Genomic DNA, 54,341 nt, shown 5'->3' on the forward strand with positions numbered 1-54,341 from the left:
TCGACCTCGACGCCGGCGCCGACGTCGAGGTGCGGATGGACTCCAAGCTCGTCGTCGAGCAGATGTCGGGCCGCTGGAAGGTCAAGCACCCCGACATGCAGAAGCTCGCGCTGCAGGCCCGCGACCTCGCCCGGCAGCTGGGCAGCGTCCGCTACACATGGGTGCCGCGCGCGCAGAACGGTGCCGCCGACGCGCTGGCCAACAGCGCGATGGACGGGAAGCCGGTCCACCGGGACGTCGCCGCCGAGCCGAGCACCAGGGCCGACGACGTCCAGCCGGCGCCGGAGCGCGCGCCCGCGGTGACCACCGTGACGCACCTGCTGCGGCACGGGCAGACCGAGCACACCCCCGAGCGCCGGTTCAGCGGCCGCAACGACCTGCCGCTGTCGGCCGTGGGGCGCGCCGAGGCGGAGGCGGCCGCCGAGCGCGCTGCCGGGCTGGGCGTCGAGGTCGTCGTCGCCTCGCCGCTGCGCCGCACGCGGGAGACCGCCGAGATCGTCGCCGCCCGCCTCGGCCTGCCGGTGACCGTCGACGACGACCTGGTCGAGATGGACTTCGGCGACCTCGAGGGGCTCACCGCCGACGAGGCCCGCGCCCAGCACCCACTCGCCGCCCGCCGCGTCCTCACCGAGGTCGACGTCCCGGCGCCGAACGGCGAGTCGGTCGCCGACGTCAGCCGCCGGGTGGCCCGGGCCCGGGCGCGGGTGCTGCGCGAGCACCGCGGGCGCACGGTGCTGCTGGTCAGCCACGTCACGCCGATCAAGCTGCTGCTGGCGGCCGGCCTCGACGTCGACGACGCCGTCGTCCACCGGCTGTTCCTGGGCGCGGCGTCGCTGTCGACGGTCGCCTGGTCCAGCGACGGCCGGCACTCCGTCCGCCTGGTGAACGACACCGCGCACCTGCGCTGACCCCGCCCGCCCGCGACCGATGAGGCGCGGGTGCCGGGCCGGTCTGCCCTGCCACGGACCCAGGTGAAGGGAGCGCGGCGATGGGCCGGGTGGTGCTGTTCGCGGCGGTGTCGGTGGACGGGTACGTCGCCCGGGACGACGACCTGCCCGGGCCGCTGTTCGACTGGTACGGCAACGGCGACGTCGAGCTGACCTTCAGCGACCCCGACCGGCCGTTCCGCGTGACGCCGCCGACGACGGAGTTCCTGACCGGCCTGGCGACGCGGGTGGGCGCCATGGTGTGCGGGCGCCGGCTGTTCGACATCACCGGCGGCTGGGCGGGCGTGCCGCCGAACGGCGAGCACGTCGTCGTGGTCACCCACCGGCCGGCCGACGACTGGCCGCACGCGGGCACGGCGCCCTTCACCTTCGCGCCCGACGTGCCGGCCGGGGTCGCGCGGGCCAGGGAGCTGGCCGGCGACCGGGACGTCACGGTCAGCGCCGGGGACGTCGGCGGGCAGGCACTGCGCGCGGGCCTGGTCGACCGGGTCGTGCTCGCGCTGGTCCCGGTCGTGCTGGGCTCGGGGCGGCCCTACTTCGGCACCGGCGGGCCGCCGGAGATCGCGTTCGAGGACCCGCAGGTCGTGCAGGGCAGCCGGGTGACCCACCTGGTCTACGACGTGCGGCGCTGAGCGGGAAGCGCGCCGGGCGCGGACGGGTTGCACCGGACACCCCCGCACCGCCCGCGCCGGCGAGGCGGGGACGATGAGCCCCCCGCACTCCGAGGAGCCCCGTGACCGCCACCATCGCGCCCGCCACCCCCACCGTCGCCGGCGACGAGCGCACCCTGTCGCCCGCCGAGTACGAGAGCTGGGCGGCGGAGGTCCGCCGGCTCGCCGACGAGCGCGGTGCGGTGGTGCTCGCGCACAACTACCAGGTGCCCGAGATCCAGGACGTCGCGCACTTCACCGGCGACTCGCTGTACCTGTCGCGGGTCGCGGCGCAGACCGACGCCCGCGAGATCGTCTTCTGCGGCGTCCACTTCATGGCCGAGACGGCGAAGATCCTCTCGCCGGACAAGACCGTGCTGCTGCCCGACCACGACGCCGGCTGCTCGCTGGCCGACTCGATCACCGCCGAGCAGCTGCGCGAGTGGAAGGCCGAGCACCCCGGCGCCGTCGTCGTCAGCTACGTCAACACCACGGCCGCGGTGAAGGCCGAGACCGACGTCTGCTGCACGTCGTCCAACGCCGCCGACGTCGTCCGGTCGATCCCGGCGGACCGCGAGATCCTGTTCTGCCCCGACCAGTTCCTCGGCGCGCACGTCAAGCGGGTCACCGGGCGGTCGGACGTCCACGTGTGGGCGGGGGAGTGCCACGTGCACGCCGGCATCAGCCCGGCCGACGTCCGCGCGCAGGTCGCCGCCCACCCGGACGCGGAGATCCTCGTGCACCCCGAGTGCGGCTGCACCACCTCGGTGCTCGACCTGGTCAGCCACGGCGACCTGCCGGCCGAGCGCACCCGGGTGCTGTCCACCGGCGGCATGGTCGAGCAGGCCGCGACGACGACGGCCGGGCAGGTGCTGGTGGCCACCGAGGTCGGCATCCTGCACCAGCTGCGGGCGCTCAACAGCGGGACGGACTTCATCCCGATGAACAGCCGCGCGGCCTGCCGCTACATGAAGATGATCACCCCGGCCAAGCTGCTGCACACCCTGCGCACCGGCGAGGGCGCGGTCGACGTCGACCCGGAGACCGCGGCCCGTGCGCGCCGCGCCGTCGAGGCGATGATCGCCATCGGCGAGCCCGGCCGCGGTGGGGAGTGACGGACCGCCTCCCCCCCACGCCTGGCGGGCTCAGCGCAGGACGTCGGCGGAGATGTCGGCGACGATCGCGCGGAAGGTCCGGGTGTCCACCTCGTCGTCGGTGGTGACGCGGACGATGTCGGACACCTGCTGAGGGGTCGTGGGCCGCACGGCCGCGGCACGGGCGGCGGCGATGAGGTGGAGCTGCTGGACGCGGGCGGGGTCGTTGCGCATGCCGTGACGCTAGGCACACCGGCTCGTCGTCCCCGGGCGCACACGCGCGTCCGGGGCACCGGGTGGACCCCTCCGTCACACCCGTCCCGCGAGGGCGTGTCGTCCCGTCCGGTCAGATCCGGGTGAACAGGTAGACCGACACCGCGACGCCGAAGGTCACGATGAGCACCCGCAGCGGGGTCGCGGGGATGCGGGTGGCCACCCGGGCGCCGAGGAAGCCGCCGACCAGGCTGGCCGGGGCGGCCACCGCGACGACCGCCCACGCCACCGGCCCGAACAGGCCGAAGACGACGAGCGTGACGGTCGCCGTCACCGCGGACAGCGCCGACTTGAGCGCGTTGGCCAGCGGCAGCCGGTGCAGCGCCGTGCCGAGGACGCCGACCAGGATGACGCCGAGCGCCCCGCCGAAGTAGCCGCCGTAGACGGTGGCGAGGAACAGCGCCAGGTAGAGCCACCACGGATCGCGGGCGGCGCCGTCGTCCCGGTCGCGCAGCCGGCGGGTGAGCAGCGGCTGCAGCGCGAGCAGCAGGCTGGCCAGCAGCACCAGCACGGGGACGACGACGTCGAAGGCCTCGCTCGGCGTCGTCAGCAGAAGGACGCTGCCCGCCGTGCCCCCGAGCACCGAGACCAGGCCGAGGCGGACCATCCGCCCGCGCTGGCCGGCGTACTCGCGGCGGAAGCCCAGCATCCCGCCGAGGTAGCCGGGCCACTGGGCGACGGAGTTGGTGACGTTGGCCGCGACCGTGCCCAGCCCGAGCGCGACCAGGGTGGGGAACAGGATCAGCGACCCGCCACCGGCGATCGAGTTGATCGCGCCGGCACCCAGGGCCACCGCTGCGGCGATGAGCAGGTCGGCGGCGGACACGAGCGCGGAGCCTACGGTGACCCCGTGCGACTCCCCGCCCCGGCGACCTGGCTCGCTGCCGCCCTCGGCGGCTCCGGCGTGCTGCACCTGGTGCGGCCGCGGGTCTTCCAGTGGCTGGTGCCGCCGGAGCTGGGGAACGCCCGCGCCTGGGTGCTCGGCAGCGGCGTCGCGGAGATCGTGACCGCCGCGCTGCTGACCGCGCCGCCCACGCGGCGGGCCGGCGGCTGGTCGGCGGCCGGGCTGCTCACCGGGTTCGTGCCCGCACACCTGCACCAGTTCCGGGTCGCGCGGGGGGACCCGCGGGCGCTGGCCGTCGCCGCCGTCCGCCTGCCGCTGCAGGCGCCGATGATCGCGGCGGCGTTGAGGGTGGCGCGCGGCCGATGACCGACGTCGTCCTGGTGCACGGGGCCTGGCACGGCTCGTGGAGCTGGCGGCTGGTGCTGCCGCCGCTGTGGGCGGCCGGGCACCGCGTGGTGACGGTGACGCTGACCGGCCTCGGCGAGCGGGCCCACCAGCTCTCACCGGCGGTCACGCTCGGCACGCACGTCGAGGACGTCGTCACCGCGGTGCGGGCCGAGGAGTGCGCGGGCGCGGTCCTGGTCGGGCACAGCTACGGCGGCGTCGTGGTCACCGGGGTCGCCGACCGGCTGGGCACGGAGGTCGGCGCGCTCGTCTACGTCGACGGCGTCGTCCCGCTGCCGGGGGAGAGCTGGTCGACCCGCAACCCGCCGGAGGTGCAGGCCGCCCGGCGCGCGGCGATCGAGCGCTCCGGGTCGCTGCCGCCTCCGCCGCCCTCGGCGTTCGGTCTGTCGGGCACCGACGCCGAGTGGGTGGCGCGGCGGCAGACGCCCCAGCCCGGCGGGGTCTACGACGACCCCGTGTCCTTCGACCTCGACCGCTGGCTGGCCCGCCCGCGCACCTACGTCGACTGCACCAGCCCGGCGCTGGCCACCGTCGAGCCGGCCAAGGAGCTCGTCCGCTCGCAGCCCGGGTGGGAGGTCGTGCGGCTCGCCACCGGGCACGACCCGATGGTGAGCGCGCCGGCCGAGCTGGCCGAGGTGCTGCTGCGGGTCGCCGCCCGCTGACAGACTCCGGAGCCGTGACCGACGAGCCGCCCCTCGAGCCCCTGCCCGACGACTGGGAGCGTGCGCTGGTGCTCGTCGCGCACCCCGACGACATCGAGTACGGGCCCGCGGCCGCCGTCGCCACGTGGACCGCGGCCGGCCGCGACGTCCGCTACGTGCTGGCCACCAGCGGCGAGGCCGGCATCGCCGGGCTGCCGCCGGCGGAGGCCGGGCCGTTGCGCGAGGCCGAGCAGCGGCGGGCCGCGGCGACCGTCGGGGTGTCGGTGGTCGAGTTCCTCGGGCACCCGGACGGCCGGCTGGCCGAGGGGCCGGAGCTGCGCCGCTCGCTGGCGGCGGCGATCCGGCGGCACCGCCCGGAGCTGGTGGTCACCATGCACTTCGGTGACACCTGGACGCCGCCCGAGGTCGCGCCCGGCTACTGGAACAGCGCCGACCACCGGGCGCTGGGCCGGTCGGTGCTCGACGCGGTGGGCGACGCGGCCAACGAGTGGATCTTCCCCGAGCTCGCCGACCAGGAGCCCTGGCCGGGCGTGCGCTGGGTCGCCGTCGCCACGCCGGTGGGGGTCACGCACGTGGTCGACGTGGAGGACGTCGTCGAGCGGGCGGTGGCCTCGCTGCTGGAGCACCGGCGCTACCTGGCGGCGCTGTCGGACGACCCGGTCGAGGAGCAGGCCCGGCGGCAGGTGGAGATGGCGACGGCGCCGTCCCCCCGGTCGGGCGGACGGCGGGTGGCGGGGTTCCGGCTCTACGCCGGCTGACCGCGTCGTCCTCGCCCGGCGCCGGCGTCCTCGGTCCGGGGACGGCTGCCACGGGGGCGCGGTCGCGCCGCGCCCCCGTGGCCGGCCGGTCAGGCGTTGAAGCTGACGTGCACGTGGTCCATGTGGTTGGCCGTGGCCGAGCCGCGGTCCTCCATGGCCGACCAGCCGGAGCCGCCGATCATGTAGATCCGCTGCTTCCAGATGACGTAGTCGACGTTCATCCGCGCCGCGTTGGCGATGACGTGGGCGGCGACGGCGTCCCCGGTGGCGGAGTCGCTGCCGACCATGAAGTCGGCGGCCAGCTGCTGGGTGGGGGAGTGCCCGGGCCGGGTGAGGACCGTGGGCACGTCGAAGCCGGCGACGATCTCGGCGACCACCGGGCGCACGTGCGCCGCCCAGGCGCTGTAGGCGGTCGAGGTGGGCGTCGGCTTGCCGCTGAGGTCGGCGGAGGCCGCGGGGGCGGGGGTGGCGGCCGGGGCCGGGGCGGCCGCGGGTGCCGGGGCCGGGGCCGGGGCGGGGGCCGAGGTCGTGGCCTGGCCCCCAGACCCGCGGTCCCAGCCGCGACCCCAGTGGTCGTCGGCCTGGGCGGCCGTCTGTCCGGCGAGTGCGAAGGTGACGGCGAAGGCGCCGACCGCCGCCGTGCGGCGGACGGCGCGGCTGCGGGGGGCGCGGTTCTCGGGCATGGTGAGGAGAGCTCCTGACGGTGGGGGTGTTCGCGGGCGCCGCCGTCTGCTCAGCGGTCGCCGCTGCGTGAGGCCCGTGGGTGGGCAGCCGGGATCGCGGCCGGCGTGGTGGGCCCGCCGTGGAGGCGTGGCCGCGGGGGAGCCGGTCGGTCCGGTCCTGGGGGAGCGGCGACGGCGCGGACACAGGGGTCCGGGTCGCGGCGTCCTGTCCGAGGTGTGCGGGGGCGCGGGGGCCTCGAGGGCGCCCGCGCGGTGGTTCTCCTTCTCCCTCGGCCGCCTACCGGGTCAGCTGACGGGTTCGGGCGGGGATGTGCGCCCTACCCGCCTCCCGAGCCGGGCTCGGAGGGCGGGACTCACCCCAGTGGTGCGGTGGGTCCCCGGTTCACGGCCACGTGGGTGGCTGCGACTCGGCGGCGCCCGGCGCGGTTCCCCCGGTCGGGGGAGGTGAGGACCGGCCGGACGCCGAAAACCTAGAGACGTCATCGAACTGTGACAACTCCGGATGGGTCCGCTCGGCGAGTCCAGTGGTCCACGTGCGCGCGTCGTCACGCACGTCGGCGTGTCGAAGTGGTTCCGGATCGCGGTGCCGGGGTGGTCGCGCGGCGCGGAGCACCTAGACTGGGGTCACGACGGACGAGTCGGCTGGGCGGTCGCGTCGGCGGGGGAGACCCCGTCGCCGAGGAACGTCCGGGCTCCACAGGGCAGGGTGGTCGCCAACAGCGACCCGGGGCGACCCGCGGGACAGTGCCACAGAGAACAGACCGCCGGCGGTGCCTCTCCGGAGACACGGCCGGTGAGGGTGAAACGGTGGTGTAAGAGACCACCAGCGCACCGGGTGACCGGTGCGGCTCGGTAAACCCCACCCGGAGCAAGGTCGAGAAGGGACGGCGGGCGACCGCCGTTCCGCGCAGGCGTTCGAGGGCTGCCCGCCCGAGCCTGCGGGTGGACCGCTCGAGCCCGCCGGCAACGGCGGGCCTAGATGGATGACCGCCCATCGGGAGGCCGCGAGGCGCCCGAGGACAGAACCCGGCGTACAGGCCGACTCGTCCGTCGCACCCCCCTGACCAGCACATATGTGGTCAGAGGGGGTGCTCGGTCCGCACGTAGTCCGCAGATCCGCGCATGACCGAGTCGACGGCGGCGCGCGTCCGGTCGTCCGAGTCGGGCCACAGGTGGCTGTAGGTGTCGAGCGTCTCGGCGGCCGACGCGTGCCCCAGCCGTGCCTGGACGGTCTTGACCGACTCGCCGTGCCGGATGAGCAGGCTGGCGTAGAAGTGCCGCAGCGAATGGAACGTGACGCCGCTGAGGCCCGCCCGCCGCACGGCCGGCCGCCAGACACGGGCGGAGAAGGCCGTCCGGCGGATGGGCGCCCCGAGCTCCGTGTTGAAGACCAGCCCGTCGGTCGGCCACTCCGCCAGGTGGGCCGCCAGGGCGTCGAGGACGACCTGGGGGAGCGGAACCAAGCGCACCGACGCCTGGGTCTTGGGCGGCGCGAGGTACGGAGCGCGGTCGGGGATCGTGACCAGCTGCCGGTCGACGGTGAGCTGGCGGCGGAGGAAGTCGATGCGGTCGACCGTGAGGCCGAAGACCTCGCCCTGCCGGAGGCCCGTCCCGGCGGCCAGTGTGGTGAGCGCCTGGTAGCGGTCGGGCATCGCGTCCGTGAGCGCCTGGACGGCCTCCCAGGACAGCGGCTCGATGCGACCTCGGTGCACCTTCGGCAGCCGCGTGCCTTCACAGGGGGACGCGACGATCCGACGGTCCCGGACGGCGGCCTTGAAGACCGCGGCGAGGATGCGGTGGACGACGCCGACGGTCGCCGGCGCGAGGTCGGCCGACAGCCGCTTGACGAGACCCTGGATGTCACTGGGCAGGACCGAGGCGAGGCGCTTTTGCCCGAGCGTCGGGTAGACGTGCCGACGCAGCATCGTCTCGACATGTGCGGCCGTGGTGGGCCGGTGCACCTGGGCGGCGCGCCACTGCTCGGCGTACTCGCGGACGGTCAACCGGCCGGCCGCAGGGTCGACGTACTGACCGGTGACCATCGCCGCGGTCATCTCGTCGAGCCACCGTTGGGCGTCAACCTTCCGCTTGAAGTGTCGGGCGTGCTCTCGGCCGGCTGCGTCGCGGAAGCGTGCGCGGTGGGTGCCGTCCGGGCGGCGGGCGATGCTGGCCACGGCGCTCTCCTCGGGTGGGATGGAGCGGCCCTGTTGCCGCTCTCGTCCCGGACCTAGCGCGCGGGCCCATCGGGCGGCCGTCTCGAGCGACATCTGTGGATGCGCTGTTAGCTGTGGACGACGCGCCGAGGTAGCTCCGAGGGCGCGCCGAGCCTGCAGTCCTTCTCCAGTACGGCGGCGGCGGCACTGACGGTGGTCTCCAGTGACCTCCTGGTGGTCGCCAGGCAGCCGTCTTGGGCGGTCCTACTGAAGGCGGACGGTCGGTGTCAGACGCCTCCGCTGGTGTCCCAAAAGGCGGCCTATGGGACATCTGCGGATCAACGAGGCCAATGCCTTCGGAGGTCGAACGCCTCGATCTCGAGGCGGTCGCCATCTCGGTCAGGCAACCACTCGACGTCCCACTCGGACACCAATTCCGCCATCGCTTGGTCGCCGCCGACCATGAAGTCGTCATAGATCCCGTGTTGTCCGGGTGGCGGAGCGACGTAGACCAACCACTGCTCATGGGTCGCGACGGTGACCAATACAAGGTGGTCCTCGTACTCACCGGCCCTGCATCGCCCGAGACGTCCACGCCTGGGCCAGCCGTCGTCAGCAACCTTCATCCCAACGACCCAGGGTCGACGATCACGTGGGGCACCGCCCTAGGACACGGTCGTGGCTGCCAGGCCGGCGAGCGGAACTGCAAAGTGGCTTCATCGACGGCCGTCACCAGCTGCCAACCCGCCGGTGCTCCTCGACCGAGAGGCCACGCGGTCCGTCGAGGTCCCGCCAGATCGGCTCGCCAACCTTCACGTGCGGATGGTCCCAGGCTGAGCCGGTGTCCCTAAATGGGCCGCTATGTGACATCTCGGCCGACCCGCCAGTACGGCGGCCTCAACGACACCCGATCGTTCGTGCCTGAGCCGCAGCCTGGGGCTGCGCGGTCGGGCAGTGGCGGACCGCCATCGCTGTGCCGGACGTAGTCGGGTCGCGCTCCTTGACGGTGATGCCCTTGTGCACTGGCTCGTCGACCTCCTCGGAGGTCGACGAGCCAGGCTCTCCGTCGTACTGGGCGTCGTTTCAGGCCAGACCAGCGCTTGCGGCCTCGTACTCAGCCGCCACAGACGGGGGCAGCTCACCGTTGACACGGACGAGGACTGGCCCGGCTAGGAAGTGGTACTCCGTGCCTGCGGCCGGGCCGAGGCTCTGCAGGGTCTGCTGGATGTAGTCCGACCGGACTTGCGCGTCGGCGCCATCGGCGAACACCTCGATCGAGCCGCCACCCTCGTTGCCCGGCTCGGCTTGGTCGATCGGCACGCCTAGGCGACTGTCGGCGAACGCCACCTTGGACACGTACTGCCCCGGCCGCCCGATGAGGTTGTTCCTGTCGTTGGTCTCCGTAATCACCGCGCTGTCAGTGATGGGGAGCCCCACATCCTTTAGTGCGGCCAGTGCCGTCTCCGCGTCCATGGCCTGCGCGGTAGTCGAGGGTGCGGCGACGGACGCGGAGCCGGACGCTGCAGCGCTCGTGCTGGACTGGGTGGCCTGAGCAGACGTCTCGGCGGCGTCCCCGCCTCCGCAGCCCGCGGTGAGCGCCGCCGCCGCGATGGTCATGACGATGATCTTTCGCACGGGTGAGTCATCGGCAGGCGAACGGCCACTTCGGATCGTTACCATGGCGCCTAGCCGTTGCGGTGGCGGAATCTAGCTTCCCCAAAGGGCTAGGCAAGACTCGCAGCCGACGTTGGAACACTGGCGCTGGTGCCCAAAGTGGGCCGCTCAGGTACGTCACGCTGCCTCCAGCCTGACATCGTGCTGCAGGATCCAGACTCCGCGAAGGCCTCGAGTCGACTGGCTGCCAAGTCGAATCGCTGCAGCGCCCCGTCGGCGATTCGAAACCCGTCCAACGAGTTGCTGAGCCGATGGTGCAAGAAGTGTGTCCCTCTTGATCATGGCGATGCTCCAGTGGCGGGCGCCGGAGTAGGGGAGGCCGCTGGCGGTGGCCGACCCAGGCGCTTGTGGGCTCACTGGACGCGAATCGGCTCGGATGGCTTCCGGGCCGGCCGATGCGTCCCGGCGGTGGCGGGGCTGGAAGGTGCACATGCTTCGCGGCCATCCGACACGCCTCAGGGGTGAACGAAACGATCACTGACCGGAACTACCTTGCGGTCCATGACGGGGGTCCTGTCCTCAGCGGTCCTGCCGGCCGAGGTCGCACACCGCTATCCGTACGGCTACGCGGTCGTGGACGTGGAGACCTCGGGGCTGAGCGCTGCCAGTGACCGGGTGCTGCAGGTGGCGGTCACGCAGATGGCCGCCGACGGGGCGGTCGAGTCGAGCTGGTCGACGCTGCTGGACCCAGGCTGCGATCCCGGCCCCACGCACATCCACGGGCTGACCCGGGCCAAGCTGCGCGGAGCACCGCAGTTCCCCGACGTGGCTGACGACGTGTCCCGCCGGGTCGGAGGGCGCATCGTGGTCGCGCACAACGCCGCCTTCGACCACCGCTTCCTCGCCGCGGAGAGCCGGCGCGCCGGCCGGCGGCTGCCGGTGGAAGAGCGGCTGTGCACGCTGGCGCTGACCCGCCGGCTGGACCTGCCCGTCACCGACTTCAAGCTCGGGTCGGTCGCCGACTACTGGGGCGTGCAGGCGCTGCGAGCCCACGACGCCGAGGACGACGTCCGGGTCTTGGTGGAGGTGCTGCGGCACTCCCTGGTCTCTGCCGCGCGGCTGGACATGGACCTGCCGCTGGCGGCCTGCACCGACACGGCACCGGCACCGTTCCCAGCCAAGGCGCCACGGACCCCGTGCCCGTGGCGGACCCCCGCCCGCTGGAGTGCCGACGCGCCGCTGGTGCAGGGCATGAAGGTGGTCATCACCGGATCGACGAGCACGCCGCGGGAGATCCTGGCCCGCCGCTGCACCGACGCCGGGCTCGATGTCATGAACACCGTCAGCGGCCGCACCCACGTGCTGGTGTGCAACCGCGCCGATGAGCAGACCGGCAAGGCCGCCCGGGCCCGCCAGCACGGCACCCCGGTCATCACCGAGCCCGAGCTCCTGTCCCTGCTGGCCGCGGTCGCACCTGGGCAGCCCAAGGCCGCCGAGGTCATCGAGGCCGCCGAGCCCGTCGCCATCCATACCCGCGCCGCAGCGCCGGCGCCGCGCACGCCCGAGCCGGGCGGACCGCTGAGCGGCCGTCGCGTGCTGGTGCTGGGCGGCGCCCACGACACGGCGGCCGCGGTCCGAGAGCGGGTCCTCGCTGCCGATGCCAGCGTCGCGGTCAACCTCACCGGTTCGGTCACCGATGTCGTGCTCGTCCCCGGCATCGCGCCGGACCCGCGGACCGGACGGGCGCAGGCACTCGGCGTCCGGCCGCTCGACGCCGACACCCTCACCCCGTGCTCGTGGCCGCAGCAGCCGGACGAGCGGGTCGTGGTGCTGCCGGTCCCCGAGCCGCCGGCCACCCCATCGGGCACGGTCACGGCGCCGGCACCGCGGATCCTCGTGCGCGGGGAGGTCATGGACCTCCCGGCCGACTCGGACTGGCTCGCGGAGGTGCGCTGGGCGACCCCGGGCCGCCACGCAGCCGACCCGTTCGACATCGACGTCGTCACCTTCGTCGTCGATCCCGACGAGCAGGTCAGCGTGGATGAGGACTTCGTCTTCTACAACGCTCCCGAACACCCGACCGGCGCCGTCGAGCTCACCACCGGGATCCCCGGCGAGGCGATCTGCACGCTGCGACCCGACCGGCTGCCTCCGACGCAGCAGCGAGTCCTCCTCGCCGCTGCGATCGACGGCAACGCCACCTTCGGCGACGTCGGACCGATCGAGCTGATCCTGCGCGACGAGCACGGCGGCCCGGTCGCCCGCGCCACGCTCGACGCCGCCACCGATGAGCGCAGCCTCATCCTCGGCACCCTCTACCAGCGCCACGGCACCTGGCGCTGGCGCGCCGTTGGCCAGGGCTACCCCGACGCTCTCGCCGACCTGGCCACCCGGCACGGCGTCGACATCGACGAGCAGGGCTGAGTCACCGGCGTCTGTCCTGCGGCCCCTGAGCCGGGTGACGGGTCGGCCGTCCGGGCGCACCATCGGAGGCTCGCCGCGTCTGTGCTCCTGATGGGCCGGATCAGGTCACCGTCAGTCGGCGGGACCTGTTCACTGTCGGCGCTAGTCCGCACGGAGTCCGCAGAACGTCCGCAAACGGCCCAAAGCGCCCATCCGGGTCAATCAGCATCTGCGCAGGTCAAGCCCGAAATCCGCTAGGAGCCAACGGTGATCGACATCCCCGGATCCGTCCCCGGCGTACAGGCCGACTCGTCCGTCGTCCCCCGCTCACCAGCACTCGTGCAGCGGCAGTCCGCAACTCGGCCGATCACGGGGTCGACGGCGGCCCCGGTCCGGCCTGCGGTGTTCCCGGTGGGTTCGCTCACCGGTCGTTCTGCGGGGGCGCTGTGCCGGTCGGCGTTCCCCGCCGTACGCAGCACGCGCTCGGCGCGGTGGTCGACCGGTCGTCGGTGTGGTCCGACCGATCAGTTGTCCGCGCCGTGTCGGTCTGTACGCCGAACACCGACCCACGGGAGGCCACGCAGTGCGGAGACTGACCTTCGCCATGAACCTGAGCCTGGACGGCTACGTCGCCGCGCCCGGCGACGACCTCGGCTGGAGCGTGCCGAGCGACGAGCTGTTCCAGTGGTGGTCCGACCGGGTGGGGGTGACGGGCCTGGCGCTGTACGGACGCCGACTGTGGGAGGCGATGAGCTCCCACTGGCCGACCGCCGACCAGCAGCCGGGCGCCACACCGGCGCAGATCGAGTACGCCCGCCGCTGGCGGGACATGCCGAAGGTGGTGTTCTCCTCCACGATCAGCGCGGTCGACGGGAACACCCGCCTGATCACCGGCGACGCGGTTCCCGAGATCGCCCGGCTCAAGACCGAGGACGGCGGTCCCATGGACGTCGGCGGCGCCACCCTCGCCGCGGCGACCATGCGCGCCGGACTGATCGACGAGTACGCGATCGTCACCCACCCGGTGCTGGTGGGCGGCGGCACGCCGTTCTTCACGGCCCTGGACGACTGGGTGCACTTAGACCTGGTGGAGACCCGGACGTTCCCCGGCGGCGTGCTGCTGACCAGGTACGAGACCAGGCGGTGACCACCGGCCAGTCGTCGAGGGCTCGGCGTGGCCCCGCTGCGCGCAGCGGTTCGCTCAGGCGCCTGCGACCGGCGGGGCCGTGGGGTCGGCGGTCTCGGCGGTGACCTCCCGGAGCACGTAGTCCTCGATCGTCTCGAGGTCGTGCGTGGAGCGCTTCACGATGGTGAGCAGGTCGCTCATCTTGCTGACCTCCTCGATCTGCTCCTTGATGAACCACTGCATGAACTGGTCGGAGGCGAAGTCGTCCTCCCGCCGCGCGACGCCGATGAGCGCGTTGATCTGCTGGGTGACCCGCTTCTCCTGGTCCAGCGCGAGGGCGACCGGCGCGACGACGTCCGGGAACTCGTTGACCGGGGACGGGACGGCGGGGATGCGCACCGGCGCGTCCGAGTCGAGCAGGTAGCGCACCATCATCATGGCGTGCTGGCGCTCCTCGAGCGCCTGGTCGAAGAAGAGCTGAGCCGTCCGGGGCATGGTCAGCTGGTCGAAGTAGACGGCGCAGGCGACGTACTGCTGGTGCGCGGCGAACTCGTTGCCGATCTGCGTGTTGAGCAGCTCGACGAAGGCAGGGGCGGCCATCGGGACTCCCGGACGTGTGCGGTGGCGGTCTGCGGACGTTATCCGGTGACCCGCCCGTGCCCGTGGATCGCCCGTGAAGGGAAGGCTAGCCTCACCGTGTGGCCAAGTCGGCGCGGATGCCCAAGAAGAAGTGCTGCGAGGACAAGCCGCGCTGCAAGCGGTGTCCCCTCCGCGCCCTCGCCGAGGGGACGCTCCCGCCCGGGTACACGGTCAAGAAGCGCCGCCTGGTGAAGGTGGAGAAGGCCGGCAAGGTGCTCGCCAAGAGCACCCGGAAGGCCGCCTGAACCGTCCCGTCACCGCCCCCACCCGGCCCGGTCACGCCAGGTCCGGTGAGTGGCAGCGCCCGCCGGCACGACGGACTCGTCCCCGCCGGCACCGCGTGGTGGGGTGTAGCCGTCGTGCGGGCCGAAGGCGCACCAGAACCCGTGGAGTCTCCCGCCGACCGACCCGATGTGGGTCTCGGCCGCCTGAAGGCGATCCTCCGGGTCGTCCAGCAGCCTGGCCCACGTCTCCGGCGTGTAGCCGGACCTGGTCAGGTAGAGCGGCATCGTCCGGCCCCTCGTCCGTCCGGGTGGCCCTCGAGGGATGCCGACGCCGGCCCTGACGTACCGGACACGGGTCCGCCGAGCGCGGCGGGGAGGCGGGCGGCCCGACGAGCGTGCGTCGCGGGCGACCTCGTTCCGCCACCGCGACCCGGGCTGCCCCTACGGTCGCCGGATGGTCGATGGGCGCCGGCTGCTCGGTCGCGAGACGGAACCGGTCCAGGTGGCCGCCCTGCTCGCCCCCGCCCCGAACGGCCGCGCCGGCGCGCTGCTGCTCGCCGGTGATCCGGGCATCGGCAAGACCACGCTGCTGGAGGCGGCCACCTCGTCCCTGCGCGGGGTGCAGGTCATCCAGGTCGACGGCCCGGTGTGCGCCGTCGACGACGCCCACCTGCTGGACGCCGAGTCCCTGGACGCCCTGACCTTCGTCGCACGCCGCCTGGCGGCGGAGTCGGCGGCGCTGGTGTTCGCGGGCCGGGACAGCTCGCAGTTCCTCCACGAGGGCAGCGGCCACGCGCTGCCCGACACCGACCGCGACCGGCTGCACGCCGACCTGCTCGCCTTCATCGACTCCTGAACCCACGAGAGGCCGGACCGCCATGACCAGCAACCCACCGAGCCACGTCGTCCTCGTCCACGGTCTGTGGGTGACGCCCCGCAGCTGGGAGCACTGGGTGCCGCACTACGAGGCCAGGGGCATGACCGTGCACACGCCCGGCTACCCCGGCTTCGACATCGAGGTCGAGGCGCTGCGCGAGAACCCCGATCTGATCGCGGACCTCACCGTCCCGGAGACGCTCGACCACCTGGCATCGGTGATCACCGCGCTGGCGACGCCGCCGATCGTCATCGGCCACTCGTTCGGCGGGACCCTGACCCAGCTGCTGCTGGCCCGCGGGCTGGGTGCCGCCGGCGTGGTCATCGACTCCGCACCCACCGAGGGGGTGCGGGTGAACCCGCTGTCGCAGGTCAGGTCGCTGTTCCCCGCGCTGAGGAACCCGGCGAACCGGCACCGGGCCGTGGGCTTCACCCCCGAGGAGTGGCACTACGCCTTCACCAACACCCTCACCGCGGAGGAGTCCAGGGCAGCCTGGGACCGCTACGCCATCGCGGCGCCCGGCCACTGGGTGTGGGAGTACGGCCTGTTCGCCAACCTCAAGCCCGGCCACCAGGACACGTGGGTGGACTACGCGGCCGACCGTGTGCCCCTGCTGTTCATCGCCGGCGGGGAGGACCACATCATGCCGCCGTCGGTGAACCGGTCCAACGCCCGGCACTACGAGCGGTCCCCGGCGGTCACCGAGTACCACGAGTTCGAGGGCCGCGACCACTGGACCTGCGCCGCGCCGGGGTGGGAAGCCGTCGCCGACCACGCCCTCGAGTGGGCGCTGGCCCACGCCGCCGGGTCGCCGCGGCCGGCACCGACCACGGCCTGACGCGGCCACGTGGAGTCGGGGTCGCCCGAGCTGGACGGTCGGACGACCCCGACCCGCGGACGCCGCGGTCGTCGGGCGGGGTGCCGGAGCGGGCCGCCCGAGCGTCGCTGAGCGGGTCGCGCCGAGCCCGGTGGCGTCCGGCGGCGATGAGTCCCGCCGTCGAGCGGGGTCTACCGCTTCCACCGGACGACTCGCACCCGAGGAGAGCGGCATGACCGCCGGCTACACCTTCGACGGCGGCGACTGGGGCGGCTCCTGGGGCGAGCAGGGCCCGGAGTTCCTCGACCACCGTCTCGCCCAGTGCCGCGCGGAGCAGCGGATGGTCCTCGGGATCGACACGTTTCGGAAGTTCGTGGAGCTGCTGGGCCCGGGCGCCGAGGACGAGGTGGTGGCCGACCCCATCGACCACCGGATGCGGACCATGCCGGCGACGGTGGTGTCGACGACGCTCGAGGGACTCCTCGACCGGCCCGACGCGACCCTCGTCAGCGGCGACGCCGTCGACGTCGTCGCCCGGCTCGAGAAGGAGTCCGACGTGCCGCTGGCCTCGCACGGCAGCCTGTCGGTGGACCGGGCACTCACGGCCGCCCGCCTGGTCGACCGCGTGCAGCTGACGGTCTTCCGGGTGATCACCGGGGAGACCGGGGTGGACCCGGTCTTCCGCGGTGCGGCCGACGTCGACCCGGAGCTGCTGGAGAGTCGTACGTTGGACGGCCGCATCCAGGAGCTCGTCCACCGATCCGCGCTGCACGGCTGACCACCGCGACGACCGAGAGGAACGACCGTGACCGACCTGCAGTCCTGGGTGGCGCCGACCTGCGACGGCCTCGCCACCCTGCTCACCTCCGCGCCCGCCGAGACCTGGGACGCCCCGTCGCTGTGCGCGGACTGGCAGGTCCGGCACGTCGTCGCGCACGTGACCATGCCGGCGCGGCTCACCCCCGAGCAGTTCGGCGAGGGGATGGCGGCGGCCGGCGGGGACTTCACCGCCTTCTCCGACGCCGTGGCCGTGCGCGACGGCGCCCTGCCGCTCGCCGAGCACCTCGACGCGCTGCGCTCCCCGCGGCTGCACGCGTGGCAGCCGCCGGGCGGCGGTGCGGCCGGCGCGCTCAGCCACGCCGTCATCCACTCCCTCGACGTCACCGTCGCGCTCGGCCGGCCGTCGGTCGCCCCGCCCGAGGCCGTGGTCGCCGTCCTCGACCACCTCGCCGCGGCCGACGGCGCCTACTTCGGCGTCGACCTGAGCGGCGTGCGCCTCGAGGCCACCGACACCGACTGGAGCCGGGGCAGCGGCGACGTCGTGCGCGCGGACGCCGGTGCCCTCCTGGCACTGCTCAGCGGTCGCACCCTGCCCGACGGCCGGGCCCTGCCCCGCGGCTGACCCGCCCGGCCACGACGGACCGCGGGGACGACGACGGCCGGAACCCCCTCGTGACCGGTCCGTCACAGCCTGGCAGCATGGCCCAATGTGAGGAGAGCCACAGTCCCGCTCGCCGTGCTCAGCCTGCTGCTCGCCGGGGCGGGCACCGCCCAGGCGGCTCCCGCCGACGGTCCCGTCCCACCCGGGCCCGTCGCGCTGGGCAACCCGGAGTTCACCGCCAACGCGATGGCGCCGCTCAAGGTGACCGACTGGGCCGACTTCGAGGCCGACCTGGACGAGGTGGCCGCCTACGGCGTGGACGCCATCAGCGTCGACGTCTGGTGGGGCGACGTCGAGGGCGCCGCCGACAACCAGTTCGACTGGGCCTACTACGACCGCGTCTTCGAGGTCATCACGTCCCAGGGCCTCGACCTCGCGCCGATCCTGTCCTTCCACCAGGCCGGTGGGAACGTCGGCGACGACTACACCAGCCTGCTGCCCTCGTGGCTGTGGGAGAAGTACGCCGGCGTCCGGTTCCGCGGCGTCGAGCTCGGCCCGACCGGGCTGCAGCACCGCAGCGAGCAGGGCAACTACAGCCGCGAGAGCGTGCAGGGCTGGGCGGACCGGGTCGTGATGAACGAGTACCGCGACTTCACCCAGGCGTTCGAGGACCGCTACGCCGACCGCTACGCCGAGGACGTGGTGGAGGTCAACGTCTCCCTCGGCCCGTCCGGGGAGTTGCGCTACCCCTCCTACAACCAGCACGACGAGGGCACCGGCTACCCGACGCGGGGCGCCCTGCAGGCGTACTCGCCGCTCGCCGTCCGCGACTTCCAGGACACGGTGCTGGAGCGGTACGGCTCGCTGCAGGAGGTCAACCGCGCCTGGGGCACCGACCACACCTCCCAGGACCAGATCGCCCCGCCGCAGGACGCCGAGGCCTTCTTCACCAGCCGGGCGTACCTGGACACGCAGTACGGCCGCGACTTCGTCGACTGGTACAACGGCTCGCTCGTCGACCACGGCGAGCGGGTGCTGCGCACGGTGATCCGCACGCTGGGCGACGAGTTCCCGGAGGCCGACATCGGCTACAAGGTGCCGGGCATCCACTGGTCGATGACCCACCCGGTCCACCCGCGGGCCGCCGAGGTGACCACGGGTCTCGTCCAGACCAGCGTCGACGTCGACTCGTGGGCGACCGGGCACGGGTACCAGCGGATCGTCGAGCTGGCCAACCGGTTCGACGGCGGCCCGCGCGAGGTGGTCCTGCACTTCACCGCGCTGGAGATGGACGACCAGGACGTCGCGCCCCAGTACTCGCTGGCCCAGACGCTCGTGACGTGGATCGGCGACTACGCCTTCCGCGCCGGCGTCGAGACCAAGGGCGAGAACGCCCTGGCCGGCGGGCTGTCCTCCGAGGAGGGCTGGGACAACATCGACGAGGCCTTCGCCAGGTGGGGCTATCTCGGCCTGACCGTGCTCCGGGTGGGTGACGTGGCCGAGGGTGTCGGGGCACGCCGGTACGCGGAGCTGATCGCCACCTACGGCCCCCAGCGCTGACACCCCCGCCGTCGTCCGGGCCCTCCTCCACCTCGGATCGGTGCGCCAGGATCGCGTTCCCGCCGCACCGATCCGAGGGGAGGGCGACGTGACCGACGCCGTCCAGCGCGCCGCCACGCCGACGACGGGGTACGCCCCGGTCAACGGGCTGCGGATGTACCACGAGATCCACGGGCCCGAGGGGGAGCCCGCCGGTGTACCGGTGCTGCTCCTGCACGGGGCCTACATGACCGCCGGCGACCTCGCGCCCTGGGTGTCCGCGCTGGCGGCCACCCGCCAGGTCGTCGTCCCCGACCTGCAGGCCCACGGCCGGACGGCGGACGTCGACCGCCCGATCACCTACGAGGGCCTGGCCGACGACGCCGCGGCCCTGCTCGCCCACCTGGGCATCGACCGCGCCGACGTCATCGGTTACAGCATGGGCGGTGCCGCGGCGCTGCAGGTGGCGATCCGCCACCCGGAGGTCGTCCGCACGCTGGTGGTCGTCTCGGCGACGCACTCCAGCGACGGGATGCAGCCCGAGCTGCAGGCGATGATCTCCGGGATCACGCCCGAGGTGTTCGCCGGGTCGCCCATGGAGGCCACCTACCGCGCGCTCGCCCCGGACCCCGGGCACTTCCCGGTGCTGGTCGAGAAGCTCAAGGCTCTCGACGAGACGCCCTTCTCCTGGCCGGCCGAGGACATCCGGCGGATCACCGCACCCACGCTCGTCGTCGCCGGGGACGCCGACGCCGTCCTGGCCGAGCACGCGGTGGAGCTGTTCCGCCTGCTCGGCGGTGGCGGGATGGGGGACCTGTCCGGCCTGCCGCGGGCCCGGCTGGCCATCCTGCCGGGGACGACGCACTTCATGCCGGCGGGCAGCGGCGTGCTCGACCGCCTCGACTGGCTGCTGCCGATGGTCCTCGCGCTTCTCGACGCGCCACCGCAGGAGTCGGCGGGGACCACCGGGTAGGCGCGCCGCCGCACCGGGAGGAGACACCGGTCGGCCCGCGGCTGGAGACGGTCGCCGCGGCGTGTCGCTACGCTCCGCGCCACGGCGGGTCGAGCAGTAGCGGGGGCACCGTGACGGAGGCATCGGAGACCGAGGCCAGGGAGTTCGCGGCGGGGCTGCGCTCGCTGCTGGAGTGGCTGCACGTGCCGGGGCAGGGCGCGCGCAACGAGGTGGTCGCCCTCGTCCGGGAGACCCTCGGCCCGGCCGGGCTCGACCAGTCCGTGGTCGCCCGGGAGCTGCCGCCGTTCGAGCACGTCAACCTGCAGACCGCCCTCGACGCGTGGACGGCGCAGGAGGGTCGCTCGGTCGAGGTCCACGGCGTCGTGCTGCCGCCGCACTTCGGCGGGATCGACCTCCAGCTGCTGATGACGGGCGAGGGCCTGCCGCCGGTCCGCCTCAGCGCCCCGGCGGTGGTCGACCTCCCGAACGGGCCCGGGTCCACGCTGGCCTGCCTGCGAATGGCGCTGCTGCTCGTCACCGACGACGCCGGCCGCTACCTGCTGCTGGTGCAGGCGCCCCGGGAGCACGAGCAGCCGGTGCTGCGCGTCGAGGTCGCCGGGCTGCCGGTGCAGCGGGCCCAGGCCGTCCTCGCCGAGCTCGACCGGCTCCGCCGCGAGCTCAACGTGTACCGCGGCCGGCTGGTGGAGGTCACCCCGACGCCGATGGGCACCGTCGAGCTGACCTTCCTCGACCCGCCGGACCTCGGCCGCGACGACGTCGTCCTCCCGGCCGCGGTGCTCGACCGCATCGAGCGGCACGCCCTCGGCGTGGCCGCGCACCGCGCCGGCCTGCGGGCCGCGGGCCAGCACCTCAAGCGGGGCCTGCTGCTCTACGGACCACCCGGCACCGGCAAGACGCACACCGTGCGCTACCTGCTCGGCCGGATGGACGACTACTCCCGGCTGCTCCTCACCGGACGCTCGCTCGGCGCGGTCGGCTCGGTCACCGAGCTGGCCCGCGACCTGCAGCCCGCCGTGGTGGTGCTGGAGGACGTCGACCTGGTCGCCGCCGACCGGTCCTTCGGCCCGGGCGGCAGCCCCGTCCTGTTCGACCTGCTCGACGCCATGGACGGCGCCGCCCCGGACGCCGACCTGTTGTTCGTCCTGACCACCAACCGCGCCGACCTGCTGGAACCGGCCCTCGCCGCCCGGCCGGGCCGGATCGACGTCGCCGTCGACGTGGCCCTCCCCGACGTCGCGGCCCGCCGCCGGCTGCTGCAGCTCTACGGCCGGAGCGTGCCGCTGGAGCTGACCGACGACGACGTGGCGTCCGCGGTCGAGCGCACCGACGGCGTCACCGCGTCCTTCCTCAAGGAACTGCTGCGCCGGGCCGTGCTCGAGGCCCTGCACGAGCAGGACCCGCTCCGCGCGGTGACCGGCCGGCACCTGTCCCGTGCCCTCGACGACCTGCTCGACAGCACCCAGCAGGTCACCCGCACTCTCCTCGGCGTCGGGGCCGACGGCAGCCTCCCGGACGGCGACGGCGCCGGGCCCGCCCTCGCGCCGCCGGGAACGCCGTTCGGCCACCGCCACTCCCACGGCCCGTGGCGCTGACGCGCCGGCCCTCCCGGGGGTGTGGCGGAGGCGCACGATCGACTCGATGACGGGGCCGTCCGCCCCTACGCTCGGACGGCCGGGGTGGGACGGCGTCGTCCCCGCTGGTCCGGCGGGGAGGCGGTCGACCATGTCCCAGCCACTCGAGGGGATGCCGGTCCTCGGCCGGGGCCGCCACCGCAGCCCCGTGCACGGCGCCTGCTTCCTGGAGTACACCGCGCTGCTGGCGGGTGAGCCGTTCAGCGACGACCCGGCGTGCGTCGACGGTGAGCTGGCCGCCGTCCTGCGGCACGCCAACGACACCCTGTCCCCGGCCGACCGGCAGCGCCTGGTGCCGCTGCTCGGCCGGGCCATCGGCCTGGCGGTGCCCGAGCCGGTCCTGGTACCCCGGCGGGGACGGCGCGGCCGGGCCTGGGACCTGCGCGCCCTGCCGGGCTACGCGGCGGCGGTCGGCGCGCTGCGCGAGGCGGTCGCGCGCCGGTTCACCGCCGCGCTCGGCCTCGACCTGCCCGCGGCCACGTGGCGCGAGTACGACGCCGGGCGTGACCTCGACCGGCTGTTCTGGGCGCTGATGCTCGAGCCCGTGGCGGTCAACACGTCGGCGGCCTGGGTCGAGCGGCTGCTCGGCCGGCTGGTCCTGCTGCACGAGTGCTACGAGCAGGCCTGCGACGAGCGGGGCGTCGTCCGTACGGGGCGGGACCTGGTCCCCTCCCGCTGACGGTCGTGCTCTGCCCCGCCTGTGTGGGCAGAGCACGACGTCGCGCCGGAGGAGGTGCGGTCCCGCCGGCTGCGGCTGGCGTGCGCTGCTGATGCCGACCTTCCCGGCGCGCGACGGCGCCGTCCTGTCCTACGACGTGCTCGGCGACGGGCCGCCGGTCCTGGTGTTCGCCGGCGGTGCGGCGGCCCATCCCTCCTACCTCGGCGACCTGGCGGGACTGCCGGACCGCCACCGCCTGGTGGTCCCGCACCTGCGCGGGGTGGGCGGCTCGGCGGCCGCTGACCTGACCGGGGCGGGGTCGCGCTGGGCGCAGGTCGACGACGTCGACCGGCTGCGCGCGCACCTCGGCCTGGCCCGGTCCACGGTGCTGGCCCACTCGGCGGGCACACGGCTGGCCGTCGCGTACGCCGCGGCCCACCCCGATCGGCTGGCCGGCCTCGTGCTGGTCAGCCCGCCGGCGGAGTACCTGGTCGACGTCCCCTCCGACGCCCCCGTGATCGCCGCGGCGCGCGACGACGCCGCCTTCGCCGAGGCGACGGCGGCCGCGGACCGCCCAACCTCATCGACCGGCTGCGTGCCGTGGAGGCGCCGGTCCTGGTGGTCGCCGGCGCCCAGGACGCCGTCACCGGCCTGGCGCCGGTGCAGGCGGTCGCCGGCGTCTTCCCGCACGGGCGCAGCGTGGTGGTCGAGGACTGCGGCCACTTCCCCTGGGTCGAGCAACCCGCCGCGTTCCGCGCCGCGGTCGACCCCTTCCTCGCCGGCGTCGGGGGCTGACCCGGCGGCCGCCCGTCAGCCGGGCGTGCCGTCCGCGAAGGTCACCGCACCCCGCCACGCCTGGCCCCGGACGACGGCGCGGTCGACCTCCTCGACCACCAGCTCCACCACCCAGCGCACCGGACCGGTCCGAGCGAGCAGGTCCTCGTCCGGCAGCTCCCGCGGGGTGCCGAGCAGGCCGAGGGCGCTCGCGGTGCAGGCGAGCGCCGCGTCGGCCGGCGTCCATCCGCGGTCGGGCGTCTCCAGCGCCCGCTCGTCGTCCGCCGTCCGGGCGGCGCGGTGGTCGTCGTAGCGCCGCGGCCACCGGCGGCGGACCGTCCACGAGCCCCGCCGCAGGTGCTCGGCGGCGAGGTCCTCCTGGTCGACCTCGCCGTGCCGGAGCACCTCGGTCAGTGTCGGGGCCCAGCCGGCGAGCAGCCGGTCAGCGGGTGCGAAGCCGGTCGGGTCGTCGTCGACCTCGACGGCGTCGTCGGTGTCGACGACGCGTCCGCGCAGCGCGAGGTCGACGAGCAGCGCCCCGCGCACCGCCAGCGCCGTCACCAGGTCGTCGGTCAGCCGTCCCCGGTCGAGGGCCAGGCCGGCCAGCCGCATCGACACCGAGTCGTCCCAGTCGTCCACGGCCGGATCCTCCCGCCCCCGGGAGCCGAGCGGACGGACGGTGTGCCTGCCCCCGCGCCGCTCACAGCCGGCCGGCGTCGACGGCGACCTCGACGACCACCGGATCGCCGTCGTCCTTGCCGCGGCGGACCCGGGCCGGCACCGGCAGCAGCCAGCCGGCCTCCCGGTCGCGCCACACGCTGGTGGCCCACGTGTGCCCGTCGACGGTCGCGGTCACCGGGACCCGGCCGAACGGCCCCGCGACCTCGGGCGCGTGCTCGCCGGGCACCGGGGCGAACACCCAGCCGCCCGGGCCGGTCCAGCGGACGAGCGTCGCGTCGAAGGGCACGCCCGCAGGATGCCCGAGGGGTGCGACGGTCCGCGGCCGGCGGGCTGGGGCGGCTGCGCCGCGCGGGACGGGCGGGACGACGCCGCGGGCGGGCGTCCGGGTACCGGCCCGGCGCTGTGCCACCGTGCTGACCGTGCCCGCCGCCCGCCCCCGGACCGTCCGGTGACCGGCGCGGTGCTGACCGCGGCCGCCGTCCTCGGTGCCGTCGTCGGTGCGCTGGTCGACCGCGCGGCGGCCCGTTTCCCGTGGCCCCGCCCGGCGACCGTCGGTGGCGTGCTCGGCGGCGGGCCGGGCGCCGGGGGAGCGGCCCCGGCGGGGCTGCTCCCGGTCGCGACGGCGGTGCTGTTCGTCCTCGTGGCGCTGCGCTTCGGTGCCGGGGTGGAGCTCGCCGCGTGGCTGTGGTTCGCCGCCGCGGGCGTCCTGCTCGGCGTGATCGACCTGCGCGAGCGGCTGCTGCCCGACCGGGTGCTGCTGCCCGCCCTCGCCGGCTCCGCGGTCCTGCTCACCGTCGCGGCCGCCGTCACCGGCGCCTGGCCGGACCTGGGACGCGCCGCCCTCGGTTCGGTGGTGCTGTTCACGGCCCTGCTGGCGCTGGGCCTCGCGGCGCCGGGCCGGCTGGGGATGGGCGACGTCAAGCTCGGCGCGCTGCTCGGGCTGCACCTGGGCTGGCTGGGGTGGCCGGCGCTGCTGCTGGGGGTCCTGGCCGGGTTCGTCGTCCAGGCCGCGGTGGCCCTCGTGCTGCTGGCCGGGCGCCGGGTCGGGCTGCGCAGCGAGCTCCCGTTCGGCCCCGCGCTGCTGCTCGGCGCACTGCTCACCGCCGCCTGGAGCGCCGGCCCGGTCTGACACGCCGGCCCGTCCAGGCCGTTGAACCGGTCACGCGGGGTGACCGTGGCTGCACCGCAGTAGGTGGATCCGGTGGCCGCCCTCCTCCGATGGGGTGGACGGCCCTCAAGTCGGCGAGCCGTCGTGGCGATCCGTTCTGCACAGCCGCGAGGACGGGTCAGCCGACCCGTACCGGCCGGCTCCACCTCCAGGGAGTACCCGTGCAGAACGTCTTCGCCACCCTCGTCACCCTCGCCTCGTTCGCCAAGGACCGGCTCCGCGAGGAGAAGGGCGCCACCGCCGTCGAGTACGGCCTGATGGTCGGCCTGATCGCGGCCGTCATCGTCGGCCTCGTCGCGACCCTCGGCGGCCAGCTCGCCGAGATGTTCCAGACGGTCATCGGGGCCCTCGGCGGCGCCTGACCGTCCCGCGCACCGACACGTCCGCTGCCCGGCGCAGCGGCCCCGTCCAGCGGGGCCGCTGCGCCGCACCGCACCAGGGAGGAGGAACCAGATGAGGACGCTGCGCGACGAGCGCGGGGCCAGCGCGGTGGAGTTCGCGCTGATCGTCCCGCTGCTGGTCCTCCTCGTGTTCGGCATCGTCGAGTTCGGCCGCGGCTTCCAGGTCCAGGGCACGCTGTCGGCCGCCGCCCGCGAGGGCGTGCGGATGATGGCGCTGCAGAACGACCCGGCCGCCGCGCGCGCCGCCGTCCGGTCGACGGCCGCCTCGCTCGACCCGGCGCTGACCGACGCGCAGATCGTGATCACCCCGGCCCGCTGCCCGACCACCACCGGCTCGACGCTGGTGCGGCTGCGGATCGACTACGACATGCCCTTCCTCACCGGCCTCTTCGGGTCGACGGTGGACCTGACCGGGACGGGGGTCATGCGGTGCGGTGGCTGACCCGCCGGCTGCGCCCCCGGCTCGGTGAGGAGCACGGCGCCAGCGCCGTCCTGCTCTCCCTGCTCCTGGTCCCGATGCTCGGCTTCGCCGCGATCGCGGTCGACGTCGGCGCGGTCTACGCCGAGCGGGCCCGCCTCCAGGTGGCCGCCGACGCCGCCGCGCTCGCCGTCGCCCAGGACTGCGCCCGCGGGGCGTGCGGGGACGTGCAGGCCACCGCCGACACGATGGTGGCGGCCAACGCCGGCACCGCCGACGCCGACCGGCCCCTCCTCGCCAGCGGCCCGACGCGGGTCACCGTGACCGGCCGCCAGCCGACCGAGCACTGGTTCGCCCCGGTCCTCGGCATCGACGCCACCGCGGTCTCCGCCTCGGCGACCGTCGCGTGGGGCGCCCCGGGTGGGGGGACGGCGGTGCTGCCGCTGACCTTCTCCTGGTGCGAGTTCTCCCAGCAGACCGCCGGGGGGATGCCCTCGGGCACCACCGTGCGCACCATCCGGCTGACCAAGACCTCCGGCACGACCGACTGCACCGGCCCGTCGCGCAACACCGTCCCGGGCGGGTTCGGCTACCTGGTCAACGACCCCGGCCACTGCCGGGCCACCAGCGCGGTCAACGGCCGCTCGACGTCGTCGACCGGCAACACCCCGCCGGCCGACTGCCAGCCGGCCGACCTCACCCGCTGGCTGGGGTCCACCGTGCTGCTGCCGATCTTCGACGAGTACGGCAGCACCGGCAGCAACGCCTGGTACCACGTCTACGGCTACGCGGCGTTCCGGATCACCGGCTACCACCTCGGCGGCCAGTTCAGCACCAGCCCGGCGCCGTGCCACGGCAACGACCGCTGCATCACCGGCTACTTCACCCGCTTCGTCGAGCTCTCCGACGCCTTCTCCCTCGACCCCGACGCGCCCGACCTCGGGTCGGCCGTCCTCCGCCTGATCCGGTAGGTGCCCCGTGAGACGACTGCTCGCCGCCCTGGCGGCACTCCTGCTCGCCCTCGTGGGCACGCTGGTCCTGGTGGCCTACGTCCGCGGGGCCGACGCCCGCGCCCTCGCCGGCGTGGAGACCGTGGAGGTCCTCGTCGTGGACCAGCCGGTCCCCGAGGGCACCCCCGCCGACGAGCTCGAGGACCTGGTGCGCACCGAGCTGCTGCCGGCCAAGGCCGCCACCGAGGGCCGGGTCACCGACCTGGCCGCGCTCGCCGGCCAGGTCGCCACCGTCGACCTGCAGCCGGGCGAGCAGCTGCTGACCGCCCGGTTCGGCGACCCTGCCGACCAGCGCGACCCCGGCACCGTCCCGCTGCCCGAGGGGGCCGAGGAGGTCACCGTGCTGCTCTCCCCGGAGCGCGCCGCGGGCGGCCGGCTGGTCGCCGGGGACACCGTGGGCGTCTTCCTCTCGCTGACCTACGAGGACGGCCGCGCGACCACCCACGCCGTCCTGCACCGGGTCCTGGTCACCCGGGTCGACGGCGGCGTCCCCGCCGCGACCGGCGACACCGAGACCGCCGCCGCCGAGGAGGGCGAGGCCGTCCCCACCGAGAGCCTGCTGGTCACCCTCGCGCTGCCGGCCTCCGACGCCGAGACCGTCGTCTTCGGCGCCGAGCACGGCACCCTCTGGCTCTCGCGCGAGCCGGCCACCGCCGACACCGGGGGCACCGGTGTCCTCACCCAGACCGACGTCTACACCCGGGAGCAGAAGTGAGCCGCATCGTCCTGGCCGCCGCCGACCAGGAGCTGTGCGGCCGCGTCCTCGCCGCCGCCGACGGCGACGTGCACGTCCTGCCGCCCGGCCGCCTGCCGAGCGACCCGGCCCGCCTGTTCGAGCAGCTCTGGGACGGCGAGCTCCCCGACGTCCTGGTGGTGGGGCCGGAGGCCGCCCCGGCCGAGGCGCTGTCCCTGGCCGCGCGCCTGGACGTGCAGTGCCCCGGCATCAGCGTGGTCCTCGTCGCCGCGGCGACGCCGGAGCTGTGGCAGGAGGCCATGCGCGCCGGCATCCGTGACCTGTTGGCGCCCGACGCCCGGGTGGAGGACCTCCGGGCCGCCATCGACCGCGCGGGCGCCGCCGCCGCCGGCCGGCGCCGCGTGCTGCGCCCGTCCGAGGAGACCGCCCGCTACACCGGCCGGGTCATCACCATCGCCTCGCCCAAGGGCGGGGTCGGCAAGACCACCGTGTCGACCAACCTGGCCATCGGGCTGACCGCGGCCGCGCCGCAGTCGACGGTGCTGGTCGACCTCGACGTCCAGTTCGGCGACGTCGCCTCGGCGCTGGGCCTGACGCCGGAGTACACGCTGCCCGACGCCGTCCAGGGCCCGGCCAGCCAGGACACCATGGTGCTCAAGACCTTCCTCACCCAGCACCCGTCGGGCCTCTACGCCGTCTGCGGCGCGGAGTCCCCGGCCGCGGGCGACACCATCAGCGGCGCCGACGTCAGCCAGCTGCTGGCCTCGCTGGCGCGGGAGTTCCGCTACGTCGTCGTCGACACCGCCCCCGGGCTGTCGGAGCAGACGCTGGCCGCCCTCGACCGGGCGACCGACGTCGTGATGCTCAGCAGCATGGACGTGCCCGGGGTGCGCGGGCTGCGCAAGGAGCTCGACGTGCTGCGCGAGCTGTGCATGATCCCGGCCGGCCGGCACGTGGTCATGAACTTCGCCGACCCCAAGGGCGGGCTGTCGGTGCGCGACGTCGAGACCACCATCGGGACCGGCGTCGACGTCGTCCTGCCGCGCTCCTCCTCGGTGCCCGCCTCCACGAACCGCGGCATCCCGCTGCTGCAGGACGGCGGTCGCGAGCCGGTCGTCAAGGAGCTGCGCCGGCTGGTGTCGCGCTTCCAGGCCACCCCGATCGTCCGGCCCGGCCGCTACCGGGCCAAGCACCGGGCGGCGTCGTGACCTCCGCCTCCACGCACCGGGCGGCGTCGTGACCTCCGCCTCGACGCACCGGGCCGCCTCGTGAACCTCGCCTCCCGCCTCGACGCCGCCCGCGGCCGGCACAGCGTCCCCGACGGGCCGGTCGCCACCGCCGCCGTCCCTCCCGCGCCGGCCCCGCGCCCGGCCGCGCCCGCCGCCCGCGTCGCGGTCGCACCCGCTCCCGCGACCGACGCCCTCGCCCGGCTCAAGGACCGCGTCGGCAAGGCGCTGTTCGAGCGCATGGGCAGCCGGATGAGCGACGCGGGCCTCGGCGAGGAGCAGCTGCGCGCGATCGTGCTCGGCGAGCTCGACGCGGTCGTCGACGAGGAGCGGGTCCCGCTCAGCCCGGAGGAGCGCCAGCGGCTCACCGCCGAGCTCGCCGACGACGTCCTGGGCTACGGGCCGCTGCAGCGCCTGCTCGACGACGCGTCGGTCACCGAGATCATGGTCAACGGCCCGGAGAACATCTACGTCGAGCAGGGCGGCAAGCTGCGCCGCAGCAGCGCCCGGTTCGCCTCCGAAGAGCACCTGCGGCGGGTCATCGACCGCATCGTCTCCCGGGTGGGACGGCGCATCGACGAGTCCTCGCCGCTGGTCGACGCCCGCCTGGCCGACGGGTCGCGCGTCAACGCCGTCATCCCGCCGCTGGCCTTCAGCGGCTCGACGCTGACCATCCGCAAGTTCGCCAAGGACCCCTTCACCGTCGAGGACCTCATCGGCTTCGGCACCCTGACGCCGGAGATGGCCGAGCTGCTGCGGGCCTGCGTCGAGGCGCGGCTCAACGTCATCGTCTCCGGGGGCACCGGCACCGGGAAGACGACGCTGCTCAACGTGCTGTCCTCCTTCATCCCCGAGGGCGAGCGGATCGTCACCATCGAGGACGCCGTCGAGCTGCAGCTGCAGCAGGACCACGTCGTCCGGCTGGAGTCCCGCCCGCCCAACATCGAGGGGCGGGGCGCGGTCACCATCCGCGACCTGGTGCGCAACTCGCTGCGGATGCGGCCCGACCGGATCGTGGTCGGGGAGTGCCGCGGCGGGGAGAGCCTGGACATGCTGCAGGCGATGAACACCGGCCACGACGGGTCGCTGTCGACGGTGCACGCCAACTCCCCGCGCGACGCCGTGGCCCGCCTGGAGACGCTCGTGCTCATGGCCGGCATGGACCTGCCGCTGCGGGCCATCCGCGAGCAGATCGCCTCCGCCGTCGACCTCGTCGTCCAGCTCACCCGGATGCGCGACGGCACCCGCCGGGTCACCCACGTCACCGAGGTGCAGGGCATGGAGGGGGAGACGGTCACCCTCCAGGACGCCTTCCTCTTCGACTACTCCGCCGGCGTCGACGCCGCGGGCCGCTTCCTCGGCCGCCCGGTGTCCACCGGCGTGCGGCCGCGGTTCACCGAGCGGTTCGCCGACCTGGGCATCGCCGTCGACCCGCGGGTCTTCGGCGTCCCCCAGGCGCCGCGGCAGCGGGGGTGGGGCGGGTGACGCCGGCCCTGCTCGCCGCCGGCCTGCTCGCCGTCACCGGCGCGCTGCTGCTCGGGGTGGTCGCGGTCGTGCCCCCGGCGCCGCGGCGGGTGCCGCTGCACCGGCTCGACCCGGCCCTGGTCCCGCAGGGGTCGGCGCTGGCCGGGGCCGGCGCGGCGGCCGGCGCCGCCGTCGAGCGGGTGCTCGCCCGGCGCGGCCGGCTGGCCTCCGGGACGGCGGCCCTCGAGCGGGCCGGGCTGGGCGTGACCCTGCCGGTGTTCGTGGTCCGCACCGGGCTGGCCGCGGTCGGCCTCGGGCTGCTCGGCGCGCTGGTCGGCGGCGTCGTCGCCGGGGTGCTGCTGGCCGTCGCCGCCCCGCTGGGCGCCCGACTGCTGCTGTCCTGGCGGACCGGACGGCGGCAGGCGGCCTTCGCCGACCAGCTCGACGACTCGCTGCAGCTGATGGCCAGCAGCCTGCGGGCCGGCCACAGCCTGCTGCGCGCGATCGACTCGGTGTCGCAGGAGGCCGAGGCGCCGACGTCGGAGGAGTTCGCCCGGATCGTCAACGAGACCCGGGTGGGCCGCGACCTCGCCGACGCCCTCGACGAGGTCGCTGCCCGCACCGCCAGCGACGACTTCACCTGGGTGGCGCAGGCCATCGCCATCCACCGCGAGGTCGGGGGCAACCTGGCCGAGGTGCTCGACGTGGTCGGCCGCACGATCCGCGAGCGCAACGCCATCCGCCGCCAGGTCAAGGCGCTGGCGGCCGAGGGCAAGCTGTCGGCGGTCGTGCTCATGCTGCTGCCCTTCGGGGTGAGCGGCTTCATCGCGCTGACCAACCCCGAGTACCTGTCCACGTTCACCGAGACCCCCGCCGGGTTCCTCATGCTCGGCGTCTGCGCGCTGCTGCTGTCCGGCGGCGCGTTCTGGTTGAAGAAGACCGTGAGCATCCGGTTCTGATGAGCGCCCTCCCCGCCCCCGTCCTCGCCGCGGCGCTCGCCGTGGCCCTCGCCGTGCCGCTGCTGGGCTGGGCGCTGTTGGCCCGCCCCGACGCGGCCACCGTGCAGGCCCGCGACAACCTCACCCGCGGCCTGGACGCCGCCCCCGTCGGCCCCGCCGTGCCCCTGGGGGGCGGCGCCGCCGGCCGGCTGGTGCGCGCGCTCACCCCGCCCGGCACCGTGGCGCGGGTCGACCGGCTGCTGGGCACCGCCGGGCGCCCGGCCGAGTGGCCGCTGGCGCGCGTGCTCACCGCGAAGCTGGTGCTGCCCGCGATCGCCGCCGCGCTCGGCGTGCTGCTGGTCAGCGCCCGGCCCGGCGCGCTGCTGACGGTGCTGATGACCACGGTGACCGCGGTCTGCTGGTTCCTCCCGGAGCTGCTGCTGACCAGCCGCGGGCAGGAGCGGCGGCAGGCCATCGAGCTGGAGCTGGCCGACACCCTCGACCAGATGACCATCGCCGTCGAGGCGGGGCTGGGCTTCGAGTCGGCGCTCGCCCGGGCGGGGCGCACCGGCAAGGGGCCGCTGGCCGAGGAGCTGGTGCGCACCCTGCAGGACATCGGCGTGGGCCAGCCCCGCCGCGAGGCCTACCTCGCGCTGGCCGAGCGCACCGGGGTGGCCGACCTGCGGCGGTTCATCCGCGCGGTCGTGCAGGCCGACGTCTACGGCGTCTCCATCGCCGACGTGCTGCGCACCCAGGCCGCCGAGATGCGGCTCAAGCGGCGGCAGCGGGCCGAGGAGAAGGCCATGCAGATCCCGGTGAAGGTGATCTTCCCGCTGATCCTGTGCATCCTGCCGACGCTGTTCATCGTGCTGCTCGGGCCCGCGGCGATGGACATCGCCGCCACCTTCAGCGGGGGCTGAGCGCCCCCCGTGTACTTCCGCGGAGTCGCCCGGGGCGACTCCGCGGAAGTGCACGGCCGTTCCGGGACCGCGGGGGTCAGCCGGTCGAGCGCGGCTGCGCGGGGTTGGTCGGGTCGCCCTGCGACGGCGGGTTCATCGCCGGGCCGGTGGTCGCCTCCGAGACCTTGGACCCACCGGCGGCGGGCACCGGGTCGTCGGCGGCCGCGGCCGCCGGGTCGCCGCCGGAGGGCTGGGCGCCCTCGTGCAGCGACCGCAGCCGGTTCTCCATGGCCATGACGACCTGGAGCCGGTCGGCGTGGGCGCGCTCGTAGTCCAGGAGCGTCTGCAGGCCGGTGGCGTCCAGCGTGCGGATGCGCGAGATCAGTCCCTCCACCGGCAGGTGGTCGTAGTCGGGCAACGGCAGCTGGTCGTGCTCGGTCATGCCGACCGCCTACCCCTGCCCCCGCGGTCCGACACGGTGTGTGGCGTCCGGGTCGGTGGGTAGGCGGCGAGCAGAGCGCGCCCCGCCGCGGGCGCCGTCCCCGACAGCACGACGAGGAAGTTGGTCCCCACCGCATGGACGTGTCCTTCCTGGCACCGGTCTTCGAGGCCCCAGGTCCCTACGCCACCGTGACGGCCGACGTCACGCACACCACCGAGAACGCCGACACCGAGCTCGAGCTCCGGGTCCGCGCGGTCGCGGAGAAGCTCAGCGAGCAGGGCGCGCCGGAGGCCGTCGTCGAGGCGGTGCGCGGCCGGTTGCTCGAGGGCAACGACGGCGGCGAGGCCGGGACCATCAGGGGCCGGGCGGTCGTCGTCGCCTCCGACGGCAGCGTGGTGTTCGACTCCCAGTTGGCCGACGTGCCCCGCCAGGAGCTCGCCGAGTGGTCGCCGCAGCCGAACCTGCTGCCGGTGCTGCGCGCGCTGCCGGGCCGGGTCTCGCACGTCGTCGTCCTCACCGACCGCACCGGCGCCGACCTCACCGTGGCGACCCTCCCGGGGCACGCCGACGAGGAGGAGACGGTCAAGGGCGACACCTTCCAGATCCGCAAGTTCCAGGGCGGCGGCTGGGCGCACCACCGCTACCAGCACAACGCCGAGAACAAGTGGGTGCACAACGCCGACGACGTCGCCGAGCACATCGCCTCGGTGGTCCGGCGGCTGCACCCCCGGTTCGTGCTGCTGGCCGGCGACATGCGCGCCCGCCAGATCCTCACCGACCGCGCCAGCGGGCTGTGGTCGGACCTCATCGTGTCGATGGACGAGGGCGGCCGGGCCGCCGGTGCCGACCGCGAGCCGGTCGAGCGCAAGGCCGCCGAGCTCGTCGCCGAGCACGAGGCGCGCGACGAGGCCGACATCGTGGAGAAGATCAGCTCCGCCGGGGCGCACGGGCTGGCCGTGACCGGCACCGCGAACGTCGTCGAGGCGCTGCGCAAGGCCCAGGTGGAGACGCTGGTCCTCGCCGACCCGGCCGACGACGAGCAGCTCCTCGTGGGTGCCTCCCCGCTGGAGCTCGGCGTCGACCAGGCCGACATGGACGCCCTCGGCGTGCAGGAGGCGCACTCGGTCCCCGCCGAGAACGCGCTGCTGGCCGCCGCCGTGGCGAGCACCGCGGGCGTCGTCGTCGTGCCCCGGGCGGCCATGCCGGGCGACATCCCGGTCGCGGCGATCCTGCGCTACACCGACGACTCCACCCCCACCCCTCAGTGACGGAGGCAGCAGCCATGACCGACCCCCACCAGGAGGGCACCCCGGCCGGGACCAGCCCCGCCGACGTCGACCGCCGCTCCGCGATCGCGGAGGTGCTCGGCAAGGAGGTCTGGCCGGCCGACCGGGACACGCTGGTGTCCCGCGCCCAGGAGAACAACGCCACCGACCGCGTGCTGTCCGACCTGCGCCGGCTGCCCGAGGGCCGACAGTTCGACAACGTGCAGGACGTCGCCCGGGCCCTGGGTCTGGGCACCGAGCAGCAGCGCTTCTGAGGGGGTCGGCGTGGTCACCATGAAGGAGCCCAGCCCCGAGGCGCTGGCGAACGTCACCGAGCACAACGTCGAGACCCGGGCCGACCTGCTGCCCGAGGAGTCGGCCATGAAGGGCAGCGGCATGGAGGAGGTCGCCGCCGAGGTGATCCTCGCCGAGTCGGAGGAGCGCACGGTCCACGCCGACGCCGACGACGCCCAGGGCGCCCACCGGCAGTCGGCGGAGACGGCGGACCTGCCCTGAGCGCGGGTCCTGCCGCGGGTGCGGTGCACGAGCACCCGGTGCAGCTGCGCTGGGGCGACAGCGACGTCTTCGGGCACGTCAACCACGCGCGGGTGCTCGGGCTGCTCGAGGACGCCCGGCTGGCCATGGCCGGACCGGGCCCCGGCGCGGGCATCATCCTGGCCCGGCTGGAGATCGACTACCTGCGGCAGGTCCACTACCGGGTCTCGGAGCACCTGACGGTGAGCAGCACCATCACCCGGCTGGGCCGCAGCTCGATCGGCATGCGCCAGGAGCTCACCCAGGACGGCGAGGTGGCGCTGCGCGCGGAGATGGTGCTGGTCAACTTCGACTACGCCGCCGACGCCACCAGCCCGCTCACCGACGTCCAGCGCGCGCACTGGACCCAGTGGCTGGTGGCCTGAGGACAGGCGGGGCTGGGTAGGCCCCGCGCATGCCCAAGACGACGAGGAGCGGGGACGCGAAGGCCGACGAGATCCCCAGCACGCTGCAGCGCTCCGACGAGAAGGCGCAGCGCACGTTCGCCAAGACGCACGACTCGGCCGTCGAGAGCTACGACGGCGACGAGCAGCGCGCCAACCGCGTGGCGTGGGCCGCGGTCAAGCACACCCACGAGAAGGTCGGCGACCACTGGGAGCCGAAGGACCACAAGGGGCCGTCGGACGCCCAGGCCGCGGGCGGCGCCGACACCGACCGGGAGACCAAGGGCGGTGTCGACGCCAACGCCAGCAAGGCCCACCTGATGGACCTGGCCAAGCGGCTCGACGTCCCCGGCCGCTCGACGATGACCAAGGACGAGCTCGTCGACGCGGTGAGGAAGGCCAGTGACCGGGAGACCCGCAGGGCGCGGGAGTCCTAGACCGCGCGGGAGTCCGAGACCGGCAGCGTCCAGAGCTCGCGCTGCGGGCGGCCGAGCCAGCGGGTCCCGCGCCCGGTGAGCGCGACCGCCTCCTCGAGCGCGAGGCGCACGCACTGCCCGTCCCACTCGGGGACCGGCACCCGCACGGCGAGCTCGAGGGCGTAGACGGTGTCGGGGTGCAGCACCCGGTCGCCGTCGCCAGGAACGCCGTGCTGGTCGTCCCACCGGCCGATCGCCGGCCCGGCGCCGTGCCCGTGGACGCCGACCGGGTGCGAGTAGACCGCGGCCTCCAGGCCCTCGGCGGAGGCCGCGGCACGCGCGGCGGCGAGCACCTCGTTGCCGGTGCGCCCGGCGCGCAGCGCGGCCGCGGTCAGCGCCTGCACCCGGGTGCCGGCCGCCCACGCGCGGGACAGCCCCGGCGGCGGCGCGGACTCACCCGGCCGCAGCAGGTAGACGGTCCGCTGCAGGTCGGTGGCCAGGCCGAGGCTGACCAGCCCGGCGTCGCAGGTCACCAGGTCGCCGGGCAGCACGGGGGCGTCCTGCGGCACGGCGGGCAGCTCGACCCCGTGCCGGCCCCGCAGCGGCACCGCGGCGCGCTGGACGGTGACCCCGGGGTGGAACCAGGGCGGGACGCCGAGGTCGGCCAGCCGCTGGTGGACCCACCAGGCGAGGTCGGCGGCGGTCGTCGTCCCGGGGGTGAGCGCGGCGGGGGACAGCGCCTCGGCCAGGACGCGGTCGGTGAGGCCGTTGAGCGCGTCGAGGGCGGCGACCTCCTCGGGCAGCCGGGTCTCCAGCCAGCCCACGACGAGGTCCTCGGCCGGCACCAGCCGCCGCGCGTGGGGGCCCAGCGCCTCGGTCAGCAGGCCGTGGTCGGTCACCGACAGCCCGTCGGCCAGGGCGCAGCGGGCGGAGACGTCGATGCCGATGCGGCGCGGGGCGGCCTGCTCGACGATCCGCCGCACCGCCGCCCACTGCGCCTGCTCGTCGCCGTGGTCGCCGTCGTCCTCGCCGGTCCAGCCGGGCAGGAACTGGCCCACCGGGTAGCGGGAGACGGCCACCGGCGTCACGCCGTCGTCGCTGCGGTGCAGCACCAGCACCACCCGGCGCCGGGCCGACAGCCAGGTCGCCGGCAGCAGCGTGGCCAGCACCGGGTCCTCGTTGTTCTCCCGGCCGACCACCAGCCACAGGTCGATGCCGGCCCGGTCCATGAGCACCGGCAGCAGGTCCAGCAGCCGCTGGGTCAGCCACCGGTCCCGGACGTCGGCCTGCTGCCGCAGCGGCAGCGGCACCGTCCGCGTCGGGTCCGGGACCACCAGGGTCATGCAGACAGGGAAGCAGAGAACCGCCGTCCTCACCCCTCGGGAACTCAGCTCCCGTCGGTGCGGGCGGCCCCGGGGACGGGCGGCGGGTCGACCCGCTCACGGGCCGGGGCGGACCGCGGCCGCGGCACCCGGGAGGTGGCCACCCGGTCGCGGCCGGCCTGCTTGGCCTCGTACATGGCGGCGTCGGCGCGGTCGACCAGCCGCCACAGCGCCTCGGGAACGTCCTCGCCGTCGACCGGGTTGGTCAGCGCGACCCCGATCGAGGCGGTGACGGGGTGGCCGTGGGCGCTGCGGCTGCCGGCCACCGCCGAGCGCAGCCGCTCGGCCAGCCGGGCGGCCTCCGACGGGTCGGCGACGAGACCGAGGACGACGAGCTCCTCGCCGCCGAGGCGGGCCAGCAGGTCGGTGGGGCGGACGCTGTCGGACAGCGCGGCGGCCACACCCCGCAGGACGGCGTCGCCGGCGGCGTGCCCGTGGACGTCGTTGACCTGCTTGAAGTGGTCGAGGTCGAGCACCATCGCGGCCACCCGAAGCCCCTCCCGGCGGGCCGCCCGCCAGGTGCGCGGCGCCTGGTCGACCAGGTGCCGGCGGTTGGCCAGCCCGGTGAGCGGGTCGCGCTGGGACAGCGCCTCGGTGGCCGCCAGCAGCCGCTGCACCCGCCGGCGCAGCAGGTACACGGTGACCGAGACCAGGACGAGCATCCCGCCGTCCACACCCACCTGGACGGCGAGGCCGACCGGGCTCGGGTCGCTGCCGGCCATCGCGGCCAGGCAGGCCGGCGGGGTCAGCGCCATGACCACGCCCAGCATCCAGCGGTCGAGGAACCAGGCCGCGGCGGAGCAGGAGAACAGCAGCACCATCGGCGTCGCGTGGCGCACCGGGTCGTCGATGCACTGCGCGACGACGACGTAGACGAGGTGGCCGAGCAGCACCAGCCCGAAGGTCGACCAGCGGCCCACGCGGCGGCGCACCACCAGGGGCACCGCCGACACCAGCAGCCCTCCCATCGTCGCGGTGTAGGCCCAGCCGGAGACGCCGTCGCGGACCGTTCCCTCGAGGACCGCGTTGACCAGTCCCGTGGCGCCGCCCACCACGAGCAGGGCGGCGATCACGAACGCGGCGAGGCGGTGCCCGGCACTGCCGGGTCCCATGGCCTCCTCCGGGAGATCCGGTCCGTCGGTACCGAGGGGCCACGCACGCACGGGGTGGAGGATGCCGTACGCCGAGGTCGATCCGGCGTTTCCCACGCCAGGTGTCCCTGGGTCGGGGACGCGCCCGTTCCGCTCGCCGCGACGCCGACGGCCCTGGCAGGCTGCCGGCATGTCGCACCCCCCGCCCGGTCTCGTGCAGGTGCGGACGCTGGCCGACCACCCGCTGGCCGGGTCCGGGGCCGCCGCGCTGCGCATGGTGGCGACCGGCGCGCTGACCTCCGGCCGGTTCGGGCTGGTGGAGTACCGGCTCGCGCCGCACTCGCCCGGCGCCGCCCCGCACTACCACCAGACGTTCTCCGAGTCGTTCTACGTGCTCTCCGGCGAGCTGACCCTCTACGCCGACCGGCGCTGGCAGCCCTGCCGGCCCGGCGACTTCGCGCTGGCCTCCGAGGGCGGGGTGCACGGCTTCCGCAACGACTCCGACGAGCCGGTGTCCTTCCTCATCCTGTTCACCCCGGGCATCGCCCGCGAGGAGTTCTTCGCCGAGACCGCGGAGCTGCGCCGCAGCGGCCGCACCCTCTCCCCGGAGGAGCGGACGGCGTTCTACGCCCGTCACGACCAGGTGGTGGTCGAGGAGTGAGCCCCGCCGCCGCGGGGCACGGCCCTCGGAGAGGACGACGTCGAGGAGGGGCGCCATGGCGCAGGGACCGTGGTTCTACTGCCTGAAGCACCACACCGTCGAGGACCGGGACGGCTGCGCCGAGCGGCACCGCCTGGGGCCCTACGACACGCGTGAGCAGGCCGAGCACGCGCTGCAGGGGGTGGCCGAGCGCAACGAGCGGCTCGACGCGGAGGACCGCGCGTGGCGTGAGGGCGACTGACCGGTGAGCAGCGGGGGCACCGGCCGCCCGGTGGAGGATCTCGTCGTCGGGGTGCTCGGCGGCACCGGACCCCAGGGCAGGGGGCTGGCCGTGCGGCTGGCCTCGGTCGGGCAGCGGGTGCTGCTGGGCTCCCGGGACGCCGACCGGGCGCGGGAGGTGGCCGCGTCGGTGGCCGGGCGCGCCACCGCGGCGGGCGGCGCGGAGGCCTCGGTGCAGGGCGGGGCCAACCCCGACGTCGCCGGCGCCGCCGACCTGGTCGTCGTGGCGGTGCCCTTCGACGGGCACGCCGCGACGCTGGCCGGGCTGGCCGGGCCGCTGGCGGGCAAGGTCGTCGTCGACTGCGTGGTGCCGATGGGCTTCGACGACCTGGGCGCCCACGTCGTCGACGTCCCCGAGGGGTCGGTGGCCCAGCAGGCCGCCGCGCTGCTGCCCGACTCGGCCGTCGTCGGCGCGTTCCACCACGTGTCGGCGGTGCTGCTCGAGGACCTGTCCCGCCCGACCCTGGACGGCGACGTGCTCGTGGTCGGCGACGACCGCGCGGCCACCGACACCGTGCAGGCGCTGGCCGGGCGGCTCCCGGGCATGCGCGGCGTCTACGCGGGGCGGCTGCGCAACGCCCGGCAGGTCGAGGCGCTGACGGTCAACCTGGTCTCGGTCAACCGCCGGTACAGGGCGCACGCCGGCATCCGCGTGACCGACGTCTGACCGCACCGCGCGTACCTCCCGGGCACTTCCGGGCCCGTTCCGCGTCGGGCGGGTCCGATCGGACCGGTAGGGCGCGGAACGGGCCGAGGAGGTGCGCCGTCCACAGTCCGCTCCCTATCCACGGCCCGGATCGGGAGCCCGCCGGGGCGTGCCGGCCGCCCGAGGCTCGGCGTCGTGGAACCCCTGCTGCCACCCGAGCTCGTCCTGCGTCGGGACGCCCTGCCCGGCGGCTGGTCGGACGAGGAGCTGACCGCCCGCCTGCGCCGCGGCGAGCTGACCCGGTTGCGACCGGGCGCGTACCTGACCGACCCCTCGTCGCTCGACGCCGTCGCGCGGCACCGGCACCTGCTCGTCGCGACGGTCGCCGCACTCCGCCGGCCCGCCGTGGTGAGCCACCAGTCGGCTGCCGTGCTGTGGGGGCTGCCGCTGTGGGGAGTGTCCCTGGACCGTGTGCACGTCACGCGGCGGCCGCCGGCGTCGAGCGAGGTGAGCCGGTACCTGCGCTGCCACGCCGTCCGGTTGCGCGACGACGAGGTCTCCACCGTCGACGGCGTCGCGGTCACCACGCCGGCCCGGACGGTGCTGGACCTCGCGCTCACGCTGGCTGCCGAGCCGGCCGTCGTCGTGCTGGATGCGGCGGTGCGGCTGGGCCGCGTGCGGCGCGAGGACCTGCTGCACCGGCTCGACCGCGCGGGGCGCGTCCCGGGCAGCCGGCGCGCCGGGCGGGCCATCGCCTTCGCCGACGGCCGGAGCGAGAGTGTCGGCGAGAGCCGGAGCCGTGTGCTGCTGCAGCGCCTGGGCCTGCCGCCGTCGTCCCTGCAGCTCCCGGTCCGCGCCGCCGACGGGCTGCTCCTCGGCCGGGCCGACTTCGGGTGGGAGGAGGAACGCGTGCTCGGTGAGTTCGACGGGCGGGTGAAGTACGGGCGGCTGCTGCGTCCGGGGCAGGAGCCGGGCGACGTCGTCTTCGAGGAGAAGCGCCGGGAGGACGCCCTCCGCGACGAGGGATGGGGCGTCGTCCGCTGGACGTGGTCCGACCTCACCGTCGGGGTGCTCGGGCCCCGGGTGCGACGGGCGCTGGAGCGGGGGTGGCGTCGCAGCTCCTGAGGCCGGCTCTGCGGGCTGGTTCCGCGTGCTGCGGGTCCGATCGCACCCGCGGAGCCCGGAACCAGCCCGTGAGGTGGCCGAGCGGGCGAGGATGGGGACGTGCTGCTGGCAGGAGCGGTCGCGGTGCTGCACGGCGCCGTCGTGCTGTTCATGCTGACCGGCGCGCTGCTGGCGCTGCGCTGGCCCCGGCTGGTGCTGCTGCACGCACCGGTCGCGCTCGCCGTCCTCGCGGTCAACCTCGCCGGTGCGCCCTGCCCGCTGACCACGCTCGAGCTGGCACTGCGCGAGCGCGCCGGGCTGCCGCCCTACGACGGCGGCTTCCTCGGCCACGTGCTGTTCGGCCCGCTGGGGCTCGATGTCGCCGCGACGGTGACCCAGGTCGGCACCTACACCGTCGCCCTGGGCCTCAACGCCCTGGGCTACGGCCTGCTGCTGGCCCGGGGACGACCGCGGGCCTGACCGGCGCGAGTGGGCAGTTGCGGTCGCCGCCCACGGCGTGCCGTCGCGTGCCGGCGGCCGGAACTGCCCACTCGGCGCGCCGCCGGCTACTCGAAGGAGTGCTCGGGCCCGGGGAAGGCCCCGCTGCGCACCTCGTCGGCGTACTCGCGGGCCGCGCGCAGCAGCTCCCCGCGCAGGTCGGCGTACTTCTTCACGAACCTCGGCACCCGGCCGCCGTTGAGCCCGGCCATGTCCGGCCACACCAGCACCTGCGCGTCGCAGTCGGCGCCGGCCCCGATGCCGACCGTCGGGATGGCCAGCTCCTTCGTCACCTGGGCGGCCAGCTCGGCGGGCACCATCTCCAGCACGACGGCGAACGCGCCGGCCTCCTGCACCGCCCGCGCGTCGGTGAGCAGCTGCTCGGCGCCGGCGCCGCGGCCCTGCACCCGGAACCCGCCGAGGGAGTGCTCGCTCTGCGGCGTGAACCCGACGTGTCCCATGACCGGGACGCCGTTGTCGGCCAGCATCCTGATCTGCGGCGCCACCCGCGCCCCGCCCTCGAGCTTGACCGCCTGCGCGCCGCCCTCCTTCATCATCCGCACGGCGGTGGCGAACGCCTGCTCCGGCGAGGCCTCGTAGCTGCCGAAGGGCAGGTCGGCCACGATGAGCGCCCGCTTCGTCGAGCGGGTGACCGCCTTCGTCAGCAGCAGCAGGTCCTCGACGGTGACCGGCACGGTGGAGGAGTGGCCGAGGACGACGTTGCCCGCGGAGTCGCCCACGAGCAGCACCGGGATGCCGGCCTCCTCGAAGACGGCGGAGGCGTAGGTGTCGTACGCGGTGAGCATCGCCCACCGCTCGCCGCGCTCCTTGGCCTGCTGCAGGTGGTGGATGCGCACCCGCGCGCTCGACGTCCCGCCGTAGAGAACCGACTCGGTCACGCCTGGGCTCCTTCGCGGACGCTGGGCAGGCTCTCCCGCCAGCGGTTGGTGATGGGCAGCCGCCGGTCACGGCCGAACGCCTTGAGGCTGATCTTCGTGCCGGGTGCCGACTGCCGGCGCTTGAACTCCGCGACGTCGACCAGCCGCAGCACCCGCGCCACCACCTCGGGGTCGTGGCCGCGCTCGAGCAGCTGGGCCATGCCGAGGTCGCGGTCGACGTAGTCGGCGATCACCGCGTCCAGCTCCTCGTAGGAGGGCAGCGAGTCGCTGTCCTTCTGCCCGGGCGCGAGCTCGGCCGACGGCGGCTTGTCGATCGAGTTCTGCGGGATCGGCTCGGTCTCGCCACGCTCGCGGGCGTACGCGTTGCGCCACCGGGCCAGCTCCCACACCAGAGTCTTGGGCACGTCCTTGATCGGCGCGAACCCGCCGGCGGCGTCGCCGTAGAGCGTCGAGTACCCGACGGCGACCTCGCTCTTGTTGCTGGTGGCCAGCAGCAAGTGCCCGTGCTGGTTGGACAGCCCCATGAGCAGCGTGCCGCGCACCCGCGCCTGCAGGTTCTCCGCCGCCGTCCCGGTCAGCTCCACCGACGTCTCGTACGCGTCGACCATCGGTGCGATCGGCACGGTGGAGAAGTGCAGGCCCAGCCGGCGGGCGCTGTCCTCCGCGTCGGCGACGGAGTGCTCGCTCGACCACCGCGAGGGCAGCGCGACGCCGTGCACGCGGTCGGCACCGAGCGCGTCCACCGACAGCGCGGCCACCAGCGCGGAGTCGATGCCGCCGGAGAGGCCGAAGACGACCGACGGGAAGCCGTTCTTGTCGATGAAGTCCCTGAGGCCCAGGACCAGCGCCCGCCAGACCTCCTCGGGGTCGCTCAGCGGGTCGGCCACGTGCCCCGGCCGCGGCTCGAAGGTCGGCACGGGGTCCTCCGACAGGACGGTGCGGGTGACCGTCATCGGCCCGACCCGGCCCGCCCGCCGCTCGGGCACCCGGGCCGGGTCGAGGGCGAGGTCGACGCAGAGCAGGTGCTCGACGAACTGCGGCGCCCGGGCGAGCAGCTCGCCGTCGGCGGAGACGGCCAGCGAGTCGCCGTCGAAGACCAGCTCGTCCTGGCCGCCGACCTGGTTGCAGTAGACGATCGGCGCGTTGGCCTCGGCGGCGCGGCGGCGCACCAGCGGCAGCCGCAGGTCGTCCTTGGCCCGCTCGTAGGGCGAGGCGTTGGGGGAGACGACGAGGTCGACGCCCGCCTGCCCGGCCACCCCGCACGGCCCGCCCTCGACCCACAGGTCCTCGCAGATGGTCAGCGCAACGTCGGCGCCGTGCAGCCGCACCACCGGCAGGTCCGTGCCGGGCACGAAGTAGCGCGCCTCGTCGAAGACGCCGTAGTTGGGCAGGTGCCGCTTGGCGTAGCGGGCCACCACCTGCCCGCCGTGCAGCAGCGCGGCGGCGTTGCGGGGCTGGCCGCGGCGCGGGTTGGCGTCGCCGGGCCGCTCGTCGTCGGACCCGTCGGCGGCCGGCGGGGTGTCGACGGCGGCCGGCGCCGGGCCGTGGGTGTGCGCCAGGTACCCGACGACGACGGCGACCCCGCCGAGGCCCTCGCCGGCCAGCGTCCCGGCGAGCGCGGTGAGCGCCTCCTCGCTGGCCGCCGCGAACGACTCCCGCAGTACGAGGTCCTCGGGCGGGTACCCGGTGAGCGTCATCTCGGGGAACACCACGAGGTGGGCGCCGTCGTCGGCGGCCCGCCGCGCCCACTGGACCACCAGCGCGGCGTTGCCCGCCAGGTCGCCGACGCGGGTGTCGACCTGGGCCATCGCGACTCTCAGCTGCACCGTCACGGGACCATCCAACAACCGGCTGTCTGCAGCGGCCAGACCGGGCGGGCCGGGGTGGACCGCGCCCGCCGCCGGGGCGGCCGCCCCGCCGGAGCCGGGACCGGAGCGGTTCCTCCGGCCGGGCGCCTGAGCTCAGCGGCCGTCGACGGGCACCGGGCGCGGAGCCGGGACCGGCGCCGGCGCGGGCGCGGGTGCAGACGTCGCGCTCTCCAGGAAGCGGAGCAGCTCGACGGGGAAGGGCAGCACGACCGTCGAGTTCTTCTCGGCCGCCACCTCCACCATGGTCTGCAGCAGGCGCAGCTGCAGGGCGGCGGGCTGGGCGGCCATCACCTCGGCGGCCTGCGCCAGCTTCTGCGAGGCCTGCAGCTCGCCCTCGGCGGTGATCACCCGCGACCGGCGCTCCCGCTCGGCCTCCGCCTGCCGGGACATCGACCGCTTCATCGACTCGGGCAGCGCGACGTCCTTGATGTCGACCCGGTCGACGTGCACCCCCCAGTCGACGGCGGGGGAGTCGAGCATCAGCTCCAGGCCCTGGTTGAGCCGCTCCCGGTTGGAGAGCAGGTCGTCGAGGTCGCTCTTGCCGATGATCGACCGCAGCGACGCCTGCGCCACCTGCCCGATCGCCGCCTCGTAGTTCTGCACGTCGACGACGACGCGCACCGGGTCGTACACCCGGTAGTAGACGACCGCGTCGACCTTGACCGTCACGTTGTCCCGGGTGATGCCCTCCTGGGCCGGGACCGGCATGGTCACCACCTGCATGTTCACCTTGCGCAGGCGGTCCGCACCCGGGGCGATCAGTGCGAGTCCCGGCGGTCGCGGGTCCCCGTGCAGCCGCCCGAAGCGCAGCACCACGCCACGCTCGAACTGGGTGACGACCCGGACCGAGGCGCCCGCCAGGACGAGCAGGCCCGCGATCACGACCACCAGGACCACCAGGACCAGGTCCATGTCGTCCTCCGTCGGACGCACCGGTGAGGCGGTCCCCAGCGTAGGCCCGCGCCCGCCCGCAGGGCACTCTTCGGCCAACGCCCGCTGCTCCTAGAGTGGCGGGGTGGACCACCGCGCGGCCCAGGTCGCCGCCGTCGCCGCACTGGCCGAGCCCACCCGGCGCCGGCTGTACGACCACGTCGTCCGCCAGCCCGGGCCGGTCGGCCGCGACGAGGTGGCCGCCGCCTGCGGCGTGCCCCGGGCGACGGTCGCCTTCCACCTCGACCGGCTCGTGGACGACGGCCTGCTCGCCGTGCACTTCGAGCGGCGGACCGGGCGCAGCGGCCCCGGGGCCGGGCGGCCCGCGAAGCTCTACCGGCGGGCGCCGGAGCCGGTCGCCGTCTCGCTGCCGGAGCGGCACTACGACCTGGCCGGGGACCTCCTCGCGGGGGCCGTGGCCGAGGCCGAGGGGTCGGGCGAGCGGCCGGCGGCCGCTCTCGGCCGCCAGGCCTATGCGCGCGGGCGGGAGCTCGCGGCCGCCGACGGGGCCCGGGGCCGGGAGGCGGTCCTGCGGGTGCTCGAGGCGCACGGCTACGAGCCGCGGGCCGGTGCCGACGGCGTGACGCTGGTCAACTGCCCCTTCCACCGCCTCGCCCGGGAGCACACCGAGCTGGTCTGCGGGATGAACCTGCGGCTGGTCGAGGGCGTCCTCGACGGCGCCGGTGCCGACCGGCTCGAGGCCCGGCTGCGCCCGCTCGACGGGGCGTGCTGCGTGCACCTCGTGCCCGCCTGACCCGGCCGCGGCGGCAGCCGTTGACGAGGACGTGACGCGGGTCTCTATTGCCAATCATCATTGGCCTTAGAGGAGGTCGTCATGGCCGTCCACCTGAACCGCCCGCACAGCGTGGCGGCGGACCCCGCCCGCTCGGCGTTCCAGCTGCTGCGCACCGTGTACGCGGTCGCGCCCGTCGTCTTCGGCCTGGACAAGTCCACGAACCTGCTCACCGACTGGCCCCGCTACCTCGCCGGCTGGATCGACGGCGTCGTCCCCGGGACCGCCCAGCAGGCGATGTACGCCGTCGGCGTGGTCGAGGTGGTGGCCGGCGTCCTGGTCGCCGTCGTCCCCCGGATCGGCGCCTGGGTCGTGGCCGCCTGGCTGGCGGGCATCGTCGTCGACCTGGTGACCGGCCCCGGGTACCTCGACGTCGCGCTGCGCGACGTGGGCCTGTTGGGCGGCGCCGTCGCGCTCGGGCTCCTCTCGACGCGGTACGCCCGCGGCGCGACGGAGGTGCGGGCGTGACGGGCGGGCCGGCGACGGGCCTCGCCGGTCCCCTGCGGGTGGTGCGGGACGGCTCCGGCGTCGACGTCCCGGCCGCCGAGCGGGCCGTCGCCGCGCTGCTGCGGGCCCTCGGCCGGGACCCGGCCGCCCCGCACCTGGCCGAGACGCCCCGCCGGGTCGCCGAGGCCTACGCCGAGCTCCTCACCGGCCGGCCCTTCGCGCTGACCACCTTCCCCAACGACGGGGGCTACGACGAGATGGTCGTCGCCACGGGCATCCCGGTCGCGTCCCTGTGCGAGCACCACCTGCTGCCCTTCACCGGGGTCGCCTCGGTCGGTCACCTGCCCGGGGAGCGCATCCTCGGGCTGTCGAAGCTCGCCCGCGTGCTCGACCACTTCGCCCGGGACCTGCAGGTGCAGGAGCGGCTGACCCAGCAGGTGGCCGACTGGCTGCGCGACCACCTCGCGCCCCGGGGCGTGGGGGTGGTGATCGCCGCGGAGCACCAGTGCACGTCGCTGCGCGGCATCCGGGCGGCAGCCTCGCGGACGGTCACCTCCGCCCTGCACGGACTGCTGCGCGAGGACGTGCGCTCGCGGCAGGAGTTCCTCGCGCTGACCGGCACGGCCGCCTGAGAGGAGCCGGACCCGTGACCGCCCCGGTCGTCGTCGGTGGGAGGGGGCTCGCCGTCGTCGCGGTCCCGCTGGAGGACGTCGCGGTCTGACTCCGGGCGCGACGGCGGGCTCCCGTGTGCCGGGGGGCCGGACGGGGCAGGCTGTGCAGCGACGTCACACCCCGGAAACGAGCGGACCCGATCATGGCCAGCATGGACCGACAGCAGGAGTTCGTCCTGCGCACCCTCGAGGAACGCGACATCCGCTTCGTGCGGCTGTGGTTCACCGACGTCTCGGGCTACCTCAAGGCCGTCGCCGTCGCACCGGCCGAGATCGAGGCCGCCTTCGCCGAGGGCATCGGCTTCGACGGCTCGGCGATCGAGGGCTTCGCCCGCGTCTACGAGTCCGACATGCTCGCCAAGCCCGACCCCGGCACGTTCCAGGTGATGCCGGCGACGAAGGGCCAGGCCAGCGACACCGCGCGGATGTTCTGCGACATCACGCTGCCCGACGGGTCACCGTCCTGGGCCGACCCCCGGCACGTGCTGCGCCGGACGCTGTCGAAGGCCGCCGACATGGGGTTCACCTTCTACACCCACCCCGAGGTCGAGTTCTTCCTGCTCGAGGACCTGCCCACCGACGGCAGCCCGCCCCGGCCGGCCGACAACGGCGGCTACTTCGACCTGTCCACGCACAACGTGGCGCACGACTTCCGCCGCGAGGCGGTCTTCGCTCTCGAGGCGATGGGGATCTCGGTGGAGTTCAGCCACCACGAGGTCGCGCCCGGGCAGCAGGAGATCGACCTGCGCTACGCCGACGCGCTGTCGATGGCCGACAACGTGATGACGCTGCGGCACGTCGTCCGGGAGGTGGCCCTGGCGCAGGGCGTGCACGCCACGTTCATGCCCAAGCCGTTCACCGAGCTGGCCGGCTCGGCGATGCACACGCACGTCTCGCTGTTCGAGGGCGACCGCAACGCCTTCCACGACCCCGCCGACCCGATCCGGCTGTCCACCACGGGGCGGCAGTTCATCGCCGGCCTGCTCACCCACGCCCGCGAGTTCACCGCCGTCACCAACCAGACGGTCAACTCCTACCGGCGGCTGCTGGCCGGCACCGAGGCGCCGACGGCGGCCACCTGGGGCCGGGCGAACCGCTCGGCGCTGGTGCGGCTGCCCTCGTACAAGCCGAACAAGGGGCAGTCGGCGCGGGTCGAGGTGCGCTCACCGGACTCCGCGTGCAACCCCTACCTCACCTTCGCCGTCATCCTGGCCGCGGGGCTGCGGGGCATCGAGAAGGGCTACGAGCTCCCGCCGGAGGCCGAGGACGACGTCTGGTCGCTCACCGACACCGAGCGCCGCGCCGCCGGCTACGAGGACCTGCCCGTGTCACTGGGTGAGGCGCTGACCGCGATGCAGGGCAGTGAGCTGGTCGCCGAGACCCTGGGCGAGCACGTGTTCGAGTTCTTCCTCCGCAACAAGTGGGAGGAGTTCAACTCCTACCGGCAGAACGTCACGCCCTTCGAGCTCAAGCGCTACCTGCCCGGCCTGTAGCCGCACCGGGGGCGTTCCTCGCGCTCTGCGGGTGCTGCAGGACCCGCAGGGCACGAGGAACGGCCCCGTCGCAGGGGTCCGTGCCGAACTCGCCGAGGCACGGGGGCGACGAGGTCCTCCACTAACCTCGTCCCGTGCCGGACCGCCCCCGCCTCCTCGTCGTCGTCCCCAGTGACACCGCCCCGACCGCCCGGCTGGGGGAGTGGCTGCGCGACGCCGGCCTCGAGCTCGACGAGCGGCACCTCGACGCCGGCGACCCGCTGCCCGCCGACCTCTCCGGCCACGACGGGCTGCTGGTGATGGGCGGTCCGCAGTCCAGCGTGGACGACGACGCCACCAGCGGCCTGGGTCCGGTGCGCGACCTGCTCGCCCGCGCCCTGGCCGACCGGGTGCCCACCCTGGCCGTCTGCCTCGGCGCCCAGCTGCTGGCCCAGGCCGGCGGCGGGCGGGTGCGGGTGGGCGCCGACGGGCCGGAGGTGGGCGCGGCGCTGGTGGCCAAGCGCGACGCCGCCGAGCACGACCCGCTGTTCGGCCCGCTGCCGCTGAGCCCCGACGTCGTCCAGTGGCACCACGACGAGATCAGCGAACTGCCCGCCGGCGCCACCCTGCTGGCCGGCAGCCCGCGCTACGCCCACCAGGCCTTCCGGGCGGGCCGGGCCTGCTACGGGCTGCAGTTCCACGTCGAGACCACGCCGGAGATCGTCCGCGAGTGGGCCGAGGGCGACCCGGTGGGCGTCGCCTCGACCCGCTTCGACGCGCCGACCGTGGCCGAGCGCGCCGCCGCGGTGCACCCGGACATGGAGGAGGTGTGGGCGCCGTTCGCCGCGCGCTTCGCCGACCTGGTCCGCGCGACGAGCACGACGAGGGTCTGAGGTGTCGGCCACCCGGGAGGTGCCCCGGCGGGCGCGGGTCCGGTTGGCGCGGTTCGGCTTCGTCGACGCCGAGCGGGCCGCCCTCCAGCTGTCCGATCCGGCGCTGGGCCTGTGGGACCTCGACCGCAACGAGCCCGCCGACCCCGAGGCCGGCCCGGTGGTCTCCGCGCTCGCCCGCGCCGGCGACCCCGACCTCGCCGTCCGGTCGCTGACCCGGCTGGTCGAGGCGCTCGACGCCGCCGACGCCACCGGCAGCTCCGCCGCGGCGCTGCTGGCCCGGCTGCGCGGCTCGGCGCTGCTGCGCAGCCGGCTGCTGGCGGTCCTCGGCGCGAGCGCCGGGCTGGCCGACCACCTCGCCGCCCACCCCGGCGACTGGACCGTCCTGGACGCCGACGGCCGCGGCCCGGTGCGCCCCACCGCACAGGCGCTGGAGCGGCAGATGCTGCTCGCCGTCGGGGCCGACCCCGACGACCCGCCGTGGGGCGTCCGCCTCGGCCGGGCCGCGCCCGACGCCTCCCCGCAGCGGGTGGCCGCGCTCCGGCTGGCCTACCGCCGCGCCGTGCTGTCCCTGGCCGGCCGCGACCTCGGCGAGGGCCTGTCGGCCGAGGACGTCGCCGCCGAGCTCGCCGACGCCGCGGCTGCCGTGCTGTGCGGCGCGCTGGCGATCGCGGTCGCCGAGCAGCCGGCGAGCGCGGCGCCCTGCCGGCTGGCGGTCATCGGCCTGGGCAAGTGCGGCGGCCGCGAGCTCAACTACGTCAGCGACGTCGACGTCGTCTTCGTGGCCGAGCCGGTCGACCCCACCGACCCCGAGGCGCCGGCGCTGCAGAGCGCCACCCGGGTCGCCGCCGCCCTCATGCGGATCTGCCACGAGGCGGCCTGGGAGGTCGACGCGGCGCTGCGGCCCGAGGGCAAGGCCGGGGCGCTGGTGCGCACGCTGGCCAACCACGCGGCCTACTACCGGCAGTGGGCGAGCACCTGGGAGTTCCAGGCGCTGCTGAAGATGCGCCCGGTGGCCGGCGACCCGGACCTGGGCCGCGGCTACGTCGAGGAGCTCTTCCCGCTGGTCTGGCAGGCCGGCGAGCGGCCCGGTTTCGTCGGCGAGGTGCAGGCGATGCGCCGCCGGGTGGAGGAGAACATCCCGCCCGCGCAGGCCGAGCGGGAGCTCAAGCTCGGCCGCGGCGGGCTGCGCGACGTCGAGTTCGCCGTCCAGCTGCTGCAGCTGGTGCACGGCCGGGTCGACGTCCGGCTGCGGGTCGGCGGCACGCTGCCGGCGCTGTCGGCGCTGGTCGACGGCGGGTACGTCGGCCGCGACGACGGCGCCACGCTCATCGCCTCCTACCGCTTCCTGCGCACCGTGGAGCACCGGCTGCAGCTGCTGCGGCTGCGGCGCACCCACCTGCTGCCCACCGACGAGCAGCAGCTGCGCTGGCTGGCCCGCTCGCTGGGCTACAAGCCCGACCACCGCGGCGACGCCGTCGACGTGCTGCGCGCCGAGCTCGCGCTGCACACCCGCGAGGTGCGCCGGCTGCACGAGAAGCTCTTCTACCGGCCGCTGCTGTCCGCGGTCGCCAAGGTGCCGGCCGAGGCCGCGCAGCTCGGCTCCGGCGCGGCCGGCGACTGGCTGCGGGCGCTGGGCTTCGCCGACCCGCCGGGCGCGCTGCGCCACATGGGGGCGCTCTCGGGCGGGGTGTCGCGGTCGGCGTCGATGCAGAGGTACCTGCTGCCGGTGGTGCTGCAGACGCTGGCCGACTGCGCCGACCCCGACGCCGGGCTGCTGGCCTACCGGCAGGTCAGCGAGGCCCTGGGCGGCAACCAGTGGTACCTGCGGTTCCTCCGTGACGAGGGCCGGGTGGCCGAGCGGCTGGCCCGGCTGCTGGGCTCGAGCCAGTACGTCGCCGCCCTGCTCACCCGCACGCCCGAGGCGCTGCGCATCCTCGCCGACGACGCCGAGCTCGAGCCCCGGAGCGCCGAGGCGCTGGCCGGTGCGTGGCGGGCCGCCGCCCGGCGTGCGCCCGACGCCCAGGCCGGCATCCGCGTGGTGCGCTCGCTGCGCCGCACCGAGCTGCTGCGGATCGCCGCCGCCGACCTGCTCGGCCGGCTCGACGTCGTCCGGGTCGGGCACGCGCTCACCGACGTCGCCGTCGCCACCCTGCAGGCCGGCCTCGACGTCGCCGTCCGGGCGTGGGCGCGCGAGTCCGGCACCGCCGAGGACGACGTGCCGGTGGACCTCGCGGTCATCGGCATGGGCCGGCTCGGCGGCGGCGAGATGGGCTACGGCTCCGACGCCGACGTGCTGTTCGTGCACCGGGCCCGTCCGGGCGCGGAGGAGGGGAGGGCGACCCAGGCGGCCAACACCATCGCGCACACGCTGCGCCGGCTGCTCGGTGAGCCCGCGCCCGACCCGGCCTTCGAGGTGGACGCCGACCTGCGCCCCGAGGGCCGGCAGGGTGCGCTGGTGCGCAGCCTGGACGCCTTCCGCGAGTACTACCAGCGCTGGGTGTCGGTGTGGGAGGTGCAGGCGCTGCTGCGCGCCACGCCGGTGGCCGGCGACCCCGGGCTCGGCGCGGCCTTCGTCGAGCTGGTCGACCCGCTGCGCTACCCCGCCGAGGGGCTGACCGACGCGCAGGTCGCCGAGATCCGGCGGATCAAGGCCCGGGTGGAGCGTGAGCGGCTGCCCCGCGGCGCCGACCCGGCGACCCACACCAAGCTCGGCCGCGGCGGGCTGGCCGACGTCGAGTGGACCGCGCAGCTGCTGCAGCTGCAGCACGCCGCCGCCGTCCCCGACCTCCGGCTGCCCTCGACGGTGGCGGCGCTGGAGCGGCTGGCCGCCCACGGGCTGCTCGAGGCCGACCAGGCGCAGGCGCTGCGCGAGGCGTGGGAGCTGGCCAGCCGCGCGCGCAACGCCGTCTTCCTGGTCCGCGGCCGGCCCAGCGACCAGCTGCCCCGGCCCGGCCTGGAGCTGGCCGGCGTGGCCCGGGCCAGCGGCTACGGCCCCGACACCGACCCCGGGCAGTTCCTCGACGACTACCGGCGCACCACCCGGCACGCCCGCACGGTGGTCGAGCAGGTCTTCTACGGGCAGCCCCCGGCCTGACCGGCGGGTGTGCCGGTTGCGCGCGCGGGGCACGCTGGGGGAGTGAGCCCCGCGCTGCCCGCCGACGACTACTCCGACGACCTGCCCGCCGACGGCGCGGGCGCCACCATCACGCCCTACCGCGACGGGCCGCTCCTCGTGCGCGGCGACTTCCGGCTGGTCGACCAGGACGGCACCGAGATCGACCCCGGCCGCAAGACGGTGGCGCTGTGCCGCTGCGGCAAGTCGGGCATCAAGCCCTTCTGCGACGGCACGCACAAGCGGTCGGGCTTCTCCGCGCCGAGCGCGCCGAGCCGGCCCCGCCCGGCCGCCGCCATCCGCAGCGCGTCCCGGCAGGGCGACGGGCCCGCCTGAGCGGCCGCCCCGCCGGGGGTCCTCGCGGCTACGGCGCCTGGATGGAGCGCGCCATCCGGACCTGCTCCTCGAGCACGTCGGTGATCCGCGCCTGGACGGCGTCGAGGCGGCCGATCACCTCGCTGGTGGCGTGGATGCCCGCGGTGACCTGCTCGCTGCTCGCCTGGATGCCGGCGATCTGGTCCGACACCCGCTGGGTCGCCGTCGCCGTCTCCCGGGCGAGGTCCTTGACCTCGCTGGCGACGACGGCGAAGCCGCGGCCGGCCTCCCCGGCGCGCGCGGCCTCGATCGTGGCGTTGAGCGCCAGCAGGTTCGTCTGGTCGGCGATGCCGGAGATGATCCGGATGACCTCGCCGATCGACGTCGACGCCTCGGTCAGCGCGGCCACCTCCGAGGTCATCGAGGAGGCCTGCGCGACCGCGGCCTCGGCCACCTCGCCGGCCGCGACGGCGGCCCCGCGCAGCCGTTCGACGCTGTCGAGCAGCTCGCGGGAGCGCTCCGCGTCGGCCGAGGCGCGGCGCAGGGTGTCCACCCGCTGGGACACCAGGTGCTGCACGTTGCGCAGCGCCGAGGCCCGCGAGTCCGACAGCTCGATCGTCTCGGTGACGAAGAAGTCCATCGTGCCGATGACCTGGCCGTTGGCGTTGATCGGGAAGCACACGCCCGAGCGGACGCCGGCCCGCTGGGCGGCGGGGGCGCGGACGCAGTCGGTGACCTCGGCGAGGTCGCGGACGAAGACCAGGTCGCGCTGCCGCCAGGCCCGGCCGGACAGGCCCACGCCCTCGGCGAAGCTGGCCGCCAGCGTCACCTTGCGGAACTCCTCGCCCGCCGAGCCGGACTCGGTGCGGAAGCGCAGCACGCCCTCGGCCTCGTCGAGCGCCCAGAACGAGCCGTAGGCCCAGCCGAACGCCGAGCGCACCGTCTCCAGCGCCGCGCGCAGCACCGCCGCCTCGTCGGCGGCCTCCCCGAGGCGGGTGACGACGGCGCTCACCGCGGCCCGGTCGTGCACCGTCTCCCGCTGCGCCGCGGTGGCCAGCGCGGCCGCCCGCATCGAGGCGAACAACCGGTGGATCGACTCCCACTTCTCGGTGCGGGAGCCGAAGAAGGGCAGCTGGTGCGGGGTGAGGTACTCGACGACGGCGGTGACCCGCCCGTCGTCGACGGCGGGGATGAAGCAGCCCTCGCGGGCCCCGGCCGCCCACGCCGCGGCCCAGCGCGGGTCGGCCCCGCGGGCGTCGGGAGCGCTGTCGAGGTGCACCGCCCGGCGCTCGCGCACCGCCCGGCCGCCGGTGGCGTCGGGCAGCCGGCCCTCGGCGGGCCGGGCGCCGGCCATCGCCGGGGCCAGGGGGCCGGTCTCGAAGGCGAGCGTGAACACGCCGCCGGCGCCGGGCACCCAGACCGCGCCGTAGGCCAGGCCGCACGCCTCGGTCAGCGTGCGCACCACCGCGACGTGGGCGTCCAGCGGCGTGGACACCCCGTCGTCGAGGGCGGCGACCACGGCCTCCAGCGTCTCGATGTCCCGCGGCATCGGCGGCAGGGCCGGGCTGCCGGCCGGGGTCGGTTCAGGGCGCCGCCACATGTGGGTCTCCGCGTGCTCGGGGACCGCGGGGCCTCCGCGGTCCTGCACCCTGTGGTCTCGGCAGTCTGCGCGCGGACTCCAGCCGGAGCGGCGGACGATTCGGTCTCGCCGACGCTAGGCGGCCAGTGCCCGCTCCCCGCGCAGCGCCGAGCGGCCGGCCTCCCACGCACCGAGCAGGTACCGGGCGGTGAGGCCGTCGACGGCCAGCGAGCACGCCGCGCCGAAGAGCACGTCCCCGGCCAGGGACGGGTCCTCGGCCACCAGCGAGCCGCACATGTCCACCGAGGCGATCTGCTCGTGGACGGCGTCGGCCTCCACGTGCTCGTCGTAGAAGACGGTCGTCGTCGCGTCGTGGCCCAGCCGGCGCAGCCCCGCCGAGTAGCGGCGGCTGGGCTCGGAGGAGGTCATCTCCACGCAGGCGAGGTGGCCCAGCGCCGCGGCGCGCCAGCGCCGGTGCAGGGCCAGCAGCGACATGGTGTTCACCGAGGTGAAGGCCACGGCGGGCGCGTCGTCCCAGAGGGCGCCGTAGCCGGCGTCGAGGCCGAGGTCGCGCATCATCCCGGCGAACAGCTCGCTGTGCATGCGCTCGGCCGAG

Annotated in this window: 61 protein-coding genes, 1 other RNA gene, 1 pseudogene and 1 riboswitch (2 of these 64 cut by a window edge); of the genes and pseudogenes, 46 read left to right on the forward strand and 17 right to left on the reverse strand. The window is 75.2% G+C overall.

The window, feature by feature from the left end; all coding sequences use genetic code 11:
* The 3 genes from LY71_RS17090 to nadA all read left to right on the forward strand — a co-directional run.
* Positions 1 to 908, forward strand: partial view of a bifunctional RNase H/acid phosphatase gene (locus LY71_RS17090; protein WP_106279830.1) — the 3' portion only. It extends 190 nt beyond the left edge of the window; the window shows 908 of its 1,098 coding nt (coding positions 191-1,098); the start codon falls outside the window, past its left edge; its stop codon occupies positions 906 to 908.
* A gap of 80 nt (positions 909 to 988) precedes the next feature.
* The gene (locus LY71_RS17095; protein WP_106279832.1) at positions 989 to 1,579 is read left to right on the forward strand and encodes a dihydrofolate reductase family protein; all 591 of its coding nucleotides are present in this window, start codon (positions 989 to 991) and stop codon (positions 1,577 to 1,579) included.
* A gap of 101 nt (positions 1,580 to 1,680) precedes the next feature.
* A complete protein-coding gene (nadA, locus tag LY71_RS17100) occupies positions 1,681 to 2,712 on the forward strand; it encodes a quinolinate synthase NadA (protein WP_245887976.1) in 1,032 nt (343 codons plus the stop codon).
* A 30-nt stretch (positions 2,713 to 2,742) separates the two neighbouring features.
* Here the strand turns inward: nadA and LY71_RS17105 are convergent, their stop codons facing one another.
* Complete coding sequence (locus LY71_RS17105) at positions 2,743 to 2,925, reverse strand: hypothetical protein (RefSeq protein WP_091110021.1); 183 nt, start codon at positions 2,923 to 2,925, stop codon at positions 2,743 to 2,745.
* A gap of 112 nt (positions 2,926 to 3,037) precedes the next feature.
* Positions 3,038 to 3,790, reverse strand: coding sequence for a sulfite exporter TauE/SafE family protein (locus LY71_RS17110; RefSeq protein WP_106279835.1), 753 nt, complete (start codon positions 3,788 to 3,790; stop codon positions 3,038 to 3,040).
* 24 nt (positions 3,791 to 3,814) lie between these two features.
* Between LY71_RS17110 and LY71_RS17115 the strand changes: the two genes are divergently transcribed.
* From LY71_RS17115 to LY71_RS17125, 3 genes are read left to right on the forward strand one after another with little or no spacing between them, the layout of a single operon-like run.
* Complete coding sequence (locus tag LY71_RS17115) at positions 3,815 to 4,174, forward strand: DoxX family protein (RefSeq protein WP_106279837.1); 360 nt, start codon at positions 3,815 to 3,817, stop codon at positions 4,172 to 4,174.
* A complete protein-coding gene (locus LY71_RS17120; protein ID WP_106279839.1) occupies positions 4,171 to 4,875 on the forward strand; it encodes an alpha/beta fold hydrolase in 705 nt (234 codons plus the stop codon). The genes LY71_RS17115 and LY71_RS17120 overlap by 4 nt, the downstream gene beginning before the upstream one ends.
* A 14-nt stretch (positions 4,876 to 4,889) precedes the next feature.
* A complete protein-coding gene (locus LY71_RS17125) occupies positions 4,890 to 5,633 on the forward strand; it encodes a PIG-L deacetylase family protein (RefSeq protein WP_106279841.1) in 744 nt (247 codons plus the stop codon).
* Between the two features lie 89 nt (positions 5,634 to 5,722).
* Here the strand turns inward: LY71_RS17125 and LY71_RS23575 are convergent, their stop codons facing one another.
* Complete coding sequence (locus LY71_RS23575; RefSeq protein WP_170121404.1) at positions 5,723 to 6,316, reverse strand: VldE C-terminal domain-containing protein; 594 nt, start codon at positions 6,314 to 6,316, stop codon at positions 5,723 to 5,725.
* A 259-nt stretch (positions 6,317 to 6,575) separates the two neighbouring features.
* A riboswitch (cyclic di-AMP (ydaO/yuaA leader) is annotated at positions 6,576 to 6,725 on the reverse strand.
* Positions 6,726 to 6,950: 225 nt separating this feature from the next.
* Here LY71_RS23575 and rnpB point away from each other — a divergent pair.
* An RNA gene (rnpB, locus tag LY71_RS17140) (RNase P RNA component class A) lies at positions 6,951 to 7,366 on the forward strand.
* Positions 7,367 to 7,395: 29 nt separating this feature from the next.
* On the opposite strand, the gene LY71_RS17145 is transcribed toward rnpB, so the two are convergent.
* The 3 genes from LY71_RS17145 to LY71_RS17155 form a co-directional block, all read right to left on the reverse strand.
* A complete protein-coding gene (locus LY71_RS17145) occupies positions 7,396 to 8,490 on the reverse strand; it encodes a tyrosine-type recombinase/integrase (RefSeq protein ID WP_106279845.1) in 1,095 nt (364 codons plus the stop codon).
* Positions 8,491 to 8,807: 317 nt separating this feature from the next.
* Positions 8,808 to 9,014 (reverse strand): hypothetical protein, encoded by a 207-nt coding sequence (locus LY71_RS17150; protein ID WP_106279847.1) that lies wholly within the window; start codon positions 9,012 to 9,014, stop codon positions 8,808 to 8,810.
* 538 nt (positions 9,015 to 9,552) lie between these two features.
* Positions 9,553 to 10,104 carry a hypothetical protein gene (locus LY71_RS17155; RefSeq protein ID WP_106279850.1) on the reverse strand — a complete coding sequence of 184 codons (552 nt, stop codon included), beginning with the start codon at positions 10,102 to 10,104 and terminating at the stop codon, positions 9,553 to 9,555.
* Between the two features lie 540 nt (positions 10,105 to 10,644).
* On the opposite strand from LY71_RS17155, the gene LY71_RS17160 reads away from it, so the two are divergent.
* Together LY71_RS17160 and LY71_RS17170 are read left to right on the forward strand one after the other, a co-directional pair.
* Entirely contained in the window at positions 10,645 to 12,507 is a 1,863-nt protein-coding gene (locus LY71_RS17160; protein WP_106279852.1) for a TerD family protein, read from the forward strand.
* 583 nt (positions 12,508 to 13,090) lie between these two features.
* The gene (locus tag LY71_RS17170) at positions 13,091 to 13,633 is read left to right on the forward strand and encodes a dihydrofolate reductase family protein (RefSeq protein WP_245887978.1); all 543 of its coding nucleotides are present in this window, start codon (positions 13,091 to 13,093) and stop codon (positions 13,631 to 13,633) included.
* A 54-nt stretch (positions 13,634 to 13,687) separates the two neighbouring features.
* Here the strand turns inward: LY71_RS17170 and LY71_RS17175 are convergent, their stop codons facing one another.
* Positions 13,688 to 14,212 (reverse strand): ferritin, encoded by a 525-nt coding sequence (locus LY71_RS17175; RefSeq protein ID WP_106279856.1) that lies wholly within the window; start codon positions 14,210 to 14,212, stop codon positions 13,688 to 13,690.
* A gap of 98 nt (positions 14,213 to 14,310) precedes the next feature.
* Here LY71_RS17175 and LY71_RS17180 point away from each other — a divergent pair, with 98 nt between their 5' ends.
* From LY71_RS17180 to LY71_RS24740, 11 genes and pseudogenes are all read left to right on the forward strand, one after another.
* The gene (locus LY71_RS17180; RefSeq protein WP_106279859.1) at positions 14,311 to 14,496 is read left to right on the forward strand and encodes a hypothetical protein; all 186 of its coding nucleotides are present in this window, start codon (positions 14,311 to 14,313) and stop codon (positions 14,494 to 14,496) included.
* A 433-nt stretch (positions 14,497 to 14,929) separates the two neighbouring features.
* Positions 14,930 to 15,331, forward strand: a complete 402-nt coding sequence (locus tag LY71_RS17190) for an ATP-binding protein (protein WP_211297396.1) — start codon at positions 14,930 to 14,932, stop codon at positions 15,329 to 15,331.
* A 22-nt stretch (positions 15,332 to 15,353) separates the two neighbouring features.
* Positions 15,354 to 16,190: an alpha/beta hydrolase gene (locus tag LY71_RS17195; RefSeq protein ID WP_106279864.1), complete on the forward strand. Its 837-nt coding sequence runs from the start codon at positions 15,354 to 15,356 to the stop codon at positions 16,188 to 16,190.
* A gap of 211 nt (positions 16,191 to 16,401) precedes the next feature.
* Positions 16,402 to 16,947, forward strand: a complete 546-nt coding sequence (locus LY71_RS17200; protein ID WP_106279867.1) for a dihydrofolate reductase family protein — start codon at positions 16,402 to 16,404, stop codon at positions 16,945 to 16,947.
* Positions 16,948 to 16,974: 27 nt separating this feature from the next.
* On the forward strand, positions 16,975 to 17,571 hold the full coding sequence (locus LY71_RS17205; protein WP_106279869.1) for a maleylpyruvate isomerase family mycothiol-dependent enzyme: 597 nt from the start codon (positions 16,975 to 16,977) through the stop codon (positions 17,569 to 17,571).
* 87 nt (positions 17,572 to 17,658) lie between these two features.
* Entirely contained in the window at positions 17,659 to 19,110 is a 1,452-nt protein-coding gene (locus tag LY71_RS17210) for a family 14 glycosylhydrolase (protein ID WP_106279871.1), read from the forward strand.
* An 88-nt stretch (positions 19,111 to 19,198) separates the two neighbouring features.
* The gene (locus LY71_RS17215; RefSeq protein ID WP_211297397.1) at positions 19,199 to 20,062 is read left to right on the forward strand and encodes an alpha/beta fold hydrolase; all 864 of its coding nucleotides are present in this window, start codon (positions 19,199 to 19,201) and stop codon (positions 20,060 to 20,062) included.
* A gap of 110 nt (positions 20,063 to 20,172) precedes the next feature.
* Positions 20,173 to 21,654, forward strand: a complete 1,482-nt coding sequence (locus LY71_RS17220; RefSeq protein ID WP_106279873.1) for an AAA family ATPase — start codon at positions 20,173 to 20,175, stop codon at positions 21,652 to 21,654.
* 130 nt (positions 21,655 to 21,784) lie between these two features.
* Positions 21,785 to 22,372, forward strand: coding sequence for a hypothetical protein (locus tag LY71_RS17225; protein ID WP_146146170.1), 588 nt, complete (start codon positions 21,785 to 21,787; stop codon positions 22,370 to 22,372).
* A gap of 91 nt (positions 22,373 to 22,463) precedes the next feature.
* Positions 22,464 to 22,883, forward strand: a pseudogene (locus tag LY71_RS24735) (alpha/beta fold hydrolase); the annotation flags it as partial.
* A 68-nt stretch (positions 22,884 to 22,951) separates the two neighbouring features.
* On the forward strand, positions 22,952 to 23,146 hold the full coding sequence (locus LY71_RS24740; RefSeq protein WP_425433031.1) for an alpha/beta fold hydrolase: 195 nt from the start codon (positions 22,952 to 22,954) through the stop codon (positions 23,144 to 23,146).
* Positions 23,147 to 23,161: 15 nt separating this feature from the next.
* Here the strand turns inward: LY71_RS24740 and LY71_RS17235 are convergent, their stop codons facing one another.
* Positions 23,162 to 23,764 (reverse strand): GPP34 family phosphoprotein, encoded by a 603-nt coding sequence (locus tag LY71_RS17235; RefSeq protein ID WP_106279878.1) that lies wholly within the window; start codon positions 23,762 to 23,764, stop codon positions 23,162 to 23,164.
* Positions 23,765 to 23,825: 61 nt separating this feature from the next.
* Positions 23,826 to 24,092: a DUF1905 domain-containing protein gene (locus tag LY71_RS17240; RefSeq protein ID WP_106279880.1), complete on the reverse strand. Its 267-nt coding sequence runs from the start codon at positions 24,090 to 24,092 to the stop codon at positions 23,826 to 23,828.
* Positions 24,093 to 24,254: 162 nt separating this feature from the next.
* On the opposite strand from LY71_RS17240, the gene LY71_RS17245 reads away from it, so the two are divergent.
* From LY71_RS17245 to LY71_RS17285, 9 genes are all read left to right on the forward strand, one after another.
* Positions 24,255 to 24,935, forward strand: a complete 681-nt coding sequence (locus LY71_RS17245; protein ID WP_245887979.1) for a prepilin peptidase — start codon at positions 24,255 to 24,257, stop codon at positions 24,933 to 24,935.
* A gap of 200 nt (positions 24,936 to 25,135) precedes the next feature.
* Positions 25,136 to 25,336, forward strand: coding sequence for a Flp family type IVb pilin (locus LY71_RS17250; protein WP_106279884.1), 201 nt, complete (start codon positions 25,136 to 25,138; stop codon positions 25,334 to 25,336).
* A 91-nt stretch (positions 25,337 to 25,427) separates the two neighbouring features.
* Entirely contained in the window at positions 25,428 to 25,817 is a 390-nt protein-coding gene (locus LY71_RS17255; protein WP_106279886.1) for a TadE/TadG family type IV pilus assembly protein, read from the forward strand.
* On the forward strand, positions 25,805 to 26,764 hold the full coding sequence (locus tag LY71_RS17260; protein WP_245887981.1) for a pilus assembly protein TadG-related protein: 960 nt from the start codon (positions 25,805 to 25,807) through the stop codon (positions 26,762 to 26,764). The genes LY71_RS17255 and LY71_RS17260 overlap by 13 nt, the downstream gene beginning before the upstream one ends.
* A 7-nt stretch (positions 26,765 to 26,771) precedes the next feature.
* The gene (gene cpaB, locus LY71_RS17265) at positions 26,772 to 27,518 is read left to right on the forward strand and encodes a Flp pilus assembly protein CpaB (protein ID WP_106279888.1); all 747 of its coding nucleotides are present in this window, start codon (positions 26,772 to 26,774) and stop codon (positions 27,516 to 27,518) included.
* Positions 27,515 to 28,705, forward strand: a complete 1,191-nt coding sequence (locus LY71_RS17270; protein WP_106279890.1) for a CpaE/TadZ family protein — start codon at positions 27,515 to 27,517, stop codon at positions 28,703 to 28,705. The genes cpaB and LY71_RS17270 overlap by 4 nt, the downstream gene beginning before the upstream one ends.
* Before the next feature lie 60 nt (positions 28,706 to 28,765).
* Positions 28,766 to 30,208: a TadA family conjugal transfer-associated ATPase gene (locus LY71_RS17275; protein WP_106279892.1), complete on the forward strand. Its 1,443-nt coding sequence runs from the start codon at positions 28,766 to 28,768 to the stop codon at positions 30,206 to 30,208.
* Complete coding sequence (locus LY71_RS17280) at positions 30,205 to 31,146, forward strand: type II secretion system F family protein (RefSeq protein ID WP_106279894.1); 942 nt, start codon at positions 30,205 to 30,207, stop codon at positions 31,144 to 31,146. Before LY71_RS17275 ends, LY71_RS17280 begins: the two co-directional genes overlap by 4 nt.
* Entirely contained in the window at positions 31,146 to 32,045 is a 900-nt protein-coding gene (locus LY71_RS17285; protein ID WP_106279896.1) for a type II secretion system F family protein, read from the forward strand. The genes LY71_RS17280 and LY71_RS17285 overlap by 1 nt, the downstream gene beginning before the upstream one ends.
* Positions 32,046 to 32,121: 76 nt before the next feature.
* Here the strand turns inward: LY71_RS17285 and LY71_RS17290 are convergent, their stop codons facing one another.
* Positions 32,122 to 32,466 carry a DUF8129 domain-containing protein gene (locus LY71_RS17290; RefSeq protein WP_106279898.1) on the reverse strand — a complete coding sequence of 115 codons (345 nt, stop codon included), beginning with the start codon at positions 32,464 to 32,466 and terminating at the stop codon, positions 32,122 to 32,124.
* Between the two features lie 134 nt (positions 32,467 to 32,600).
* Between LY71_RS17290 and LY71_RS17295 the strand changes: the two genes are divergently transcribed.
* The 5 genes from LY71_RS17295 to LY71_RS17315 are packed head-to-tail and all read left to right on the forward strand — an operon-like array spanning position 32,601 to position 35,106.
* Positions 32,601 to 33,734 carry a baeRF2 domain-containing protein gene (locus tag LY71_RS17295; protein ID WP_106279900.1) on the forward strand — a complete coding sequence of 378 codons (1,134 nt, stop codon included), beginning with the start codon at positions 32,601 to 32,603 and terminating at the stop codon, positions 33,732 to 33,734.
* A gap of 14 nt (positions 33,735 to 33,748) precedes the next feature.
* Positions 33,749 to 34,006, forward strand: a complete 258-nt coding sequence (locus LY71_RS17300; protein WP_106279902.1) for a DUF2795 domain-containing protein — start codon at positions 33,749 to 33,751, stop codon at positions 34,004 to 34,006.
* Positions 34,007 to 34,025: 19 nt separating this feature from the next.
* Positions 34,026 to 34,247, forward strand: a complete 222-nt coding sequence (locus LY71_RS17305) for a hypothetical protein (RefSeq protein WP_245887996.1) — start codon at positions 34,026 to 34,028, stop codon at positions 34,245 to 34,247.
* 23 nt (positions 34,248 to 34,270) lie between these two features.
* Positions 34,271 to 34,651 carry an acyl-CoA thioesterase gene (locus LY71_RS17310; RefSeq protein WP_245887982.1) on the forward strand — a complete coding sequence of 127 codons (381 nt, stop codon included), beginning with the start codon at positions 34,271 to 34,273 and terminating at the stop codon, positions 34,649 to 34,651.
* 29 nt (positions 34,652 to 34,680) lie between these two features.
* Positions 34,681 to 35,106 (forward strand): ChaB family protein, encoded by a 426-nt coding sequence (locus tag LY71_RS17315; RefSeq protein ID WP_106279908.1) that lies wholly within the window; start codon positions 34,681 to 34,683, stop codon positions 35,104 to 35,106.
* Here the strand turns inward: LY71_RS17315 and LY71_RS17320 are convergent.
* Positions 35,103 to 36,428, reverse strand: coding sequence for a M24 family metallopeptidase (locus tag LY71_RS17320; RefSeq protein WP_106279911.1), 1,326 nt, complete (start codon positions 36,426 to 36,428; stop codon positions 35,103 to 35,105). The genes LY71_RS17315 and LY71_RS17320 overlap by 4 nt on opposite strands.
* 44 nt (positions 36,429 to 36,472) lie before the next feature.
* Complete coding sequence (locus LY71_RS17325) at positions 36,473 to 37,579, reverse strand: GGDEF domain-containing protein (protein ID WP_106279913.1); 1,107 nt, start codon at positions 37,577 to 37,579, stop codon at positions 36,473 to 36,475.
* Between the two features lie 169 nt (positions 37,580 to 37,748).
* On the opposite strand from LY71_RS17325, the gene LY71_RS17330 reads away from it, so the two are divergent.
* The 5 genes from LY71_RS17330 to LY71_RS17350 all read left to right on the forward strand — a co-directional run bounded on the left by LY71_RS17330 (position 37,749) and on the right by LY71_RS17350 (position 40,728).
* Complete coding sequence (locus LY71_RS17330) at positions 37,749 to 38,219, forward strand: cupin domain-containing protein (protein WP_106279915.1); 471 nt, start codon at positions 37,749 to 37,751, stop codon at positions 38,217 to 38,219.
* A 55-nt stretch (positions 38,220 to 38,274) separates the two neighbouring features.
* A complete protein-coding gene (locus tag LY71_RS17335; RefSeq protein ID WP_106279917.1) occupies positions 38,275 to 38,460 on the forward strand; it encodes a hypothetical protein in 186 nt (61 codons plus the stop codon).
* Between the two features lie 3 nt (positions 38,461 to 38,463).
* A complete protein-coding gene (gene npdG / locus LY71_RS17340; RefSeq protein WP_106279919.1) occupies positions 38,464 to 39,165 on the forward strand; it encodes an NADPH-dependent F420 reductase in 702 nt (233 codons plus the stop codon).
* 174 nt (positions 39,166 to 39,339) lie between these two features.
* Complete coding sequence (locus LY71_RS17345; protein WP_106279921.1) at positions 39,340 to 40,269, forward strand: type IV toxin-antitoxin system AbiEi family antitoxin domain-containing protein; 930 nt, start codon at positions 39,340 to 39,342, stop codon at positions 40,267 to 40,269.
* A gap of 99 nt (positions 40,270 to 40,368) precedes the next feature.
* Entirely contained in the window at positions 40,369 to 40,728 is a 360-nt protein-coding gene (locus tag LY71_RS17350) for a DUF2784 domain-containing protein (RefSeq protein ID WP_106279923.1), read from the forward strand.
* A gap of 86 nt (positions 40,729 to 40,814) precedes the next feature.
* Here LY71_RS17350 and panB read toward each other — a convergent pair whose 3' ends face one another.
* From panB to LY71_RS17365, 3 genes are all read right to left on the reverse strand, one after another.
* On the reverse strand, positions 40,815 to 41,645 hold the full coding sequence (gene panB, locus LY71_RS17355; protein ID WP_106279925.1) for a 3-methyl-2-oxobutanoate hydroxymethyltransferase: 831 nt from the start codon (positions 41,643 to 41,645) through the stop codon (positions 40,815 to 40,817).
* Positions 41,642 to 43,477 carry an NAD+ synthase gene (locus tag LY71_RS17360; protein WP_245887985.1) on the reverse strand — a complete coding sequence of 612 codons (1,836 nt, stop codon included), beginning with the start codon at positions 43,475 to 43,477 and terminating at the stop codon, positions 41,642 to 41,644. The genes panB and LY71_RS17360 overlap by 4 nt, the downstream gene beginning before the upstream one ends.
* Before the next feature lie 129 nt (positions 43,478 to 43,606).
* Entirely contained in the window at positions 43,607 to 44,425 is an 819-nt protein-coding gene (locus LY71_RS17365; protein WP_106279929.1) for a slipin family protein, read from the reverse strand.
* Between the two features lie 103 nt (positions 44,426 to 44,528).
* Between LY71_RS17365 and LY71_RS17370 the strand changes: the two genes are divergently transcribed.
* The 7 genes from LY71_RS17370 to LY71_RS17400 all read left to right on the forward strand — a co-directional run bounded on the left by LY71_RS17370 (position 44,529) and on the right by LY71_RS17400 (position 52,167).
* Positions 44,529 to 45,197: a helix-turn-helix transcriptional regulator gene (locus LY71_RS17370; RefSeq protein WP_106279931.1), complete on the forward strand. Its 669-nt coding sequence runs from the start codon at positions 44,529 to 44,531 to the stop codon at positions 45,195 to 45,197.
* An 81-nt stretch (positions 45,198 to 45,278) separates the two neighbouring features.
* Entirely contained in the window at positions 45,279 to 45,704 is a 426-nt protein-coding gene (locus LY71_RS17375) for a DoxX family membrane protein (RefSeq protein WP_106279933.1), read from the forward strand.
* A complete protein-coding gene (gene folE, locus LY71_RS17380) occupies positions 45,701 to 46,315 on the forward strand; it encodes a GTP cyclohydrolase I (protein WP_245887987.1) in 615 nt (204 codons plus the stop codon). The genes LY71_RS17375 and folE overlap by 4 nt, the downstream gene beginning before the upstream one ends.
* 191 nt (positions 46,316 to 46,506) lie before the next feature.
* Complete coding sequence (locus LY71_RS17385; protein WP_106280010.1) at positions 46,507 to 47,847, forward strand: glutamine synthetase family protein; 1,341 nt, start codon at positions 46,507 to 46,509, stop codon at positions 47,845 to 47,847.
* Between the two features lie 134 nt (positions 47,848 to 47,981).
* Positions 47,982 to 48,719 carry a type 1 glutamine amidotransferase gene (locus tag LY71_RS17390; protein WP_106279935.1) on the forward strand — a complete coding sequence of 246 codons (738 nt, stop codon included), beginning with the start codon at positions 47,982 to 47,984 and terminating at the stop codon, positions 48,717 to 48,719.
* Between the two features lies 1 nt (position 48,720).
* Complete coding sequence (locus LY71_RS17395) at positions 48,721 to 51,813, forward strand: bifunctional [glutamine synthetase] adenylyltransferase/[glutamine synthetase]-adenylyl-L-tyrosine phosphorylase (protein ID WP_106279937.1); 3,093 nt, start codon at positions 48,721 to 48,723, stop codon at positions 51,811 to 51,813.
* 42 nt (positions 51,814 to 51,855) lie between these two features.
* Positions 51,856 to 52,167: a CDGSH iron-sulfur domain-containing protein gene (locus LY71_RS17400; protein WP_211297398.1), complete on the forward strand. Its 312-nt coding sequence runs from the start codon at positions 51,856 to 51,858 to the stop codon at positions 52,165 to 52,167.
* 28 nt (positions 52,168 to 52,195) lie between these two features.
* Here LY71_RS17400 and LY71_RS17405 read toward each other — a convergent pair whose 3' ends face one another.
* Together LY71_RS17405 and LY71_RS17410 are read right to left on the reverse strand one after the other, a co-directional pair.
* Complete coding sequence (locus LY71_RS17405) at positions 52,196 to 53,695, reverse strand: methyl-accepting chemotaxis protein (protein WP_146146171.1); 1,500 nt, start codon at positions 53,693 to 53,695, stop codon at positions 52,196 to 52,198.
* A 165-nt stretch (positions 53,696 to 53,860) separates the two neighbouring features.
* Positions 53,861 to 54,341, reverse strand: partial view of an iron-containing redox enzyme family protein gene (locus LY71_RS17410; RefSeq protein WP_106279939.1) — the 3' portion only. 530 nt of this gene lie beyond the right edge of the window; 481 of the gene's 1,011 nt are visible here — the last part of the coding sequence; its start codon lies off the right edge, out of view; it ends in the stop codon at positions 53,861 to 53,863.

The organism is Geodermatophilus tzadiensis (assembly GCF_003002915.1).
GTDB lineage: Bacteria > Actinomycetota > Actinomycetes > Mycobacteriales > Geodermatophilaceae > Geodermatophilus > Geodermatophilus tzadiensis.

What these genes read in the sequence shown, in the direction of transcription:
- LY71_RS17095 (WP_106279832.1), top strand. Translation starts at nt 989, where the DNA reads ATGGGCCGGGTGGTGCTGTTCGCGGCGGTGTCGGTGGACGGGTACGTC.
- LY71_RS17105 (WP_091110021.1), bottom strand. Translation starts at nt 2,925, where the DNA reads ATGCGCAACGACCCCGCCCGCGTCCAGCAGCTCCACCTCATCGCCGCC.
- LY71_RS17120 (WP_106279839.1), top strand. Translation starts at nt 4,171, where the DNA reads ATGACCGACGTCGTCCTGGTGCACGGGGCCTGGCACGGCTCGTGGAGC.
- LY71_RS23575 (WP_170121404.1), bottom strand. Translation starts at nt 6,316, where the DNA reads ATGCCCGAGAACCGCGCCCCCCGCAGCCGCGCCGTCCGCCGCACGGCG.
- LY71_RS17160 (WP_106279852.1), top strand. Translation starts at nt 10,645, where the DNA reads ATGACGGGGGTCCTGTCCTCAGCGGTCCTGCCGGCCGAGGTCGCACAC.
- LY71_RS17170 (WP_245887978.1), top strand. Translation starts at nt 13,091, where the DNA reads ATGAACCTGAGCCTGGACGGCTACGTCGCCGCGCCCGGCGACGACCTC.
- LY71_RS17175 (WP_106279856.1), bottom strand. Translation starts at nt 14,212, where the DNA reads ATGGCCGCCCCTGCCTTCGTCGAGCTGCTCAACACGCAGATCGGCAAC.
- LY71_RS17190 (WP_211297396.1), top strand. Translation starts at nt 14,930, where the DNA reads ATGGTCGATGGGCGCCGGCTGCTCGGTCGCGAGACGGAACCGGTCCAG.
- LY71_RS17195 (WP_106279864.1), top strand. Translation starts at nt 15,354, where the DNA reads ATGACCAGCAACCCACCGAGCCACGTCGTCCTCGTCCACGGTCTGTGG.
- LY71_RS17200 (WP_106279867.1), top strand. Translation starts at nt 16,402, where the DNA reads ATGACCGCCGGCTACACCTTCGACGGCGGCGACTGGGGCGGCTCCTGG.
- LY71_RS17225 (WP_146146170.1), top strand. Translation starts at nt 21,785, where the DNA reads ATGTCCCAGCCACTCGAGGGGATGCCGGTCCTCGGCCGGGGCCGCCAC.
- LY71_RS17255 (WP_106279886.1), top strand. Translation starts at nt 25,428, where the DNA reads ATGAGGACGCTGCGCGACGAGCGCGGGGCCAGCGCGGTGGAGTTCGCG.
- LY71_RS17285 (WP_106279896.1), top strand. Translation starts at nt 31,146, where the DNA reads ATGAGCGCCCTCCCCGCCCCCGTCCTCGCCGCGGCGCTCGCCGTGGCC.
- LY71_RS17290 (WP_106279898.1), bottom strand. Translation starts at nt 32,466, where the DNA reads ATGACCGAGCACGACCAGCTGCCGTTGCCCGACTACGACCACCTGCCG.
- LY71_RS17295 (WP_106279900.1), top strand. Translation starts at nt 32,601, where the DNA reads ATGGACGTGTCCTTCCTGGCACCGGTCTTCGAGGCCCCAGGTCCCTAC.
- LY71_RS17300 (WP_106279902.1), top strand. Translation starts at nt 33,749, where the DNA reads ATGACCGACCCCCACCAGGAGGGCACCCCGGCCGGGACCAGCCCCGCC.
- LY71_RS17305 (WP_245887996.1), top strand. Translation starts at nt 34,026, where the DNA reads ATGAAGGAGCCCAGCCCCGAGGCGCTGGCGAACGTCACCGAGCACAAC.
- LY71_RS17315 (WP_106279908.1), top strand. Translation starts at nt 34,681, where the DNA reads ATGCCCAAGACGACGAGGAGCGGGGACGCGAAGGCCGACGAGATCCCC.
- LY71_RS17320 (WP_106279911.1), bottom strand. Translation starts at nt 36,428, where the DNA reads ATGACCCTGGTGGTCCCGGACCCGACGCGGACGGTGCCGCTGCCGCTG.
- LY71_RS17325 (WP_106279913.1), bottom strand. Translation starts at nt 37,579, where the DNA reads ATGGGACCCGGCAGTGCCGGGCACCGCCTCGCCGCGTTCGTGATCGCC.
- LY71_RS17330 (WP_106279915.1), top strand. Translation starts at nt 37,749, where the DNA reads ATGTCGCACCCCCCGCCCGGTCTCGTGCAGGTGCGGACGCTGGCCGAC.
- LY71_RS17335 (WP_106279917.1), top strand. Translation starts at nt 38,275, where the DNA reads ATGGCGCAGGGACCGTGGTTCTACTGCCTGAAGCACCACACCGTCGAG.
- LY71_RS17365 (WP_106279929.1), bottom strand. Translation starts at nt 44,425, where the DNA reads ATGGACCTGGTCCTGGTGGTCCTGGTGGTCGTGATCGCGGGCCTGCTC.
- LY71_RS17375 (WP_106279933.1), top strand. Translation starts at nt 45,279, where the DNA reads ATGGCCGTCCACCTGAACCGCCCGCACAGCGTGGCGGCGGACCCCGCC.
- LY71_RS17385 (WP_106280010.1), top strand. Translation starts at nt 46,507, where the DNA reads ATGGACCGACAGCAGGAGTTCGTCCTGCGCACCCTCGAGGAACGCGAC.
- LY71_RS17405 (WP_146146171.1), bottom strand. Translation starts at nt 53,695, where the DNA reads ATGCCGCGGGACATCGAGACGCTGGAGGCCGTGGTCGCCGCCCTCGAC.